This is a genomic window from Mesorhizobium sp. M7A.F.Ca.US.010.02.1.1 (assembly GCF_004023085.1).
Taxonomy (GTDB): domain Bacteria; phylum Pseudomonadota; class Alphaproteobacteria; order Rhizobiales; family Rhizobiaceae; genus Mesorhizobium.
Genome location: NZ_RZRV01000005.1, coordinates 1 through 56,067, shown reverse-complemented (window position 1 = coordinate 56,067; position 56,067 = coordinate 1). Strand labels below are relative to the sequence as shown.

The 56,067-nt window shown below is 63.5% G+C and carries 56 protein-coding genes (1 of these 56 only partly in view); 16 read left to right on the top strand and 40 right to left on the bottom strand.

The window, feature by feature from the left end; all coding sequences use genetic code 11:
- Together EOA19_RS06905 and EOA19_RS06900 are read right to left on the bottom strand one after the other, a co-directional pair.
- Positions 1–1,076, bottom strand: the 5' portion of a protein-coding gene (locus tag EOA19_RS06905; RefSeq protein ID WP_128303116.1) for a homospermidine synthase. The gene continues 370 nt to the left of window position 1, outside the view; the window shows 1,076 of its 1,446 coding nt (coding positions 1–1,076); the start codon lies at positions 1,074–1,076; the stop codon falls past the left edge of the window.
- Between the two features lie 219 nt (positions 1,077–1,295).
- Positions 1,296–2,327 (bottom strand): substrate-binding domain-containing protein, encoded by a 1,032-nt coding sequence (locus tag EOA19_RS06900; protein WP_164892874.1) that lies wholly within the window; start codon positions 2,325–2,327, stop codon positions 1,296–1,298.
- 214 nt (positions 2,328–2,541) lie between these two features.
- Between EOA19_RS06900 and EOA19_RS06895 the strand changes: the two genes are divergently transcribed.
- Both EOA19_RS06895 and EOA19_RS06890 read left to right on the top strand, forming a co-directional pair.
- The gene (locus EOA19_RS06895; RefSeq protein ID WP_128303115.1) at positions 2,542–2,871 is read left to right on the top strand and encodes a hypothetical protein; all 330 of its coding nucleotides are present in this window, start codon (positions 2,542–2,544) and stop codon (positions 2,869–2,871) included.
- A 95-nt stretch (positions 2,872–2,966) separates the two neighbouring features.
- Positions 2,967–3,410, top strand: coding sequence for a hypothetical protein (locus EOA19_RS06890; RefSeq protein ID WP_128303114.1), 444 nt, complete (start codon positions 2,967–2,969; stop codon positions 3,408–3,410).
- Here the strand turns inward: EOA19_RS06890 and EOA19_RS06885 are convergent.
- From EOA19_RS06885 to EOA19_RS06865, 5 genes are all read right to left on the bottom strand, one after another.
- A complete protein-coding gene (locus EOA19_RS06885) occupies positions 3,407–4,357 on the bottom strand; it encodes a DUF3445 domain-containing protein (protein WP_128303113.1) in 951 nt (316 codons plus the stop codon). The two genes, EOA19_RS06890 and EOA19_RS06885, sit on opposite strands and share 4 nt — an antisense overlap.
- Positions 4,358–4,360: 3 nt before the next feature.
- Positions 4,361–5,023: an aminotransferase class IV family protein gene (locus tag EOA19_RS06880; RefSeq protein WP_128303112.1), complete on the bottom strand. Its 663-nt coding sequence runs from the start codon at positions 5,021–5,023 to the stop codon at positions 4,361–4,363.
- Positions 4,972–6,117, bottom strand: a complete 1,146-nt coding sequence (locus EOA19_RS06875; protein WP_128303111.1) for an aminodeoxychorismate synthase component I — start codon at positions 6,115–6,117, stop codon at positions 4,972–4,974. The genes EOA19_RS06880 and EOA19_RS06875 overlap by 52 nt, the downstream gene beginning before the upstream one ends.
- Before the next feature lie 182 nt (positions 6,118–6,299).
- Positions 6,300–7,058: a proton-conducting membrane transporter gene (locus EOA19_RS06870; RefSeq protein ID WP_128303110.1), complete on the bottom strand. Its 759-nt coding sequence runs from the start codon at positions 7,056–7,058 to the stop codon at positions 6,300–6,302.
- A gap of 361 nt (positions 7,059–7,419) precedes the next feature.
- Positions 7,420–9,252 carry a M3 family oligoendopeptidase gene (locus EOA19_RS06865; protein ID WP_128303252.1) on the bottom strand — a complete coding sequence of 611 codons (1,833 nt, stop codon included), beginning with the start codon at positions 9,250–9,252 and terminating at the stop codon, positions 7,420–7,422.
- A gap of 177 nt (positions 9,253–9,429) precedes the next feature.
- Between EOA19_RS06865 and EOA19_RS06860 the strand changes: the two genes are divergently transcribed.
- From EOA19_RS06860 to EOA19_RS06850, 3 genes are all read left to right on the top strand, one after another.
- Entirely contained in the window at positions 9,430–10,965 is a 1,536-nt protein-coding gene (locus tag EOA19_RS06860) for a sigma-54 dependent transcriptional regulator (RefSeq protein WP_128303109.1), read from the top strand.
- Positions 10,966–11,372: 407 nt separating this feature from the next.
- Positions 11,373–13,199: a DUF882 domain-containing protein gene (locus EOA19_RS06855; RefSeq protein ID WP_128303108.1), complete on the top strand. Its 1,827-nt coding sequence runs from the start codon at positions 11,373–11,375 to the stop codon at positions 13,197–13,199.
- Between the two features lie 165 nt (positions 13,200–13,364).
- Positions 13,365–13,556 (top strand): hypothetical protein, encoded by a 192-nt coding sequence (locus EOA19_RS06850; protein ID WP_127272097.1) that lies wholly within the window; start codon positions 13,365–13,367, stop codon positions 13,554–13,556.
- A gap of 73 nt (positions 13,557–13,629) precedes the next feature.
- Here the strand turns inward: EOA19_RS06850 and EOA19_RS06845 are convergent, their stop codons facing one another.
- Positions 13,630–14,268, bottom strand: coding sequence for a 2-dehydro-3-deoxy-phosphogluconate aldolase (locus EOA19_RS06845; protein ID WP_128303107.1), 639 nt, complete (start codon positions 14,266–14,268; stop codon positions 13,630–13,632).
- Between the two features lie 308 nt (positions 14,269–14,576).
- Between EOA19_RS06845 and EOA19_RS06840 the strand changes: the two genes are divergently transcribed.
- From EOA19_RS06840 to EOA19_RS06830, 3 genes are all read left to right on the top strand, one after another.
- The gene (locus EOA19_RS06840; protein WP_128303106.1) at positions 14,577–15,497 is read left to right on the top strand and encodes a rhodanese-related sulfurtransferase; all 921 of its coding nucleotides are present in this window, start codon (positions 14,577–14,579) and stop codon (positions 15,495–15,497) included.
- 116 nt (positions 15,498–15,613) lie between these two features.
- On the top strand, positions 15,614–16,351 hold the full coding sequence (locus EOA19_RS06835; protein WP_128303105.1) for a tellurite resistance TerB family protein: 738 nt from the start codon (positions 15,614–15,616) through the stop codon (positions 16,349–16,351).
- Positions 16,352–16,609: 258 nt separating this feature from the next.
- Complete coding sequence (locus EOA19_RS06830; protein WP_023810046.1) at positions 16,610–17,365, top strand: SDR family oxidoreductase; 756 nt, start codon at positions 16,610–16,612, stop codon at positions 17,363–17,365.
- On the opposite strand, the gene EOA19_RS06825 is transcribed toward EOA19_RS06830, so the two are convergent.
- On the bottom strand, positions 17,366–17,731 hold the full coding sequence (locus EOA19_RS06825; protein WP_128303104.1) for a YciI family protein: 366 nt from the start codon (positions 17,729–17,731) through the stop codon (positions 17,366–17,368).
- Positions 17,732–17,876: 145 nt separating this feature from the next.
- Positions 17,877–19,067, bottom strand: coding sequence for a pyridoxal phosphate-dependent aminotransferase (locus EOA19_RS06820; RefSeq protein WP_128303103.1), 1,191 nt, complete (start codon positions 19,065–19,067; stop codon positions 17,877–17,879).
- 83 nt (positions 19,068–19,150) lie between these two features.
- On the opposite strand from EOA19_RS06820, the gene EOA19_RS06815 reads away from it, so the two are divergent.
- From EOA19_RS06815 to denD, 4 genes are all read left to right on the top strand, one after another.
- Positions 19,151–19,837, top strand: a complete 687-nt coding sequence (locus EOA19_RS06815; RefSeq protein ID WP_128303102.1) for a GNAT family protein — start codon at positions 19,151–19,153, stop codon at positions 19,835–19,837.
- A 10-nt stretch (positions 19,838–19,847) separates the two neighbouring features.
- Positions 19,848–20,816, top strand: coding sequence for a cation diffusion facilitator family transporter (locus EOA19_RS06810; protein WP_128303101.1), 969 nt, complete (start codon positions 19,848–19,850; stop codon positions 20,814–20,816).
- Between the two features lie 89 nt (positions 20,817–20,905).
- Positions 20,906–21,118 (top strand): hypothetical protein, encoded by a 213-nt coding sequence (locus EOA19_RS06805; RefSeq protein ID WP_128303251.1) that lies wholly within the window; start codon positions 20,906–20,908, stop codon positions 21,116–21,118.
- Positions 21,119–21,134: 16 nt separating this feature from the next.
- A complete protein-coding gene (gene denD / locus EOA19_RS06800) occupies positions 21,135–22,112 on the top strand; it encodes a D-erythronate dehydrogenase (RefSeq protein WP_128303100.1) in 978 nt (325 codons plus the stop codon).
- A gap of 25 nt (positions 22,113–22,137) precedes the next feature.
- Here the strand turns inward: denD and EOA19_RS06795 are convergent, their stop codons facing one another.
- The 4 genes from EOA19_RS06795 to EOA19_RS06780 form a co-directional block, all read right to left on the bottom strand.
- Positions 22,138–23,316 carry a nickel/cobalt transporter gene (locus tag EOA19_RS06795; protein ID WP_128303099.1) on the bottom strand — a complete coding sequence of 393 codons (1,179 nt, stop codon included), beginning with the start codon at positions 23,314–23,316 and terminating at the stop codon, positions 22,138–22,140.
- Positions 23,313–23,981 (bottom strand): DUF1007 family protein, encoded by a 669-nt coding sequence (locus tag EOA19_RS06790; RefSeq protein WP_023810039.1) that lies wholly within the window; start codon positions 23,979–23,981, stop codon positions 23,313–23,315. The genes EOA19_RS06795 and EOA19_RS06790 overlap by 4 nt, the downstream gene beginning before the upstream one ends.
- An 82-nt stretch (positions 23,982–24,063) precedes the next feature.
- On the bottom strand, positions 24,064–24,963 hold the full coding sequence (locus tag EOA19_RS06785; protein ID WP_023810038.1) for a LysR family transcriptional regulator: 900 nt from the start codon (positions 24,961–24,963) through the stop codon (positions 24,064–24,066).
- A 2-nt stretch (positions 24,964–24,965) separates the two neighbouring features.
- On the bottom strand, positions 24,966–26,162 hold the full coding sequence (locus tag EOA19_RS06780) for an amidase (RefSeq protein WP_023810037.1): 1,197 nt from the start codon (positions 26,160–26,162) through the stop codon (positions 24,966–24,968).
- Positions 26,163–26,702: 540 nt separating this feature from the next.
- Between EOA19_RS06780 and odc2 the strand changes: the two genes are divergently transcribed.
- Together odc2 and EOA19_RS06770 are read left to right on the top strand one after the other, a co-directional pair.
- A complete protein-coding gene (odc2, locus tag EOA19_RS06775) occupies positions 26,703–27,836 on the top strand; it encodes an ornithine/lysine decarboxylase (RefSeq protein WP_023810036.1) in 1,134 nt (377 codons plus the stop codon).
- Positions 27,837–28,007: 171 nt separating this feature from the next.
- Complete coding sequence (locus tag EOA19_RS06770) at positions 28,008–28,577, top strand: N-acetyltransferase (protein ID WP_128303250.1); 570 nt, start codon at positions 28,008–28,010, stop codon at positions 28,575–28,577.
- A 95-nt stretch (positions 28,578–28,672) separates the two neighbouring features.
- Here the strand turns inward: EOA19_RS06770 and EOA19_RS06765 are convergent, their stop codons facing one another.
- The 11 genes from EOA19_RS06765 to flhA all read right to left on the bottom strand — a co-directional run bounded on the left by EOA19_RS06765 (position 28,673) and on the right by flhA (position 38,734).
- Positions 28,673–28,957 carry an SCP2 sterol-binding domain-containing protein gene (locus EOA19_RS06765; protein ID WP_013529756.1) on the bottom strand — a complete coding sequence of 95 codons (285 nt, stop codon included), beginning with the start codon at positions 28,955–28,957 and terminating at the stop codon, positions 28,673–28,675.
- Between the two features lie 197 nt (positions 28,958–29,154).
- Entirely contained in the window at positions 29,155–29,670 is a 516-nt protein-coding gene (locus EOA19_RS06760; RefSeq protein ID WP_128303098.1) for a hypothetical protein, read from the bottom strand.
- Between the two features lie 97 nt (positions 29,671–29,767).
- Positions 29,768–30,193, bottom strand: coding sequence for a hypothetical protein (locus EOA19_RS06755; protein ID WP_127290460.1), 426 nt, complete (start codon positions 30,191–30,193; stop codon positions 29,768–29,770).
- A 12-nt stretch (positions 30,194–30,205) separates the two neighbouring features.
- Positions 30,206–30,817, bottom strand: coding sequence for a rod-binding protein (locus EOA19_RS06750; RefSeq protein WP_164892873.1), 612 nt, complete (start codon positions 30,815–30,817; stop codon positions 30,206–30,208).
- Positions 30,818–30,945: 128 nt separating this feature from the next.
- A complete protein-coding gene (locus EOA19_RS06745) occupies positions 30,946–31,839 on the bottom strand; it encodes a carbohydrate ABC transporter permease (protein WP_023810030.1) in 894 nt (297 codons plus the stop codon).
- Position 31,840: 1 nt separating this feature from the next.
- A complete protein-coding gene (locus tag EOA19_RS06740; protein WP_128303097.1) occupies positions 31,841–32,791 on the bottom strand; it encodes a sugar ABC transporter permease in 951 nt (316 codons plus the stop codon).
- Between the two features lie 94 nt (positions 32,792–32,885).
- Entirely contained in the window at positions 32,886–34,211 is a 1,326-nt protein-coding gene (locus EOA19_RS06735) for an ABC transporter substrate-binding protein (RefSeq protein ID WP_128303096.1), read from the bottom strand.
- Positions 34,212–34,248: 37 nt separating this feature from the next.
- Positions 34,249–35,334, bottom strand: coding sequence for a sn-glycerol-3-phosphate ABC transporter ATP-binding protein UgpC (gene ugpC, locus EOA19_RS06730; protein ID WP_127290452.1), 1,086 nt, complete (start codon positions 35,332–35,334; stop codon positions 34,249–34,251).
- 177 nt (positions 35,335–35,511) lie between these two features.
- The gene (locus EOA19_RS06725) at positions 35,512–35,895 is read right to left on the bottom strand and encodes a hypothetical protein (RefSeq protein WP_128303095.1); all 384 of its coding nucleotides are present in this window, start codon (positions 35,893–35,895) and stop codon (positions 35,512–35,514) included.
- Positions 35,896–35,897: 2 nt separating this feature from the next.
- The gene (gene fliR / locus EOA19_RS06720) at positions 35,898–36,650 is read right to left on the bottom strand and encodes a flagellar biosynthetic protein FliR (RefSeq protein ID WP_127290444.1); all 753 of its coding nucleotides are present in this window, start codon (positions 36,648–36,650) and stop codon (positions 35,898–35,900) included.
- Entirely contained in the window at positions 36,647–38,734 is a 2,088-nt protein-coding gene (gene flhA, locus EOA19_RS06715) for a flagellar biosynthesis protein FlhA (protein WP_127326668.1), read from the bottom strand. Before flhA ends, fliR begins: the two co-directional genes overlap by 4 nt.
- A gap of 145 nt (positions 38,735–38,879) precedes the next feature.
- On the opposite strand from flhA, the gene EOA19_RS06710 reads away from it, so the two are divergent.
- Positions 38,880–39,179, top strand: a complete 300-nt coding sequence (locus EOA19_RS06710) for a putative quinol monooxygenase (protein WP_128303094.1) — start codon at positions 38,880–38,882, stop codon at positions 39,177–39,179.
- Positions 39,180–39,313: 134 nt separating this feature from the next.
- Positions 39,314–41,095, top strand: a complete 1,782-nt coding sequence (locus EOA19_RS06705) for a chloride channel protein (protein ID WP_128303093.1) — start codon at positions 39,314–39,316, stop codon at positions 41,093–41,095.
- 49 nt (positions 41,096–41,144) lie between these two features.
- On the opposite strand, the gene EOA19_RS06700 is transcribed toward EOA19_RS06705, so the two are convergent.
- From EOA19_RS06700 to fliF, 15 genes are all read right to left on the bottom strand, one after another.
- Positions 41,145–42,788: an MFS transporter gene (locus EOA19_RS06700; RefSeq protein WP_128303092.1), complete on the bottom strand. Its 1,644-nt coding sequence runs from the start codon at positions 42,786–42,788 to the stop codon at positions 41,145–41,147.
- 232 nt (positions 42,789–43,020) lie between these two features.
- The gene (gene fliQ / locus EOA19_RS06695) at positions 43,021–43,287 is read right to left on the bottom strand and encodes a flagellar biosynthesis protein FliQ (protein WP_023810020.1); all 267 of its coding nucleotides are present in this window, start codon (positions 43,285–43,287) and stop codon (positions 43,021–43,023) included.
- A 24-nt stretch (positions 43,288–43,311) separates the two neighbouring features.
- Positions 43,312–43,719 carry a flagellar hook assembly protein FlgD gene (gene flgD / locus EOA19_RS06690; protein WP_013529774.1) on the bottom strand — a complete coding sequence of 136 codons (408 nt, stop codon included), beginning with the start codon at positions 43,717–43,719 and terminating at the stop codon, positions 43,312–43,314.
- Positions 43,719–44,162, bottom strand: a complete 444-nt coding sequence (gene flbT, locus EOA19_RS06685) for a flagellar biosynthesis repressor FlbT (RefSeq protein WP_128303091.1) — start codon at positions 44,160–44,162, stop codon at positions 43,719–43,721. The genes flgD and flbT overlap by 1 nt, the downstream gene beginning before the upstream one ends.
- Positions 44,159–44,506 (bottom strand): flagellar biosynthesis regulator FlaF, encoded by a 348-nt coding sequence (flaF, locus tag EOA19_RS06680; RefSeq protein ID WP_023810018.1) that lies wholly within the window; start codon positions 44,504–44,506, stop codon positions 44,159–44,161. The genes flbT and flaF overlap by 4 nt, the downstream gene beginning before the upstream one ends.
- Before the next feature lie 31 nt (positions 44,507–44,537).
- Complete coding sequence (locus EOA19_RS06675; RefSeq protein WP_023810017.1) at positions 44,538–45,581, bottom strand: flagellar hook-associated family protein; 1,044 nt, start codon at positions 45,579–45,581, stop codon at positions 44,538–44,540.
- 4 nt (positions 45,582–45,585) lie between these two features.
- A complete protein-coding gene (gene flgK, locus EOA19_RS06670) occupies positions 45,586–47,040 on the bottom strand; it encodes a flagellar hook-associated protein FlgK (RefSeq protein WP_128303090.1) in 1,455 nt (484 codons plus the stop codon).
- Between the two features lie 27 nt (positions 47,041–47,067).
- Positions 47,068–48,324, bottom strand: a complete 1,257-nt coding sequence (locus EOA19_RS06665; RefSeq protein ID WP_023810015.1) for a flagellar hook protein FlgE — start codon at positions 48,322–48,324, stop codon at positions 47,068–47,070.
- A 79-nt stretch (positions 48,325–48,403) separates the two neighbouring features.
- Positions 48,404–49,072 (bottom strand): response regulator transcription factor, encoded by a 669-nt coding sequence (locus tag EOA19_RS06660; protein ID WP_128303248.1) that lies wholly within the window; start codon positions 49,070–49,072, stop codon positions 48,404–48,406.
- 222 nt (positions 49,073–49,294) lie between these two features.
- Positions 49,295–49,882: a transglycosylase SLT domain-containing protein gene (locus EOA19_RS06655; RefSeq protein ID WP_050592657.1), complete on the bottom strand. Its 588-nt coding sequence runs from the start codon at positions 49,880–49,882 to the stop codon at positions 49,295–49,297.
- Positions 49,812–50,918 carry a flagellar hook-length control protein FliK gene (locus tag EOA19_RS06650; protein WP_245486093.1) on the bottom strand — a complete coding sequence of 369 codons (1,107 nt, stop codon included), beginning with the start codon at positions 50,916–50,918 and terminating at the stop codon, positions 49,812–49,814. Before EOA19_RS06650 ends, EOA19_RS06655 begins: the two co-directional genes overlap by 71 nt.
- Before the next feature lie 272 nt (positions 50,919–51,190).
- A complete protein-coding gene (locus EOA19_RS06645) occupies positions 51,191–52,570 on the bottom strand; it encodes a chemotaxis protein MotC (RefSeq protein ID WP_128303088.1) in 1,380 nt (459 codons plus the stop codon).
- On the bottom strand, positions 52,567–53,901 hold the full coding sequence (locus EOA19_RS06640) for a MotB family protein (protein ID WP_128303087.1): 1,335 nt from the start codon (positions 53,899–53,901) through the stop codon (positions 52,567–52,569). Before EOA19_RS06640 ends, EOA19_RS06645 begins: the two co-directional genes overlap by 4 nt.
- On the bottom strand, positions 53,898–54,524 hold the full coding sequence (locus EOA19_RS06635; protein WP_128303086.1) for a hypothetical protein: 627 nt from the start codon (positions 54,522–54,524) through the stop codon (positions 53,898–53,900). The genes EOA19_RS06640 and EOA19_RS06635 overlap by 4 nt, the downstream gene beginning before the upstream one ends.
- Positions 54,525–54,527: 3 nt before the next feature.
- Positions 54,528–56,067, bottom strand: a 1,540-nt coding sequence (gene fliF, locus EOA19_RS06630; RefSeq protein WP_128303085.1) for a flagellar basal-body MS-ring/collar protein FliF, incomplete at its 5' end; no start/stop codon positions are given.

Genomic DNA, 56,067 nt, shown 5'->3' with positions numbered 1-56,067 from the left:
TTCTCGTCGAGCACATGATGCACCGGCTGAGGCTTGCCGGCGGCGCCGAACATCTCGTCAAGCGACAGCATCGCGTCGTTGCAGGGATGGTAGGCATAGTGGCAGGTCGGGCGGTAATGCACCTTGCCCTTCTTCGAACGCACGGTGAAGAAATCGGCGATCGAGATCGCCTCATTGTGCGTCACCAGCAGGCCGTATTGCGCGCCGGGCGTCGGGCACCACGAGCGCACGCGCGTGTTGGCGCCCGGCTGCTCCAGATAGATAGCTGCCTTCGAGCCGTGCTTGTGCTTCTTGGCGTTCTTCGGCATCCATGTCTCATGTGTGCCCCAGCCAAGTTCCGCGGGCTGCAGGCCCTCGGAGATGAAGCCTTCGACCGACCAGGTGTTCCAGAACACATTCATCGGCTTCGGCTTCTTGGTGCGCTGGGTGTCGCGTTCGGCGATGTGGATGCCCTTGACGCCGGCCTTCTTCATCAGCTTGGCCCAGCCCTCGCGGTCGTCCTGCGCGGGCTCCGAGAATTCCAGGCCAAGATCGGTGGCGAGATTGACCAACGCCTGCTTGACGAACCACGAGACCATGCCTGGATTGGCGCCGCAGGTGGAGACCGCCGTGGCGCCGCCGGGCTTGTCGTGCTTTTCCTTGAGCAGCGACTCGCGCAGCGTGTAATTGGTGCGGCTGGCGTTGTCCGCCTTGGCGTCGAAATAGAAGCCGAGCCACGGCTCGACGACGGTGTCGATGTAGAGCACACCGAGCTTGCGGCAGAGCCGCATCAGATCCACCGAGCCGGTATCGACCGACAGGTTGATGCAAAAGCCCTGGCCGCCGCCATTGGTCAGAAGCGGGGTCAAGAGCTTTTTGTAGTTCTTCTCGGTCACCGCTTCCTGGACGAAGGCGATGCCGCGCTCGTCGAGCAGCTTGCGGTCGGTGTCGCGCGGGTCGATGACCGTCATGCGCGACTTGTCGAACTTGAAATGGCGTTCGATCAGCGGCAGCGTTCCCCGGCCGATCGAGCCGAAGCCGATCATCACGACGGGGCCGCTGATCTCACCGTAAACGGGCCAGTTTTCATTCGCCATTTTATCGAGCACTCCTTCAAAACCCAGGAAACTGGGAAAACACGCGCAAAACCGGGAATTTCTGCCCGGCGGCCATGCGCTACATCATAGATCATTGTCACAAACCAGCGAAAAGCGCCAACCAGCGGCTACGCTGCGTTGGCTACGTGGTTAAGGCCGAAACCGTGGATGAGTGGCTCTATCCGAGCCTGAGCTTGCCCATTCGCCAAGCGCACCGGTTTAACGGATTTTTGCCCTCGGCGCGGCTGTGGACGCCCGAACCACCAGTTCCACGGGCAGAACGACTTGGCGGGGCGGTTGATTGTCAAGAACCATGCGGGCGGCGAGCCTGCCTTTTCCGATCACGTCTTGCGCGACAGTCGTCAACGGAGGCGTGGTGCGTGCGGATTCGGCAGTGCCATCGAAGCCGATAACCGACACATGGCGCGGCACCTCTATGCCACGACGAACCGCCTCGTCGAGTATTGTGATCGCTTGCCAATCCGACATGGTCAGGATTGCGGTTGCTTCGGGCACATTGTCGAATACCACCGCCCCAGCAGATGGATCGCCCGGCGTCGTCTCGATGATCGGAACATCGTCGATCGACAAGTTCGCCTCCGCCAAACCCTGTTTGAAACCGTCGAGCCTTTCGTCGTCGAGTGAGAAGCCGGCTAGAAGCGGGCGCTCTGCCTGTCCGGGCATGTGCACGATCGGAGGGCCTGGAGTCCTCCGTATGGAAAGGATGGCAAAATGCCGGTGCCCTAACCCGGTCAGATGCCGGACGGCGGCGACCGCGCCACTTCTGCCGTCGATCTTTATCGAATTGATGTCGGGACCTGCGTCATTTTCGAGAATGACGAAGGGCAGGCGCCGTCGTTGTGCCGATGTTATGAGACCGATGTCCCCGCTGTGACCAAGGATGAAGCCGTCAACGAGGGCCTCGCGGATGCTGGCGAAGCGGGTATTGTCGGTGCCGTTTACAAGGCTGAGCGTCGTTCCGGCCTCGTCGCAGGCGAGCGAAACGCCCAGCACCAACTCGCGGCCATAGGGGCTTCTCATCACCTCGGCGATGGCGTAGGCGCCAGGTGGCATGAACCCGATGGCATTGAACTTGCCATCCCGCAGCAATCGTCCTTTCGGGTCGGGGCCGCCAAATCCGAGCGCTCTCGCGGCCGCTTCAACACGTTGGCGCAATTCAGGCCTGACCAGTTCCGGCCGGTTGAAGACGTTGGAAACAGTGCCCCGGGAGACACCGGCAGCCTTGCCCACATCGGCTAGCGTTGGCATTGTGATTCACCCATTTCCCTTCAGTTAGACCATTTTTTTGGAGCGCTCCAAGAATTTCGTTGACTCGAAAGTGAAAAAGGCGGATCGTATCACTTGGAGCGCTCCAAGTAAACATATCTGGTATATTTCGCGTCTGAAACAACGGAGATTGTCAAAAGGCTTGGTCACAGCGGCGGCCATGCCCAAGGAGAGAGTCATGGCAGAAACCAATGTTTTTCCAGCCTCGCTTGTCGGTAATTCTTTCGACTGCGTTTTCGGCCCGTTCGTACCCCGGCTGACGTTTTTCTCGCCGGAGGAATTGCATGTGCAGGCGTCGATCGGTGCCACCGAAATTGACGAGATGGTCAAGATCGACATGACCAGCGTACGCCCGAACCTCGTTCTCATGAGCTGGACGGAGCAGAGCGGCAACTTCATCGTGCAGTTGCAGGATCATGAAAACGGGATCGTCCATAATTATGCGCGTCTGGCCGATGGGCAGCTCTTCTGTGCCCAAGGTGCCATTCAATCCGTTGCGGTGGCGTGACACTGCCGCGTCTTGGCCCGGCCGACCGCGTGCGGCCGGACTCCGATCTGCTGAAGTGCCTGTCATCGATTTCCCTAATGGAGGAGGAAAGTGCGATGGAACTCGCTTACGACAGTCATCTGCTTGCCCGAATTCTGTTGAGCGTCGCGACCGTGGGCTACGGTGTGGTGACGATCAAAGCCGACCTCAACGCCACCCACGCCACCAATCCGCTGTGGACCCCGCACGCCCGGTTTCACGTCGTTTGGCAGGTGCTGAGCTACACCGGAGTTGCGCTGATTGCGCTGGGGCTTATCTGGATCGAGGGGCCACTCGAAGCCGAGCGGCTCTATCTCGCAGGGGGATTGGGCGTCGCTATGTACGGAGCGTTCTTCGTGGCAATGGTCTCACGACCGATTTATGGCGGCGTGCTCTACGACGAGAACGGCTATCTGCCATTCCGACCGCCGTTCGGACCGGCGGGTTGGCGGTGGGATGTCAACGTCACCGTCTTTAGCGCGATGTCCGCGATCCTGCTGCTGGGCCTAGCCGCGATTTAGGACAGCGCCAGCGCCCCGAGCCGGTCGACTAGCCGATCGCGGTCTGATGTCAGGCCCTTGTAGTCGAGCTGCGCGAGATCGAGCGCCTTGAGCTGGGCGGCGAAAGACGCCGCGAGCTTCGCCCGATCAGGGTGCCTGGCCAGCACGGCGAGCGGGTCGAGATGGATGCGGATGGTGAACAGGATATCGCGTGAAACAGGCAGTTTGCGCAGGGTTTGCCGCTCGACGCGGATGAAGGCATGGGCGTCGATGTCGCCATCGGGAAAGCGCGACGGCCGATTTGTAGCGCGGTCGATGCGCTGCAGGTCGGAAAGCGGATGGTAGAGCGCGTTATCGGACTGGATCGACCAGTTGTAGCGCTCGACGGCCTGCCCCTGGAGGCCATCGAACATCCGGTTGATGAGTTCCGCCGGACGCGTGCCCGGGCCGAAACCCGGCACCGGCGCGTGGATGTCCTGCAGCGGCTTGCCAAATTTTTCCAGGAGCGACCAGGACGAGGGAAAGCAAAGCGAGCCGGCAACCAGCCGCCAGCCGCTGTCACTGCTGCGCATCAGGATGAGGTCTTCCTGGACGAGCTGTGAGGCCTTGGCCAGCGGCGCATCGGCAAGGGAAGCAGGCAGACGGTTCGCCGCGCCCGCCACCTCGACGCCTGATCCGCCGAGCCGATGGGTTTCGGGGAACCTCTCCAAGAGATGCGCAGCGAGCAAGTCGAGCACTTCCTGCTGGGCGTCCCGCGTGCCGTTTTCCTCGACGAAAACGCGCTCTGAGGTTTCGGCATAGAGCCGGCGCTTTTCGGCGAGATACGGCAGCAGATGGGCGTCGACCTCGATCCAGTCCGCCGGGTCGAGCGGCTTCAGCCCGATACTGAACAGTTTCGACGAGCCGTCATAGGGCGTGTGGGTGGGCAGCGTATGCTCTGGGGGTGTGTGAGTGGGCACAGTCGTCATGTTTCAGGTCAGTCTTGCGGGGATCAGTCCGCGCAGCGAATTGCCGACGAACAGGGACTTGGCGGATTTCAGATCGTCCAAGCTGTAGATCGCTTCGCGGGCGCGGCCTTCATCCAGAAGCTGCGCGCGCAATACACCAGGCAGCAGGCCGCAGTCGAGCCGGGGTGTGGCCAGCACGCCGTCGCCGAGATCGGCAAAGACATTGGTGATCGTGCCTTCACAGACCTCGCCGCGCTCGTTGGCCATAAGCACCTCGTCGGCCTGGGTGACGAGATATTCGGCGCGGGCATGCGTGTAGAGCTGTCGTCGGCTGGTCTTGTGGCGCAGCAGCGTGTCGTTCGAATCGAGCCTCGTCCGCGCCAGCCGCAGCGTCCAGACCTTGTCGGCGGCGAGCGGTTCATAAGGCTGCGCCGAGGCCGCCACCTCACCATCATGCGACAGGAGGAGCCGCGTGCGCATGGCAACGCCGGAACCGCCGACCGCGCTGCTCAGCGCCTCGCCGACCGTGCCTGGATCACAGCGGAAGCCGAGCTCCGCCGCCGAGCCGTAGAGGCGCGCAAGATGGCGATCGAAGCGCAGGAAGCCCGGGCCGGGTTCCCAGCGCATGGTCTCGATCAGCTGAAAGTCGGCGGTGTTCCCGTCGCGAAGCGCGCTTTCAGCAGACACTCCTGATACTCCTCCTGCGCCGTGGAATCGAAGACGACGCCGCCTCCGACATTGTAGACGGCCTCGCCGCCCGAAAAGAGCGAGATGGTGCGGATCGCCACGGAAAAGCGCATCGGGCCGCCGGGCGCGATCCAGCCTATGGCGCCGCAATAGGCATCGCGGGGCGTGCCTTCCAGATCGCGCAGGATCTCCATGGCACGGATCTTAGGCGCGCCGGTAATCGAACCGCAAGGAAACAGCGCCGCGAAAATCTGGCGGATAGAGAGACCCGGCAGCAGTTTGGCCCTGACGTCGCTTACCATCTGATGCACGGTCGGATAGGTCTCGATGCGGAACAGCGCCGGCACGTCCAGCGTGCCCACCTCGCTGATCAGCGAGATATCGTTGCGCAGGAGATCGACGATCATCCGGTTTTCGGCCTGGTTCTTCTCGTCATTGCGCAGGAAGATCTTCTGCCGTTCGTCCTCGGCTTTGGTGGCGCCGCGCGGCGCCGTTCCCTTCATCGGATGCGTCTCGATCATGCCCTCGGCGTCGATCTCGAAGAACAGTTCAGGCGAGCGCGACAGCACGATGGGTTCACCGAGCGCGATCAGCGCGCCGTATTTCACCGGCTGACGTTCCGTCAATGCATTGAAGGCGGCCAGCGGCTCGCCCGACCACTGCGCATGCACGGGAAAGGTCAAATTGCCCTGGTAGCAATCACCTTGCCGGATGTGCTGGTGCAGCCGCGAGAAGCGTTTTTCATAATCCTCGGGCGACCACGTCGCACGGGCGTCGAAGATCGGGCCGTTGGTCGCTATGGTGTCGCGCGGCGGCACCGCCTCTTCGACCGGGGCATCGAAAATCCCAAGGCACACGAGTGGGGAGCGGCGTCCGTTAGGCAGCAGGGGAACGAGCTTGGGTTCGAGCAGGTAGCCCGCCTCATACGAGAAATAGCCGGCAAGCCATTTGCCTGCATCGTGCGCGGCTTGTGCTGCTTCCAGAGCCGGCCCGAAATCCCCTGCTTCGTGCGCCACGATGATATCGGCCGGCCGGTCGAAAACGAGCTGGCGCGCGCTTTTGTCATTGCGAAAAATTGCGGCGGGCAGGGACATGGGCACCGAATGCTGGGGTCAATGAAGCCATCAACCGCTCTATATGGGGTGCCGCCCGCGCGCAATCGAGGGAACGGCACGCTGCCTCTCAAAGCCGACCTTTGGGCCAACTCAGGAACCAAGAGCAAACGGCGACGCCGATATGGCGCCGCCGCTTGCAATCTTCAGTACTCGCCTGGCGATCAGCTGTTGCTGGAGGTTCCGGCTGTTGGAAACTGCTTGGCGAATTCCTTCTCGTTGCCGGCGGCGAGCAGCTTGGCCTGCTCGATCCAGCGTTCGCGCGCGATGCGGCCGTCGAAATTCATGACGTCCTCGATCCGTTTGACATCGGCGGCTGTCCAGGACGCGATCTGGGCGAAGCTGGTGACGCCTTGCGCCTTGAGCAGCTTCTCGTTGACCGGACCGATACCGATCAGCCGGCGCAGATTGTCGGGCTTGCTGGATGCTGGGCCGGCTGCTGGCTTGGCTGTTGTTGCAGGCTTGCTCGTTGCGGATTTGGCTGGAGCCGAGGCTTTGGTGGCGGCGGGTTTCGCCGCCGCCTTGGCAGAGACCGCCTTGGCAGAGACCGGCTTGGCAGAGACCGCTTTCGCAGCGGCGGCCGGTTTGGCCGGCGCGGGCTTTGTGGCGGCGGATTTGGCCGGCGCGGGGGTCGACATCAGGGCCGCCGGCGCCTGGCTTGCCGGCTTTGCCGCGCTGCTTCCGGCGGCAGGTGCGGCCGGCGCGTCGCGCAGCCGGCGCTCGAGGTCGGCGCGGGTCTTGCCGCATGCATCGAGTTCGCCGGTCAGGCGGTCGCTGTCGGTGCGCAGCCTGTCGCGTTCGCTGCGTGTACGGTCGAGGTCGCCGCGCAAGCTGTCGAGTTCACCGCGCAGGCGCCCCCAAAGGAACCAACCGACCAACACGCCTATCAGGAACGCCAGGACCACGTAGAAAAAAGTGCCCATTGTCTCTCTCCAGTCAGATCCGTCTGCCGTGGGTCATGACCTTCGGCGAAGGACTACTCTTGGTGGTTCCGCGGTAAGCAGAACAGCCGGCTTCGGTTCGAGCTGCGGCGATCGGCTTTGCTTGCCCATGGCCAACGGCCGTTGTCGCGTTCGCCTGAGCGCCACGGCCGGCTGAGATTTCTCCTCGCCGATCCGCATGCGCTCCGGCTGAGCTTGGAGCGAAGGCTATCATAGAGCTTGTGGAAAGCTATCGGAAAACTTCGGTGGAGAGTACTTCAAGAACAGATATTTAGGGCGATAGTAGAGCTGTCCCAACATGCATTCCGGCTAAACTGTTAGAGCGACGCCTGAGGGACGCATCTCAGGTGTCGAGCGCTTCCAGCTCGTCGATCAGGCCACTGATGACGCCAAGTCCGATCTGCCAGAAGGCGGGATCGGTTGCGTCGAGCCCGAAGGGTGCCAGAAGCTCGGAATGATGCTTGGTGCCGCCCGCGCGCAGCATTTCGAAATACTTGTCCTGAAAGCCGCGCTCGGCGTTCTGGTAGACGGCGTAGAGCGAGTTCACCAGGCAGTCCCCGAAAGCATAGGCATAGACATAAAAGGGCGAATGGATGAAGTGCGGGATGTAGGTCCAGAACACCTCGTAGCCTTCGCGCAGTTTGATAGCGGGACCCAGACTTTCGGCCTGCACTTCGAGCCAGAACTGACCGAGCCTGTCGGAGGTCAGTTCGCCGTTCTTGCGTTCGGCATGCACCTTGCGCTCGAATTCATAGAAGGCGATCTGGCGTACGACCGTGTTGATCATGTCCTCGACCTTCTGGGCGAGCATGGCCTTTCGCTCGCGCCGGTCGGTGGTCTGGTCGAGCAGCGAGCGGAAGGTCAGCATCTCGCCGAAGACCGATGCCGTCTCGGCCAGCGTCAGCGGCGTCGAGGCCATCAGTGCGCCCTGGCCGCCGGCCAGCACCTGATGCACCCCATGGCCAAGCTCGTGCGCCAGCGTCATCACATCGCGCGGCTTGCCCATGTAGTTGAGCAGGACATAGGGATGCGCCGACGGTACGGTCGGATGCGCGAAGGCGCCAGGCGACTTGCCGGGCCGCACCGGCGCGTCGATCCAGTTGCGGTCGAAGAAGGTTCGTGCGATCTCGGCCATGTCGGGCGAAAAGCGCTGATAGGCGGACAGCACCGTGTTCCTGGCCTCGTCCCAGCCGATGATCGCCTGGGGCGTATCCGGCAACGGCGCGTTGCGGTCCCAGTGGTTCATCACCTCCATGCCCAGCCAGCGCGCCTTCATTGCGTAATAGCGGTGCGACAGGCGCGGATAGGCATCGCGAACGGCGGAAGCAAGGGCGTCCACCACGCTGCGCTCGACGCGGTTAGCGAGATGGCGTGAATCGGCGATGTCCTCGAAGCCGCGCCAGCGGTCGGATATTTCCTTGTCCTTGGCCAGCGTGTTGGTGATCAGCGTGAAGGTGCGCAAATTTTTGCGGAAGGTCGTGGCCAGCGCCTCGGACGCCCGGCGGCGCACCTCGCCGTCGGCATCCTGCAAGCGGTTCAGCGCCGGCTCCAGCGTTAGGTCCTCGCCGTCGATGTCGAAGCGAAGGTCGGTCATCGTCTCGTCGAACAGGCGGTTCCAGGCGCCGCGCCCAGTGATCGACTTTTCGTGGAAGAGCTGCTCGACGCGGTCCTCGAGCTGGTAAGGCTTGTCCTTGCGCAGATCGAGCACCCATGGCCGGTAGTGACCGAAGGCGGGGTCGCCGGCGAGCGCGCCTTCGATCGACGCATCGTCGATCAGGTTGAGTTCGAGCGCGAAGAACAGAAGGTGCGCGCTGGCGTCGGTCATCTTCTCCTGGACGTCACCATAGAGCTTGGCGCGCTGGGGATCAGCGGTGTTTCCGGCATAAACCAGTCCCGCATAGGAGACGATGCGGCCGATCAGTTCCTCCAGCGCCTCGTAGGCGACAAGCGCCTCGCCCAGCCTGCCGGCGCTGCCGCGCTCGGCCTCGGCGGCCAGCGTGCCCTTCCAGCGGTTCTCGAAGCTGACCGCATCAGTGGCGGCCTTGGCGATGTCGCGCTTCAGCTCCGGCGCATCCATGCCGGCATAGAGATCGGCAAGGTTCCATTCCGGCAGGTCGCCCAGCTCGGCCGCGCCCTGACCGGACGCCGGCGCCGCAAGCCGCCGAGCAGAGACCATGTTGCCAGAATCCTTATGCATTGCCGACACCTTCCGTGGCCAAGGTTCAAGGGGAAACGAGAAGCCGGTCAAATCCTAAGGAATTCATTCACCGGGTTTTTTGAAACCTTATTTAGAACCCTGTGCCAAGATGGTCCACAGGGCAGGATTCCTCGGGCGGGCATAGTCGTATCAGTCATGACAGGTTCCATACTCATAGTCGATGACGATCCGGTGCAACGCCGGCTGCTCGAAGCGGCGGTGACGCGGTTCGGCTACAGCGCAATCGTCGTCGACGGCGGCGCGGCCGCTCTCGATATCCTCGATGGACCCGGCGCCCGCGAGGTGTCGGTGGTCATCCTCGATCTGGTCATGCCCGGTCTCGACGGTATCGGCGTGCTGAAGGCGATGCGCGAACGCGACATCAACGTGCCGACCATCGTGCAGACCGCGCAGGGCGGCATCGAGACCGTGGTTTCGGCGATGCGTCATGGCGCCTTCGATTTCGTCGTCAAGCCGGCGTCTCCCGACAGGCTGCAGGCGTCGATCGGCAATGCGCTCAAGGTCGAGGCCGTCGAGGGCGAGGTCAAGCGCACGTCGCGCCGGCGCGGCGGCCTCCTGACCTTCAAGGACATGATCACGCACAGCCCGGCCATGGACAGGGTGATCCGCCTTGGCCAGAAAGCGGCGGCATCCAACATCCCGATCCTGATCGAGGGCGAGTCCGGCGTCGGCAAGGAACTGGTGGCGCGCGCCATCCAGGGCAGTGGCGACCGCCGTTCGAAACCCTTCGTCACGGTCAATTGCGGCGCCATCCCCGACAATCTGGTCGAATCGATCCTGTTCGGCCATGAGAAGGGCTCGTTCACCGGCGCCACCGACAAGCACACGGGCAAGTTCGTCGAAGCGCATTCGGGCACACTGTTCCTCGACGAGATCGGGGACCTGCCGCTCGACGTGCAGGTCAAGCTGTTGCGCGCGGTCCAGGACGGCGAGGTCGACCCGGTCGGCGGCCGCTCGACCGTCAGGGTCGACATCAGGCTGATTTCGGCGACGCACCGCAACCTCCTGCAGCAGGTCAAGGACGGCAAGTTCCGCGAGGATCTGTTCTATCGGCTGAACGTCTATCCGATCTTCGTGCCGCCGCTGCGCGACCGCCGCGACGACATCCCGTATCTGGTCACCCATTTCATGGAGAAGGTGGCGCCGGCCGACCCGCGTCATCGCCTGCAAGGTATTTCGGCGGCAGCGCTCGCCGTGCTGCAGGCCTATGACTGGCCCGGAAACATCCGGCAGCTCGAAAATGCCGTCTTCCGGGCCTCCGTGCTTTGCGAAGGCGATGTGCTTTCCGCCGAGGACTTCCCGCAGATACGGGCGCAAGTGGAAGGCACCGTCAACCTGGATATGGACGGCGACGCGCCGTCGCCGTCCCTGTCTTTGGAGGGGCGCGATGACGAAGCCTTGCCCGGCGAGGGCGGCCCGGCAATCGCGTTCGATCCGCCGGCAAGGCTGCAGCCTCGCTTCGGCACGTTGCGGGCGCTCGACGAGCGCGGCAATGTGCGGGCATTGGCCGATGTCGAACTCGAGATGATCAAGCTTGCCATCGATCACTACAACGGACAGATGAGCGAAGTCGCCCGCCGACTCGGCATCGGCCGCTCGACGCTCTATCGCAAGCTCAAGGAACACGGCATCGATCCGGAGACAGGCCGCGTGGACCGACTCGCCTCCTAGGGCGATGCCAGGCTGAGCTTCGGCCCGGAATCCGGCTTTGCCACAAGGCCGGTGCCAGCTTGCAATGCCATAACAGCCCTTGTATCGCCGTTTCAGCGGCATTGTGCTGTGTCATGGACAGCTCTGTTCACGCATTAAGGCTAACGGTAACAGATCGTGTTCGGGGCGAAGGCGAAAATCTGATCTAAACCAGCGGTTTACCAAGAAACCTTGTGAACAATTTTTGACGGGATATCGCCACGGTGTTACCGCATTTCGGCTTCAATAAGCGATGATTAACCATTAGGATCGATATTCGGGTGTGCTAATGCCACATCCGTTTGGACAAATCCGGGGACAAACGGCAGCCTGCAAGGCCTTTTGATTTGAACAGAATCGAACGACACACAAACAGGCGGCACCATCATTTGAGCGTCTGGCCGAAGTGGCTGGCAGTGTTGGTTGTCGCTTTTGGTTTTGTTGCCGCGGCTGCGAGCGGAGCCAGCGCCGAAACACGGTCGCTGAAGCTTTATCATCTCCACACCCATGAGAAGGCCGAGATCGTCTACAAGCGCAACGGCCGCTACGTTCCCGAGGGTCTCAGGAAGATCAACATCATTTTGCGCGACTGGCGTCGCAACGAGCCGACCAAGATGGATCCGCGTCTGCTGGATCTGGTCTGGGAAGCGTATCGGGAAGCAGGTGCCACGGACTACATCCAGGTCATCTGCGGCTATCGCTCGCCGTCGACGAACTCGATGCTGCGCGGCCGCAGCAGGGGCGTCGCCGAGAAGAGCCAGCACATGCTCGGCAAGGCGATGGATTTTTACATCCCCGGCGTGCCGCTGAAGAAGCTGCGTAACATCGGTCTCAAGATGCAGGGCGGCGGCGTCGGCTACTATCCGTCATCCGGTTCGCCGTTCGTCCACATGGATGTCGGCAATGTGCGCCATTGGCCGGGTATCAGCCGGCAGGAACTGGTCAGCCTGTTCCCCAATGGCAAGACGCTGCATGTGCCGAGCGACGGCAGGCCGCTGCCCGGCTTTGAGCAGGCGCTCGCCTCCTACAAGGCGCGCAAGGGTTCAGGCTCGCCGGCCATCGAGATGGCCAGTGCTGGCGGCAGCAGCAAGAAGTCAGGTGGCTTCCTGTCGGCTTTCTTTGGCGGCGGCGGTGATGACGAGGCCGACGACAGCGCCGATGTCCAGACCGCTTCGGCCGCCCCCCCGCCCAAGGCGAGAAACCTGAAGCCGGCAGCAGCAGCCAAGACCAGCAACCTCCCGGGCATTGCCATCGTGGCGCCGGAGAATGCGCGGCGCGCCGAGATTCCGCAGGTGACCGAGCAGCAGGCTCCGGAGCCGGAAGAGGACACGCCGGAGACGATCATCGCGGCATTGCCGGCCCGAAGCATTCCGCTGCCGGATTTCGCACCGCGGCCGAAAGCCGATGTCGGCGCTCAGCAGCCTGAGAACGTTCCTTTTGCGATGGCGGAGGCGACAGCCACCACCGAGCAGGCCGTGGCGACCGCGCATGCGCCGGCGAGCGTTCCTTTCGGCTTGGCCGATGCAACGGCTTCGGCTAATCCGGCCCAGATCGCGGTCAACAACATACCGTTGCCGACATGGCGTCCCGACAATTCGCTGCCGGCCGCTCTGGCTGCGCCGCCCAGCAAGGATGTGCTGATGGCGCTGGCCGAGACGGCTGATCAAGGCAAGACCGCGACCGATGCGTTCTCGGTGCTGCCGACGGCGCGGCCCGAGATGGCCAGGCCGGATGCGGTCAAGGCCGTGCTCGACGAGGCCAATGCACAGGTCGGTGCGGCCGATTACCAGCTTGCTTCCTTGTCCGGATCCGAGCCGCGTTCGGCGTTCAACGATCCGGGCACCAACGCCGCATCGCCGCGCGATGCTGTCGTTGCCCGTCCGGCCGGTTCCGATCCGGCCGCCGCGATCGGCGCCGGCGTCAAGACGACCCGCAAGGAATCGAGAGCCACCGCCCGCGACCTGAAGCCAGGCCCCAAGGCCATGGTGGTTGCAGCCGCACCGCAGGCCGCCCGCTGGGCATTGACCAGCGGCGAGCATGTCGCCACCGTTTCAAGCGCGACGACGGCGCCGGGCTACGCCTACAGCATCGTGCACACGCCGCCGAGCGAGGTCTACACGGCCGGCTTCCAGCCGAGCAGCCAGGTGGCCGATGCCAATCGCTTCACCGGCAACGCCGTCAAGTTCATGTCGGTGGCCCGCTTCCAGACCAAGTGACGGCAAATCAATCGACAAAGCCGCGCCGGGCAACCAGCGCGGCTTTTTGTTGTTCAGCGAACCGGGCCAGCCTGCACGGTCACGCGCGGCTGAACTTCTCGTGAAGGCGGAACGGTCGGCCTATTCCCCGGGTTAATATAGGTTCGTTCAAACCCGGGGAGATCCATGAAGAACATCCTATTGGCATCGGTCATCGCATTGGCAACCGCTTCGGCGGCCATCGCCCCTACGCAGGCCGAGACCATTGTCGTCAAGACTCATGACCATATGCACATGAAGAAGCATTGCCGGACCAAGGTGGTCACAAGCTGGAAGCATCACCACAGGGTGGTTGAAAAGGTTCGGGTCTGTAGCTGATCCGGTTCGGAGCCGATTTGGCAAACCCGGTCGACGCGAGTCGGCCGGGTATTTTCATGCCGTGGCCGAAGCCTTATTTCGCAAGCTTGCTCGCCGCGCGCGCCAGGGCTTCGATCTCGTCCCACTTGCCGGCCTTGACGAGGTCGTCGGGCGCCACCCAAGAACCGCCGACGCAGACCACGTTGGGCAGGCTTAGATAGTCAGCCGCGTTCTTGGCCGAGATGCCGCCGGTCGGGCAGAATTTCACATCGGCGAGCGGTGAGGCGAAGGCCTTCAGCGAAGCGATGCCGCCCGACTGCTCGGCCGGGAAGAATTTCAGGAAGCGCAAGCCGGCTTCCCGCGCGGCCATGATCTCGCCGGGTGTGATGGCGCCGGGCAGCAGCGGAACATCGCTGCCGGCGGCTGCCGCGAGAAGCTCGCGGGTGATGCCGGGGCTGACGATGAACCGAGAGCCTGCGGCGGCTGCCTCTTCGAACTGGCCCGCATCGAGGATGGTGCCGGCGCCGACGATGGCGTCCTCGACTTCACCGGCCACCCGTCGGATCGCTTCCAGTGCGTCGGCGGTCCTCAGCGTGATCTCGATAGCCGGCAGGCCGCCGCGTGCCAGCGCGCGTGCCAGCGGCACCGCATTGGCGACATCAGAGATCTTCAGCACCGGGATGACGGGCTGGCCGTTGAGGAGCGACAGGAGTTTTTCGGTTTTGCTAGGCATGTGTCTCTCCGTGGCGTGGGACAATTCAACCGGTTAGCAGAAGGCCGTTTTCCTGTCCACGAAACCGGCCGTGTCGCGATGTCACGCGTCGCCCATGCTCGCCAGGCTTAGCTCACAAAGGCGGCTGTCAGCTCGGCGGTGTCGGCAGTTTTGTGCCGACAGTTTTTCAGGATAGGAATTTTTTCTTGACTCCCTGATCTCAGCTATGGTACAAATTCGCCTATGGTGCAGATTTGCGCCAGTGACCTCCGAACAGGATGCTTGCTCTGCCTTGAATCGGCTTTCGTGAGCGTTTAGTGGCTTCGGCAATGACATCACTTCCACCCTTCCGCGTCGCAGCGCTCTACCGGTTTGCCCGGCTCGACGCTTTCGAAGAACTGCGCGCGCCGCTCGCCGCCTTCTGCTGCGGGCGCGGCATCAAGGGCACGCTGCTTCTGGCGCATGAAGGCATCAACGGCACCGTCGCCGGCAGCGAGACGGCAATTGCCGAACTGATCCTGTACCTTGAAGCCATCGAAGGGCTGGCTGGCCTCGAGGTCAAGTACAGCGCAGCCGCGGACATGCCGTTCCACCGCATGAAGGTGCGGCTGAAGCGCGAGATCGTTACCATGGGTGTCGACGACATCGATCCTTCGAAAAGTGCCGGCACCTATGTCGCGCCGGCCGACTGGAACGCGCTGATTTCGCAGCCCAGCACTGTCATCATCGACACGCGCAACGCCTACGAGGTGTCGATCGGCACATTCAGGGGTGCGATCGACCCGGCCACCGCAAGCTTTCGCGAGTTCCCGGCCTGGGTGGAGGCGCACCGGGGGGAGTTCGAAGGCCGCAAGGTGGCGATGTTCTGCACCGGCGGCATACGCTGCGAAAAGGCAACCGCCTATGTCAAATCGCTCGGCTTCGAGGATGTCTTTCATCTCAAGGGCGGCATCCTCAAATACCTTGAAGAGGTTCCGGCTGAACAGAGCCTCTGGCAAGGCGAGTGCTTCGTCTTCGACGAGCGCGTTTCGGTGTCGCACGGCCTCGCCGAGGGCGAAGCGGAACTGTGCCGGGCCTGCCGCCGCCCGCTGACGCCGGGCGACCTGACGTCGCCCAAATTCGCCGCCGGTATTTCCTGCCCCCATTGCTTCGATGCGCGTTCGGACGAGGACCGCCAGCGTTATGCCGAGCGCCAGCGCCAGGTCGAGCTTGCGCAGGCGCGGGGCAGAGAGCCGCATATCGGCTCCTGATCCAGGCATCGAGCTGCTGCAAAGCGGCCGCCGTCATTGCAATGTCAAGTTTCGGGACTTACGTCTTCGACGTTCGAAACCTGCCCGTTCGGCCGGGCAAATCCTGGAGGCACTGAATGTTCGATCCCAAGAAGCTTCTCGACGATCTGCTCGGCTCGCAAATCCCCGGCACCAGCGGCACCGTTCGCGACAAGGCGGGGCAGGCCGTGCAGATGGCCAAGGACAATCCGCTGGCCGCCGGCGCACTGGCCGCCGTGCTGCTTGGAACTGGTGCCGGTCGTAACGTAACGGGCGCCGCGGTGAAGCTTGGCGGACTGGCTGCCATCGGCGGCCTCGCCTACAAGGCCTACCAGAACTACAAGGCCGGCAACGCACCCGCCGAAGCACCGGCGACCGGCGAACCAGAATTGCTGCCGCCGCCCAAGGACACCGCCTTCCACCCGTCGCAGGCGCCGCAAGGCGAGGACGAATTCACGCTGACCCTGATACGGGCGATGATCTCGGCGGCGAAGGCCGATGGCCATATCGACGATGAAGAGCGCCAGAAGATCGCCGGCAAGCTCAGCCTGGCCGGCATAGACTCCGATGCCGAAAAGTTCCTGATGGCGGAGCTGGCAAGCCCGCTTGACCTCGACACGCTGGTGGCCGGCGCCAAGACCGACGCGCAGAAGCTCGAACTCTACACGGCGTCGCGCCTGACCATCGATCCCGATACCCGCGCCGAGCGTGGCTATCTCGACCTGCTTGCAGGCCGGCTCGGCCTGCCGGACGCGCTGGTCGACCATGTCGAGGCAACGGTTTCGGCGGCCAAGGTGCCGGCCAAGGCCGGGACATCACCCAATCCGCGCTGGTAGGCCAAAACGGCACAGGAGGCACTTTCCGGGTTAACCTCTCGTTAACCCAGCAAGCGCATCATTCAACACAGTCGGATCGGCTTTTCCTCCTCCCAAGCCCGGTTCAGATCAGGGGCGGTCGCCAATGGCCGCCCTTTTTGTCGGCCCGATCGGATGGACACGCTTGCCATCGCCGCCGTCATTTGCGATGCCTTCCTTTTTCGAGCCAAAACCCGAAAATCAGTCGAGCAAGCGCAGCTCTGCCGGAGGACAACAGCCATGACCGAGCAAAGAACCGCCATCGTCACCGGGGCCGGCACGGGCATCGGCAAGAGCGTCGCCACGGCGCTGCTCAAGAACGGCTGGAACACGGTATTTTGCGGGCGCCGCAAGTCGGTGCTGGACGCTGCGGTCGCCGAGGCCGGCCGCACCGACGCCAAGGCCTTGGCGGTAGCCTGCGATATCAGCAAGGCAGGCGAGGTCGACGATCTGTTCGAGACCGTGGCGGCGGCCTTCGGCCGTGTCGACCTGCTCTTCAACAATGCCGGCATGGGCTACAAATCGGCGCCGATCGACGAGATACCGGTCGAAGTGTGGAACGATATCGTCGGCGTCAATCTCACCGGTTCGTTCCTGTGTGCCCGTGCCGCCTTTGGCGCCATGCGCAAGCAGAAGCCGATGGGTGGCCGCATCATCAACAACGGTTCGGTGTCGGCCTATGCGCCGCGCCCGGGCTCGGTGCCCTACACGGCGACCAAGCATGCCATCACCGGGCTGACCAAGACGCTGGCGCTCGACGGCCGGCCTTATGACATCGCCTGCGGCCAGATCGACATCGGCAATGCGCTGACCGATATGGCGCAGCCGATGACGGTCGGCGTGCCGCAGGCCAACGGCTCGATATCAGCCGAAGCGGTGATGGATGTTCAGCGCGTCGCCGACGCCGTCGTCCATATGGCCAGCCTGCCGCTCGAGGCCAACGTGCTGTTCATGACCGTCATGGCGACCAAGATGCCGTTTGTCGGGCGTGGGTAGTTATTCTCCCGGTAGCTCTGCGCCGGGTAGATAGAGCGCGATAGGACGGATCTCGTAGACGGCGGTCGGATTGACGCGACGAAACTCGCGCGCGATAGCGATGGCATCGTCCCGCGTCGGGCAGTCGACGACATAGAGGCCGAGAAGCTGTTCCTTGGTTTCGGCGAAGGGGCCGTCGACGATCATGCCGTCGCGCAAGGTGCAGGCCGATTGTGTCGCGTCAAGCCGCGCCGACGGCCCAAGGCTGCCGTCGGCATAGAGCCCTTCATGGATCTTGAGCAAGTCAGCCATCAGCGCCGTATCTTCCTGCGGCGTCAGCGCTTTGATTGCGTCTTCCACATGATAGGCAAGGATTGCATAGAACATCCGATGTCACCCCACTTCGATCCTGATCCGAGGACCGTAGCCGTTCTCGACATGCACGCCCAGTCTTGGCCTCGCGCCTCCGGACGGCTCATGCCACCGTCATGCCACAGCCGCAAATTGTCCGGAAGAGGACAGCGGCCCGCTTTCAAGCTTCCTTCGCCAGGAAGGCCCCGATCCGTTCCAGCGCCCGCAAGATGTTCTCCTCGGAATTGGCGTAGGAGAGCCTGATATAGCCTTCGCCGAGAATGCCGAAATCGGGGCCGCCGATCAGCGCCACGCCGGCATCGTCGAGCAGCGCCGAGGCCAGCTTCTTGGCCTTCCAGCCGGTCTTCGAGACGTTGGGGAAAGCGTAGAACGCGCCCTTGGGCGTGATGCAGGAGATGTCAGGCAGGGCGTTCAGTCCCTCGACGACGATCTTCCGGCGGCGGTCGAAGGCGCGCATCATATTGGCGACATCGTCCTGCGGGCCGTCGATTGCGGCGATGCCGGCGAATTGGCTCGGCGCGTTGACGCAGGACCAGCAGTTGACCGCCAGCTTGCGCACCTTGTCGTAGAGATGGGCGCCCTTGTCGCCATTCGGCCAGATCGACCAGCCCATGCGCCAGCCGGTCATCGCCCAGGTCTTCGACCAGCCATTGAGCACGATCAGCCGGTCGCGGATCTCGGGAAAGCCGAGCAGCGAGCAATGCGTCTCGCCATCATAGGTCATGACGTCGTAGATCTCGTCGGAGAGGATGGCGACGTGCGGATGCGCCTCCAGCCCCTTGACCAGCTTCTCGATCTCGGCACGCGGCGTGACGCCGCCGGTCGGATTGGCGGGCGAGTTGAGGATCAGCAGCCTGGTCTTCGAGGTGATCAGGGCCAGCGTCTCCTCGGCCGAGAAGGCAAAGCCGTTTTCCTCGCGCATCGGCACCGGAATAGGCGCCGCACCGGTGAATTCGATCATCGAGCGATAGATGGGGAAGCCCGGATCGGGATAGAGGATCTCGGCGCCAGGTTCGCCGAACATCAGGATCGCGGCGAACATGGTTGGCTTGCCGCCGGGCAGGATCATCACCGTTTCGGGCGATACTTCGACACCGGTGGTGGTCAGCGTGCGCCGCACCACCGCCTCGCGCGTCGCCAGCAGGCCATTGGCCGGCGTATAGCCGTGATGGCCGTCGCGCAGCGCCTTGATCGCCGCCTCGACGATGTGCTGCGGCGTCTTGAAGTCCGGCTGGCCGATGCCGAGATTGACGATGTCGCGGCCTTGTTGGGCAAGTGCTGTGGCCCTCGCGAGCACGGCAAAGGCGTTTTCCTCGCCAAGGCGGTCGAAGGCCGAAATCGTGTGGAGCATTTTTTCCGTCCGTGTGGTTCTTGCTGCTGGGTCGCGTTTTTGTGAGCTTCGGCTGGCAAAAGTCAAACGGATTGGAGCTTTCGGTGTCGGAAAATCTCAGGGATTGGCAACCGCGCCCGCGGCCCGAACGCAAGACCATCGACGGAAGCACTGTCCGGCTCGAACCGCTGAGTGCTGCAAAACATGGCGACGGCCTCTATGAAGCGTCCTCCGTGTCCGACATCGACGGCCGCTTCGCCTGGTTGCCCGATTATCCGCCGGAGACCCGCGCCGCCTTCCAGCCATGGCTGGACAAGGTCGAGGCCAGCGAGGATCCGCTGTTCTTCACCGTCATCGACAAGGCCAGCGGCAAGGTCGCCGGGCGCCAGACGCTGATGCGCATCGATCCGGCGTACGGCGTCATCGAGATCGGCAACATCTATTGGGGGCCGCTCATCTCGCGCAAGCCGGGGGCGACCGAAGCGCAGTTCCTGTTCATGAAATACATCTTCGACGAACTCGGCTACCGCCGCTACGAATGGAAGTGCAACAACCGCAACGAGCCGTCGAAGCGGGCGGCCGAACGGTTCGGCTTCAAGTTCGAAGGCATTTTCCGCCAGCATCTCATCGTCAAGGGTGAAAACCGCGATACCGCGTGGTATTCGATCATCGACAAGGAGTGGCCGGCGCTGCGCAGCGCCTATGAGGCGTGGCTCGATCCGGCCAATTTCGGTGGCAACGGCCAGCAGAAGCGACGGCTCGAGGATTGTCGCGCGGAATTCGGCGCTTAGGAGTTCGCCATTGGCACATACAAACGATCACAGCGGGCATGATCACAGCCCTGGTCCTGTGCACGGCTCGACCGACAAGAAACGCGTTCTGATCGCAGCCTGCCTGACCGGCGGCTTCATGGTCGCCGAAGCGCTTGGCGGCATCCTCACCGGATCGCTGGCGCTGCTGGCCGATGCCGGCCACATGCTCGCCGACTCGATCGCGCTCGGCCTTGCCTGGTATGCCTTCCATCTGGCTGGCCGCCCGGCGACCGTTCGCCTCACCTATGGCTTCGGCCGGGTCAAGACGCTGGTGGCCTATACCAACGGCATCGCCATCTTCGTCATCGCCCTGTGGATCGTCTACGAGGCCTGGGGGCGCCTGCAGGCGCCGGCGCCGGTGCTTGGCGGGCCGATGCTGGCGGTGGCGATCCTTGGCTTGCTGGTCAACATCGGCTCGTTCTTCGTGCTGCATGGCGGCGACCGCGAGAGCCTGAACATGCGCGGCGCCATCCTGCATGTGCTTGGCGACCTGCTCGGCTCGGCGGCGGCCATCGCGGCGGCGCTGGTCATCCTGGCGACCGGCTGGACGCCGATCGACCCGATCCTGTCGGTCCTGGTCTCGCTGCTGATCCTCTACACGGCGTGGTCGCTGATGCGAGAAGCCGCCCATGTCCTGCTCGAGGGCGTGCCGCCAAGCCTCGACCGAGATCTGATCGCCAGGGATATCGAGGCGACGATCCAGGGCGTGTGCGAAGTGCACCACATGCATGTCTGGTCGCTCGACGGGACCAGCAACATGGCGACACTGCATGCCTGTCTCGACGAGGGCGTCGATGCGCATCAGGCGGTGAGTGCCGTCAAGAAGCGGCTTGCCAGCGAGCACGGCATCAGCCATGCCACCGTGGAACCGGAATTCGGCCAGTGCGCCGACGATGGCGACGAGCACGAGCATGGGCACGAGCATGAAGCGGCAGCCTATCACGACCACCATCACTAGGACCGGATCGATCGATGTCGATTGTCCTGCCTCGGGAGTTGCAAAACCTTGAAAACCAGCTTGACGAACGCCCGCTGCCCTGGTGCGGCATGATGGACCGCGACACCAGGAATGCTCTTCTCGCCGCAGTGTGGATCATGCTTCTGTTCGGTATCGGCGCCTACTATCTGCCGACCGTAATGCTGGCTCTCGGCAGCCTTTCGACGGTGCTGGCCGGCGCCTTTGGCATCGTCTTCGTGCTGGCGTTCTTCTCGGTGTTCTGGCTGCGGGCCCGCAACCAGCGCAAAAACCAGGGTAAATAGGCAAGGGGTTTTCGATATGCGCATTCTGATCACTGGCGCCGCGGGTATGGTCGGCCGCAAGCTCATCGCCCGGCTGGCAAAGGACGGGACGCTGCGCGGCCGCAAGATCACGGCGCTCGATTTACACGATATCGTGCCGCCGCAGGCGCCGAGCCTGGATGGCGTCAGCGTCACGCTGCACACCGGCGATCTCGCCGAAGCGGGGGCCACTGAGCGCCTGGTCGCATCGCGCCCCGACGTCGTGTTCCATCTTGCCGGCATCGTGTCGGGCGAGGCGGAAGCGAATTTCGATCTCGGCTACCGCGTCAATCTCGATGGCACGCGGGCCCTGTTCGATGCCATCCGGCTGGCGGGCTTTGCGCCGCGCGTCGTCTTCACCTCGTCGATCGCGGTGTTCGGCGCGCCGTTCCCGGATGTCATTCCCGATGACTTCCATCCGACGCCGCTGACCTCCTACGGCACCCAGAAGCAGATGAGCGAAGCGCTGCTGGCCGACTATTCCAGGCGCGGTTTCTTCGACGGCATCGGCATCAGGCTGCCGACCATCTGCGTGCGGCCGGGCAAGCCGAACAAGGCGGCGTCCGGCTTCTTCTCAGGCATCATCCGCGAGCCGTTGAGCGGCCAGGAGGCGATCCTGCCGGTGCCGCGCTCGGTCGTGCACACGCATGCCAGCCCGCGCTCGGCGGTCAACTTCCTGATCCATGCGGCAGGGATCGACAGCAGCGCCGTCGGGCCACGCCGCAACCTGACGATGCCTGGCGTCGCCGTCACCGTCGGCGAGCAGATCGAGGCGCTGGAACGCATCGCCGGGCCGAAGGCGGTAAGCCTGATCCGCGAGGAGCCGGATGACACGATCTGGGCGATCGTCAAGGGCTGGCCAACACGGTTCGAGGCGCGGCGGTCAAGGGAACTGGGCTTCAGCGCCGAAAGGAGCTTTGACGAGATCATCCGCGCTCATATCGAAGATGAGCTCGGCGGCAAGATCGCGGGTTAAACTCCGAGCCTCGCTGCGTCGGGCATCATCCGCCTGCCGCCAGGCTTGCCGACAGCAGCAGCAGTCCGAACAGGAACACGAAGGCGGCGCCGCCGATCTCAACGATCGAGTGGATGCGGTTGCCCATGCGGCCGTCGCCGGCGAAATAGACCGCCCAGTTCTTGGCGGTCACCGCCAGTGTCGCCAGTGCCGATACGGTGATCGCCGTTCCCAGCGACATCGCCAGCACCGACAGCAAACCGCCGAGCCAGAGCCCGTTGAGCAGGGCGAAGCTGAGCACGATCAGCGCGCCGGAGCAGGGGCGGATGCCGACCGCCGCCACCGCCGTCCACGCCGTGCGCCAGTCGAAGCGATCGCCCGACAGCAGCGCCGGATCGGGTGCGTGCGAATGGCCGCAGGTGTCGCAGACTTCGCCCGCCGCGTGATCGTGGTGTTCATGATCGTGTTCGGCATGATCGTGATGATCGTGCGAAGGGCCGTGCACATGGTCATGCGCGTGTAGCGCGTGCGCATGAGCATGCGCCGAATGGCTGTGAGCTGCATGGGAGTGACCGGCATGCGAATGACCCCCATGAGAATGACCGGCGTGAGAATGGCCGGCGTGAGCCGCCGACAGGCTGTAGGCCGGTCCTCTGCCAAACAGGCGCAGGATGGAAGGGCCGAGCTTGCGCCACAGGAGCCAGGCGCCGAACAGGGTGACGAAGACAAAGCTCATGATCTCCATGAACCAGGCTGCGTCCGTCATCGAGACGGAGGTGCCGCGCAGGACGAAGTAGGCGACTCCCATCACTGCGACCGCGGTCAGGCCCTGCAGCAGCGCCGAGACGAAGGACAAGAGGATGCCGCGCCGCAACGCCACCTCATTGGCCACCATGTAGGACGAGATCACCGCCTTGCCGTGGCCGGGGCCGGCGGCATGGAAAATACCGTAGGCGAAGGACAGGCCGACGAGTACCCAGATCTTGCTGCCGTCCTGGCGCATCGCCTTCATCGCCGTCGCCAGCGCGCGGTAGAATTCCTGCTGCCTGAGATTGATCCACATCAGGATGTGGGCGAACGGGCCGGTGGTGGGCGCCATGCCGTCATTGACGCCGATGCCGAGCGAACTCTGGGCATGAGCGGCGTCGGCGAAATGCATCATGGCGACAGTGAGGGCCAACAGGCCGAATGCCAAACGCAGGGACGGTTTCGTCACCGGCTTCATCCTTCTGGCTGACAGGTCAGTTCGAGCTTGGTGGCGAAGATCTTGCTCATATCGGTGCCGGTCGGGTCATTGAAAAAGGCATCGGTGAGGGTCTTCTGGTTTTCCTTGATGGCCTCGTCCGGGTCTGGACGGACCACCTTGCTGGTGCAGTTCGAGGGCAGGCCTTCAACCGTGATGTTGGAGTCCTCGGTGAAGTCGATCGCCGTGTAGAATGTCGGATCGTAGACGCCGATATCGATCTTGCCGTGGAGCTTGATCGGCACCTTAGGTTCGGACTCGAAAAGGATGATCAGCTGATCGTTGTCGAAATTGGCCATCAGATGCGGCGGCGGCGTCATCGCCACATCCTTGCCGTCGACGGTGACGAGCTGGAAGTAATTGAACTCGGCCAGCGAGGCATGAACGGTGTCGGCGACTTCCTTCAGCTCCTTGTCGTCGAGCTTCAGGTCGGAGTTCTTGTCGAACTCCATCATCACGGTCGAGGAAAACAGATCGTCGAAGCGCCAGAGATGACGCAGAGCCTTCACGCTTTGGTGATCCGGGGAGAGAATCACATCGAGGCGGGCCTCGGCGAAGACATGCGGATGCACGTAAGCGGGTCCAGTGGCGGCAAAAGTAGCCGCCAAGGCCGAAGCCAGCATGATTGCGTGCCGTTTCAGATTCATTCTCGGTCCATAGGCCTCGGAAGAGTTGCCGAGAGTTACCAGAAAGGGGGCGAAATTGGGACCACGAGACTATTGACGCCGGTCAGCCAGCCTCGCGCGTCCTGAACCACTGCACCAAAAAGTCGACGAAGACGCGGACTTTCGCCGGCAGATAGCGACGGTGCGGGTAGACGGCGAAGATGCCGCCGCCCGACAGGATACGGTCATCCATCACCGCCACCAGCCGGCCGCTCGCGAGGTCGGGCGCGGCGATGAAATCCGGCAGGACGGTAAATCCGAGACCCGCCACGGCCGCGGCTCTCGCCGTCATCGGGCTGTTGACCTCGACCGGACCGGACACCGAAACGCTCACCGGATCGCCATTGTCGCCCTTGAACGGCCAGTTGTTCAGTCCGCGGCCATTGGTGTCGACGATGCAAGGCATGCGGCTGAGATCCTGCGGCCTTGTCGGCATGCCATGCTTGGCGATCAGTTCGGGGGAGGCGCAGAGCTTTATCGAAAACGGCGCCAGCCGCCTGGCGATCAGCGACGAGTTCTCCAGCCGCGAGATGCGCACCGCAAGGTCGAAGCCTTCCTCGACCAGATCGACGAAGCGGTCGTCGAGCTGGATGTCGAGGACGATGTCGGGATGCTGCTTGGCGAAGTCGATCAGCGACTGGCCGATCGGCGCATCGGCGAAGGTGCGCGGCGCCGACAGCTTGATCCGGCCGCGCACGTCGCCGGAGGATTCACGCACCGCGTCGGCTAGGCTGTCGACCTCGCGCACGATCTCCGAGGCGCGCCGGTAATAGGTGTGGCCGGCTTCTGTCATCGAGAACTGGCGCGTGGTGCGGTTGAGCAGCAAAGCGCCGAGTTCATCCTCCAGCTCGCGCACATATTTCGACAGCAAGGCCTTGGAGCGGCCGATCTTGCGCGCCGCCGCCGAAAAGCCCTCGGCCTCGACCACGTCGATGAAGGCACGCATGCGCGTCAGTGTGTCCATGGTCAGGCCTTTCGTGCCGCGTCGAGAAGTTTCCGGCCGAGCCGTATCAGGGCAATGTCGCTGCCGGAAGGGCCAAGCAGCGACAGGCCGAACGGGGCGCCGGCGACCGAGCCGACGGGCAGTGTGATCTGTGGAAAACCGGACAGGCCGGCCAGGCACAGAAGTTGGAGCGCCCGTTCGCGATAGGCCTGGAACTGCTCCGGCGTGCTGTCCACGTAAGGTGCCGGACCAGGCACCGTCGGCAGGACAAGGAAGCCGTTCTTGCCGAGCAGGGCGCTCAGTTCGCCGCGAAAGGTCAGACGTCGCACCTTCTCGGCCTGGGCTGTCTTGTCGTCGACGGCGCGGCCAAAGCCGAAACGCTCCTCGACGCCGGGGCCAAGGCCGCGCTCGCCGCTGGTGATCCATTCGCCATGCACCGCCCAGGCCTCCCTGGCCTGCAGCCGGCGAAAGCACCAGTAGAGTTCATCGGGAGATGAGGAGAAGCGCACTCCCGGCGTCATCGGCGCGCCGAAGACCTTGCCCGCCAGCCCCTTCATTTCACCATATTCGGCAAGCGCCGGGCGGGCGACCAATCCATCCAGCCAATCCAGTGCCAGCGGCCGGTCCAACACATGCTGGTGCGGATCGCGGCCGAGCAGCAGCTTGCCGACGGTTTCGTAGGTCTCGATGTCGTCGGCGAACCAGCCGAACGTGTCGAGGCTCGGCGCCAGCTTCATCGTGCCGTCGAGCGGAATGCGGCCATGCGTGGTGCGCAGCCCGATCAGTCCGCAAAAGCTCGCCGGGGCGCGGATCGAGCCGCCGGTGTCGGAGCCGGTGGCGATATCGGCCAGCCTGCCCGCCACCGCCGCCGCCGATCCCGATGAGGAGCCGCCTGTGACGCGGTCGGGTGCCGCCGGGTTCACCGGAAACGAGAAATGCGCATTCTGGCCGAACAGCGCGAAGGCAAGCTCGTCGGTCTGCGTCTTGCCGACGAAGCGTGCGCCGGCATCGAGGATCATCTGCACGGCGGGTGCGGTGCGCGAGGCTGCGTGGCTTTCGGCGAATTTTTGCAAATTGCCGCAACCGGTGCGGTAGCCGGCGACGTCGTAGATGTCCTTGACGGCCAGCCGCAGGCCGGCCAGCGGGCCTAGCTGGGCATGTGCCACTGGCATCTGGCGAAGATCGAGAAAGGCGTTGAGAGGGCCGTGCGTGCCTGTCATCGTTCGATATCCGGATACGGTTGCCGCAACATTGTTCGACGCCAGAAATTTTACAACCTGCGATACGATTTTTATTGATTGTGAAAGTCTTCGCCCTTATATCGCGCTTGCCCAAAGTCGCACGTGCCTGTGGGTGTCCGCCGATCCTCGAATGGTGAGGGAAATCGGTAAGGTAACTGGAGCTAACCCCTCCAGTCGGTCTAGCGGCCAACCGCCAGCCCGAGGACACCTTGAAGCAACGACGGTGCGGGCCTTTCTGGTGTTCTGCCGGTTGTCCAAAAACCGGGGTTACTGAAGAGGCACACCTTCATTGCCGGCAGTGCGGACGGGTCTCCCATCCAAGCCAAGGCAGACAAAGCGAACCGAGGCCGGGCAAGGCCAAGGTTCACCGCCGCGAGACGGCGCTTCATGGTTCCGGGGTCTCCACCGGCTGGTTCCATGAATTTCCGTCCCGCCTTTGTCCACCGCGAGTTCGCGAGGCCGACAGCCCGCGTCCCGCAGCCTTATTGCGCGCCGAAAGGCGCTGATGGAGAGACCCCGATGGCCACCCAGCGCATTCTTGACTTTCTCGCCACCCGACGTCCGACCGGCCCCTGCCTCGTCGTCGACCTCGATGTCGTGCGCGACAATTTCCGCGCCTTCGAGAAGGCGCTGCCTGATTCCAAGATCTACTATGCTGTGAAAGCAAACCCGGCGCCGGAAATCCTGCGCCTGCTTGCTGCGATGGGCTCGTCCTTCGACACCGCTTCCGTTGCCGAAGTCGAGATGGCGATGGACGCCGGTGCGCCGGCGGACCGCATCTCCTTCGGCAACACCATCAAGAAGGAGCGTGACATCGCACGCGCCTACCAGCTCGGCATCCGCCTGTTCGCGGTCGACTGCGTCGAAGAGGTCGAGAAGATCGCCCGCGTCGCTCCAGGCGCGCGCGTGTTCTGCCGCGTGCTGACCGATGGCGAGGGCGCCGAATGGCCGCTGTCGCGCAAGTTCGGCTGCGTGCCGGCGATGGCCGTCGACGTGCTGCGCCATGCCAAGGGGCTCGGCCTCGACGCCTATGGCGTATCGTTCCATGTCGGCTCGCAGCAGACCGACCTGACCGCCTGGGACCGTGCGCTGGCCGACGCCAAGGTGGTGTTCGCGACGCTCGCCGAAGAAGGCATCGTCTTGAAGATGGTCAATATGGGCGGTGGTTTCCCGACGCGCTATCTGCGTGACGTGCCTGCCGCCCAGGCCTATGGCCAGGCGATCTTCTCGGCGCTGCGCAAGCATTTCGGCAACGCGCTTCCGGAAACCATCATCGAGCCGGGCCGTGGCATGGTCGGCAATGCCGGCGTCATCAAGTCGGAAGTCGTGCTGATCTCGAAGAAAGCGGCCAACGACAATGTGCGCTGGGTGTTCCTCGACATCGGCAAGTTCGGAGGCCTGGCCGAGACGATGGACGAGGCGATCCGCTACCCCATCGTCACCGCGCATGACGGCACGGAGACGGCACCCTGCGTGCTCGCCGGCCCGACCTGCGATTCGGCCGACGTGATGTACGAGAAGACGCCCTATCCGCTGCCTTTGTCGCTGACGATCGGCGACGAGGTGCTGATCGAAGGCACCGGCGCCTACACGACCACCTACTCGGCGGTCGCCTTCAACGGCTTCGAGCCTCTCCGATCCTACGTGATCTGACGGCGCTTCCTCAGCGCATTTTCGGACGGCGAACCGGACACAACTTCGCCTGAAAATGCGCTGAGAGAGCCGATCAGATCATCCCAGGTGGGCGCCTGTCGTCCACCCGGGCTCGCCTGTGGAACAGATCTCCGCTCGCCAGGGATTGCGGAAATGGAAATGTCATTTGAAATGGAAATGCCAGTTGAAATTGGGGGCCACGCACCGGCCTTTGGGATGGTCGCCGAAGCCGCCGCCGATGTTGCGGCGCGCGAGGCGTTGCTCGATCGGGCCATGGGGCCGAAGCGCAGGAAAAAGGCGTCGGAGAAGTTGCGGCGTGGCCGGCGGCCCTCGGAAGGGCTGGCCTTCGTCGCCCGCGATGCTTCGGGCGGCGTGGCCGGCACCGTGCGGCTGTGGGATGTCAGGTTGGGCGAGGGCGGTGCGGCCGTGCTGCTGCTTGGCCCGCTTGCCGTCGACCCGTCGCTCAAGAATGCAGGCATCGGCTCGGCGCTGATGCGCCATGCCATCGCCGAAGCGGCGCGTCTCGGCCATGCCGCTATCCTTTTGGTCGGCGATGCGCCCTATTACGCGCGCTTCGGCTTCTCGGCCGAGAAGACCGGTTCACTTGCCATGCCGGGACCCTATGAGCGGCACCGCCTGCTGGCGCTGGAACTGGTGGAAGGCGCGCTTGACGGCGTGCACGGCACGCTGAAGGCGGCCGGCCGCAAGCTGAAGGCGCAGGAATTGATATCGGCGGCCTGAGACACGAAGCCGCCAGCATTTCATGCAAAAACGCCGCCCGAAAAAGGGCGGCGTTTTTCGCAATTGGTGGATGCCGCCTGGGCGGCTGGATGCCTTCAGCCGATCAGCTGGCTGAGCGCCATGGCGACGGTCATGTCGCCTTCGACCTTTATCTTGCCGGTCATGAACGCCATTGTCGGGTTCAGGTCGCCAGCGATCAGCGAATCCAGGTCGTCGAGCGAGAGCTTGATGGTGCAGTCGGTGGGTGCATCGGTGTTCGAGACGGTTGCGCCGTCGATGACGATGACGCCGTCGCTGCCGGTGTCGAATTTCACGGAACGATCGAACCCGCTGCTGGCCACCCGCGACTTGATCTTCTCGGCAATCTCCTGAACGCTCACGCTGTTCTCCTTGTCTGGTTGCATCTGTCTCGCAACGGCGCTTCGATCCAGCCGAAGCCCATGCCGCGGTTTCGCGATCACGGTCGCTGCCGCATATAGCTTTGGGTTGACGTTTACGTCAACGCGGATTCGGGTGGCTGGTTCCTGCCCTTGCGGCAGGCGAGGCTCGATGTGACCGGGCCTGTGAGCAGGGCAACTCAGTGTTCCTTGAACGCCCTGGTCATTTCGGTCGCCGTCTCGCTTTTCTTGCGGCGCAGCCAGTTGTCGCGGATTTCGTCCTTCGACAGGAAATTGACCTGGTCGATCAGAACCTCATGCACCAAAGGCGCGCCGACACGCGCGTTGACGGTATCGCGGATGGCGGCGCGGAAAGCATCGAGATCGATGGTCGCCTTGTTGGTGAAGTCGATCTGCGGATTGGAATAGAGGTAGGAATAGACCTGGTCGGTGATCAGCGCTTCGGCCGGAATGGACAGCTTCTTTATCTGCTCGGGTTCGACGGTGTAGACGAGCTTGGTCAGGAAATAGCCGCCGATCTCAGAATCGCGGATCAGCGGCACCGAAATGATGTCGGTCTTGACGTAGTCGAGACCGCCCAGCATCGGCTTCGGCGTTTCGCCGACACCGCGCTCGCCGGCCGCCTGAAACGAATAGAACACGGCGCCGAGGGTTGCGGCGCAAATCCAGACGGCGATGGCGATGACCTTGATCATCGGCTCTTGTCAGTCCCTTGATCGGTCCCTTGGGATGGCAACGCGGCACTGCGCCGTTGCTTCGGCAGTATCTCCGATGTGTCGCTCGTGTTCGGCATCATGCCTTCATCCAGCCGAACTCGCCGGCGGAGTAGGTGCCGTCGGTCTCGGCGCGCTGGATGGCGTGCCGCAGCAGGCTGGCGACTTCGTTGACCGCGCTGAGATGCGCGAGGATCGCCGCTTCGTTCTTCGCCAGCTTCTGGCGCAGCCGGGTCAGGCCCTCGCGGTGCTGTTCGAGGAATTCGGCTTCGCTGCCGCCCTTCATGGCGCGGGTCAACTCGTAGAGGTAGCGGCTCTTGCGGGCGTTCGACGCCTTGAGATCATAGTTGGTCGCGTTGCGGATACCGGCGGTCTCTTCCTCGACCACTTCCTCGATGCGACCGATGATGGCGGCGAGGTTGCCGGGCCGCGCGAACGGGATCGGCGCTTCCGACGCGGTCGTGCGTGCTGGCAGGTTGGAGGTGGATTCCGAAAAGTCGGCCATGGCGTTTCCCGTTTAGATCTTGATGTTTGTTTTTATGGTCGTCTCGTCACCGGTCATCGACCCCGCAGCCTTGCGCTGCAATTGGTGGACCAGCGAGGTCGACAGGCTGTTTTGCTGGTCGATCTCGGTCTTTTCCAACCCGCCCGAAACCGGACCGACCGGAACCACGCGCTTGCCTTCGAGATAGTGGTCGGCAAGCATCGACTTGGCGATGCCGATGCCGCCGCGTTCGGCCATCACGTCGGCCACCCGCTCGGCAAGCTGCGATTTCCACATGTCGCCGGCCAGGCCCTTGCCGTAGACGCCCTCGGTATCCTTTGGCAGCATGTTCTGGATGAAGGTCTGCAGCACCATCGCCTCGAACTTCTTGAATTTGTTGGCCGGGTTGGTTGCAGCGGCGGCCTTGTCGGCGGTGGCGCGCGACAGGATCGAGCCGGCATCGACCGAAGCGGCGGTGTCGAGTGAAAACGTGCCCGCAGCGCCGCCGGCCCGTTTTGCCAGCGCGGCGCGGGCGGTCTCGATATCCGCCGGGTCGACGGCTCGGGCCACATCCATAACGATGTCGCTGGGTGGAGAAATCGCCAAGAAAGTCCGCCTTTTACCGGTTTTCCTTAGCCAGACCATGCCTCAACAAGCTTGTGGCAGGCTTGCGGGAAGGAGAGGGAGCGGAAGTGCGGGGATCGATCGAAGCTGCCGACTTCGCGCCATGCGTTGTCGGGCAGTTTTTTCCATCGTCGATTTCCGCCTCAGCTTCACTCCTTGACCGCGCCCGTCATCGAGGAGACGTAGTGCTCGACAAAGAATGAATAGAGCACCACCACCGGCAGGGAGCCGATCAGCGCGCCTGCCATCAGGGCTCCCCATTCATAGACGTCCGAACGTACGAGCTCGGTAAGCACGCCGACCGGCACGGTCTTGTTTTCGGACGACTGGATAAAAGTCAAAGCGTAGATGAATTCGTTCCATGACAGGGTGAAAGCGAAGATGCCGGCGGAAATCAGGCCAGGCACCGACAGCGGCAGAACTATCTTGGTCAGGATTTGCCAGCGGCTGGCGCCGTCGATCAGCGCGCATTCTTCCAGTTCGAAGGGGATCGAGCGGAAGTAGCCCATCAAGAGCCACGTGCAGAATGGAATGAGGAACGTCGGATAGGTGAGGATCAGCGCGAACGGCGTATCGTAAAGGCCGAGGTTGAAAACCATCACCGACAGGGGAATGAACAGAATCGAGGGCGGCACGAGATAGGCCAGGAAGATCGCCAAGCCGACCTGCCGCGCCCCGGAAAACCTCAAGCGCTCGATCGCATAGGCAGCGAACACCGCCGCCAGCAGCGACAGGAAAGTTGCGGCGGTCGAGATGATGATCGTGTTGAGAAGCCAACCCGGATAGGACGTGTCGAAGAGCAGATACCGAATATGCTCGAGCGTCGGATGGACGACCCAGAACGGGTTGAAATTGGCATAATCCGTCATCTCGAGATTGGGTTTCACCGCCGTGATCGTCATCCAGTAGAACGGGAACAGCAGCACGATGACGAAGATCAGGAGCGGCAGATAAACGGTCACCACGCGCCGGGGCAGGCTCTGGAGATAGCCCATGCCGCCTTCATCCGTGTTCGGACGATTGTTCGTTTCGATCGCGGCCATGTCAGTCTCCACCGCCCTGCTGCCATTTACGACGTTGCAAGCCGAAATAGCTGAAAAGGATCGCCGCTAGCAGGAATGGGATCATCGCCACCGCGATTGCGGCTCCCTCGCCAAGCTGGCCGCCGGAAATGCCGCGCTGGAACGAGAGCGTCGCCATCAGATGGGTGGCATTCACCGGCCCGCCGCGAGTCAGCACATAGATCAGCTGGAAATCGGTGAAGGTGAACAGGACCGAAAAGGTCATGGTGATGGCGATGATCGGCGTCAGCAGCGGCAGCGTCACATAGCGGAACAACTGCCAACGGCTGGCGCCGTCGAGCGTCGCGGCCTCGTAAAGCGATTGGGGAATCGTCTGCAGGCCGGCCAGCAGCGTGATGGCCACGAAAGGAATGCCGCGCCAGACATTGGCAGCGATCACCGAGGCGCGTGCGTTCTCCGGATCGCCAAGGAAATTGATGCGGTGATCGATCAGTCCCATTTCCATAAGCGCCCACGACAGGATGGAGAACTGCGAATCGTAGATCCACCAGAAGGCGATGGCCGAGAGCACCGTCGGCACCACCCACGGCAGCAGGACAATCGCGCGGAAGAACGATTTGAAGGGAAGGTTCTGGTTGAGGAGGAGCGCTAGCCAGAGGCCGAGCGCGAATTTCAGGATCGAAGCGCTGATCGTATAGAGCAAGGTGTTGAAGACGGAGAGCCAGAAGACGGCGTCGCTCCACAGATATTCATAGTTTTCGATGCCGATGAAGATGCCGGGGCGGCCGATGCGGGCATCGGTGAAGCCGAGCCAAACGCCGAGCCCCAGCGGATAGGTCAGGAAGACAAGCAGCAGTGCAGCCGCCGGAAGCATGAAGCCGAAGCCAAGTGCGTTCCGACTTTCGCTCCAGCGCGACAGAATCCGTGAGAAGATCGAAGGTCGCGGCTGGATAGCAGCTGACGGCACGGCCATGGGTTGGCTCCTGCTGAGGTCTCATTGATAGGCCGGATCGGCCGCGACGCAATCCGAAGCCAGCCGGGCAGCCGCGCTGCCCGGCTGAGCCGGCTCAAACGCGATAATAGCGATTTGCCCGCTTCTCGGCCTCTTCCATTGCCTCTTGCGGCGTGGCCTGGCCGGTCACCGCTTTGGCGAACATGTCGACCAGCACGTAGTCGGCCATGGTTGCCGCCGAGGCATAGCCGAGCGGCCCGGCATAGCCGTTGGGCCGCAGAGTAGCCGAAGCCTTGGCGTAAGCGGCGTTGTTGGGATCGGCAGTCCATACGGGGTTGTTGTCGAATGCCTTCAGTGTCTGGCAGCAATATCCGGCCGAGGAGGTGATCCAGTCCTTCATTTGCGGTTCCTCGAACATGAACTGCAAATACGCCTTAGCCGCGTTGGGGTAGGGCGTGTAATTGAAGATGACAGCCGTGGTCACCTGGAACAATTCGACGGATTTGCCGACAGGACCGATGGGCAGGTTGGTCGTGCGTATGTCCTTGGCGATTTCAGCCAGCTTTGGATCTTTGTCCTTGTTGATCTTGGCCGTGTTGTAGGCGGAAATTCCATTGGCGATCACCCCCAGTTCGCCGGCCAGGAAGGCGCGGTTGTTGTTGACGTCGAGCCAGCTTTCGGTGCCTGGAATGAAGGTCTTGTAGAGCTCCTGCGCGTATTCGATCGCCTTGAGGGTCTCGGGGCTGTTGATCGTTACCTTGCCACTCTCGTCGACCATCTGGCCGCCATGGCTCCACAGCAGCCAATGAGCATAGTTGTTGCCGTCGCCGACGCCATGGCCATGCGTGAAGCCGGCCGGATGTCCCTTCGCTTGCAAGGCCTTGCAAAGTTCCAGGAAGCCTTTCGTGTCCTTTGGAAACTCCGAAAAGCCGGCCTCTTTCACCCAGCTTTCCCGATAGACGATGGCATTGCCGATCGTGGCCAGGGGCAGGCCGACGAACTTCCCGTCGCGTGTCGCATATTGCTTAGGCCCCTCGTGCCAGCCACCGTATTTCGCGCCCAGATACTCGCCCAGTTCGCTCACGTCGTGCAGCTTGTCGGGATATTGGTGCGGGTCGTCGAACCAGACGAACATCAGGTCGGGGCCGGACCCGACATTTGCCGCGACTGCCGCCTTGGGACGAATGTCCTCCCAGCTTTCCTTGTCGACGCGAACCTCGACACCGGTCGCTTCGGTGAAGCGCTTGGTGTTGGCCAGCCATTGGTCCTCGTCGCCCTGGACGAAAGGCGACCAGCGCAGCAGTCTAAGCTTGGCGCCATCCTCGGGTTTGTATTTCAGTCCGTCCTGGGCAAGGGCCGGAGAGCTGATGAACCGACTTCCCAAGGCACCTGCCGCCGCGCCGGCGGTGGTGCGGATCACGTCGCGTCTGGTGAACTTCATGCTCGTTTCCTCCTGTTTGTTGTCCTTGCCTGTGGTCCTACTGATCGGTACGTGTTTGGAATCTCTGTCCGGTTTCTGCGTGAAAGAGATGGATAAGGCTGGGCTCGGCCGTAAGCCGGATGGTTTCGCCCGGCGTGAAGGAATGTCGTTCCCGGAAATTCGCGACGATCTCTTCGCCGCCGGCTGTCCTGCCGATGAGCTGCACTTCGGACCCGGTTGGTTCAACCACCGCGACGGTGACCGGAATGCCCTGCTCGTCGGACAGCCGCAAATGCTCGGGCCTTATTCCCAGCACCACAGGCTCGCCATTGCGGATGGAAAGTGCCGAGGCCAACGGGACTGAAATCCCGCCAGCGCCGCGAAACGAGGGTGAGCCGTCGGTAGCGATCTCGCCCCTCAGCAAATTCATGGCCGGCGAGCCGATAAAGCTGGCGACAAAAAGGTTGTTCGGCCGGTCATAGAGTTCCAGCGGCGGCCCTATCTGCTCGACGATGCCGTCATGCATGACCACGATCTTGTCAGCCATGGTCATGGCTTCGATCTGATCGTGGGTGACGTAGACTGTCGTGGTCTTGAGGCGCTGGTGCAGTTCCTTGATCTCGGCGCGCATCTGCACTCTGAGTTTGGCGTCGAGATTGGACAGCGGTTCGTCGAAGAGAAACACCGCCGGATCACGCACGATCGCGCGGCCCATTGCGACACGCTGGCGCTGGCCGCCGGAAAGCTGCCGAGGATAGCGCGCCAGCAACGGCACCAGCCCAAGGATTTCGGCCGCGCGGCGCACGCCGGCATCGCTCTCCGGCTTGGAAACTCCTTTGAGCATCAGCGAGAACGCCATGTTCTCGGCAACGGTCATGTGTGGATAAAGCGCATAGTTCTGGAAGACCATGGCGACGTCGCGCTCCTTGGGCGCAACGTTGTTGACGACACGTTCGCCAATCGCGATCTGGCCGCGTGAAATCTTTTCCAGGCCGGCGATCATTCTGAGAAGGGTTGATTTTCCGCAGCCCGACGGTCCGACCAGAGTGACGAACTCGCCGTCCTCGATGTTCACGCTGACCCCGTGCAGGATCTCGACAGCGCCGAATGATTTATAGACTTCGCCAATTGCGACAGACGCCATCGGTCCTCCCAACAATTCCCGCGACGTCGTCGAAGGAACAACGCTTCCGCTAGCGACAGCCCTGGCTCCTCCCAGGCTCACGCTAGCCGAAACGGTAGCGCTACCAAACCGGGCTGTAAAGCGTTTACGGGAAAGCCGAACCTTGGAGGGTCCGCTTCGCGCCACACAATCTCCCAGCTACTCCTGCGTCCGCTTCTGGGCGATGATATCGAGCCGCTCGCGGTCGGAGCGTTCGCGTTCGTCGCGGTTGCGTACGTCCTTGTAGGCGCGCTCGACCATGTTGGTGCGGGCGGTCGCCGCGGCGATGAGGTTGGCTTCCTGCCTGGCGCTCGCCAGGTTCGCCTCCTGGCGCACCACCGCCTGGGCAATGCGGCGATGGTAGAGATCGGGAAACAGGGCGGAGAGCGAATCGGCCTGGTCGAAATGGCCGACCAGTTCCTCGGCCTCGGCCTCGGCGGCACTGGCCGCCGCAAGGAAGGTGGCGTGGCGGGTTTCGTGCAGCGCCTTCAGCTGTTCCTGCACCTTGACCAGCTTCTTGAGGCGGTCCTTGCGCGTGCTCATTTCTACCTCGCCAATGTCAGGTCGACGAAGCCGTCGACGAACAGCGACAGCATGGTGCCGACGGCGAAATAGAAGATGATCATGCCGCCGGCGATGATGAAGGGCTGGGAGATGAAATAGATGGGGATCTGCGGGGTCAGCTTGTTGACGAAGCCGATCGTCAGATTGACGAGAATGGCATAGGCGACGAACGGGCTGCCGAGGCGGATGACCAGGAAGAAGGTGTCCGACACCGTGTCGGTGACATCGACAAGGGCTGCCTGCGGGTTGAAGAAGATGTTGACCGGCGCGACCGTGTAGGAGGAAACCAGCGCGCGTATTATTTCGTGGTCGAAATCGAAGACGAACAGCATCAAAAGCGCCGAGAACGAGATGATGGCGGCAAGGGCTGCCTGGGGTTCGGGCTCCTCGATCGCCGGTCCGCCGCTGCCGCCATAGCCCACCAGCATGGCGATGGCCGAGCCCATGAAGCGCAGGGCTTCCATGTAGAGCCTGGTCATGGCGCCGATCAGGCCGCCGACCAGAAGTTCCGAGATGATCATCGGCACCAGGATCTGGGGGCGCGGGTCGACGAAAGGGAAGATCTTGTCCCACAGGAAGGCGAGCAGGCCGCCGGTGGCGGCGACCGCCACGAACAGCCTGACCTGGACCGGGACGCGGGCGCTGGACAGGCCCGGCATCAGCATGAAGCAGGCGCCAATGCGGCAGAAGGCGAGGAACGCCGCGATGACGACGCCTTGCGAAAGCACGCTCACGATATGGTTCCGAGCACCTTGATCTCGACGCCCTTGGCGATTTCAACATGGCTGAGCACCGGCAGCGTGGTGAACAGGCGCTCGATGATCATGCGCACATAGGGGCGGGCGTCGGGCGCGGTGACGAGGACGAAACGCTCGCCGGCTTCCAGATATTTCTTGATCGCCTTGGTCGCGTCCTGGCCGAACTCCTCGAGCTGGCGCGGGTCGATGTCGAATTCGCGCACCTCGCCCTTGGCGTCGCGCTTGAGGCTCTGGTGGAAGGCGAGGTCCCAGCGGTTGCCGAGGCGCAGCACCTTCAGCACGCCGCCCTCGGACAGGTCGCCGCAGATCTGCTGGGCCATGCGGATGCGGACATGCTCGACGATCTGCTCGGTGCGGCGCACATGCGGCGCGATCTCGGCGATCGCCTCGATGATCAGGTGCAGATTGCGGATCGAGACGCGTTCGGCCAGCAGCAGCTTCAGCACCGCCTGCAGGCCGGGATAGGAGATGTGCGTGGTGCAGATCTCGTCGGCGAGCTTGCGGTACTCCTGGTCCTGGCGTTCGAGCAGCGCCTTCATGTCCTTGTAGGACAGAAGCTGCGGCAGGTTGTTGCGGATGACCTCGGAGAGATGGGTGAGCAGCACCGACATGTTGTCGGCGAAGGTGTAGTTCTCGCGCTTCAGATCCTCGGCGAAGGCTTCGACCACGGAATAGGCGCGCATGCCGAAGGCCGGCTCGCGGATTTCCTCGCCCGGTATCTCGGGGATGTCGCGGTTGCCGAGCAGCACCATGATCTCGCCGACGCGCATCTGATACTCGGCCACCACGGTGCCGTGCACCTTGATCTGGTAGCTCTTCGGCGGGATGGCGAAATCGTCGGCGACGCGCACCTCCGGCACCACGAAGCCATATTGGGTGGCGAATTTCTTGCGCATCTTGCCCATGCGGAAAACCAGTTCCTGATGCGACGTCAGCAGCCTTGTCGACAGCTGCTTGCCTATCAAAAGCTCGATCTCGGCGGTGGCGAGCGAGGCCTTGACCGAGTTCTTCTCCTCCTCGACCTTAGTCGCCTTTTCCTGGTCCTTGATCGCCTCGGCTTCGGCGACGGCGCGGTTGGCGCGCATCGGGATGACGTAGCCGAGGCCGGCCATGCCGGCGGCCAGCGCAAAGAACGGGAACAGCGGCAGGCCGGGCATCAGGCCGAGCAGCACCAGCAGCGATGCCGCGACATAGAGGGCGCGCGGGTGGGCGCCGAGCTGGCCGAACACCGCCTGGTTGGTCGAGCCGCGCGTGCCGCCCTTGGAGACGAGCAGGCCGGCGGCGAGCGACACGATCAGGGCCGGGATCTGGGTGACGAGGCCGTCGCCGACCGACAGCTTGATGAACACGTCGGCGGCTTCGCCCATGCCCATACCGTGCCTGATGTAGCCGATGGCGATGCCGCCGACGATGTTGATGGCGGTGATGATGAGGCCGGCGATGGCATCGCCGCGCACGAACTTCGAGGCGCCGTCCATCGAGCCGAAGAAAGAAGATTCTTCTTCCAGTTCACGGCGGCGCAGCTGCGCTGTCTTGTCGTCGATCATGCCGGCCGACAGGTCGGCGTCGATCGACATCTGCTTGCCTGGGATGGCGTCGAGGGTGAAGCGGGCGCCGACTTCGGCGATACGGGTGGCGCCCTTGGTGATGACGATGAAGTTCACCACGATCAGGATCATGAAGACGATCAGGCCGATGACGAAGTCGCTGGCCATCACCAGCTTGGAGAAGCCGGCGATGACATAGCCGGCGGCATGCGTGCCCTCATTGCCATGCGACAGGATCATGCGCGTGGTGGCGATGTTGAGCGACAGCCGCAGCATGGTGGCGATGAGCAGCACGGTCGGGAACGACGAGAAATCGAGCGGCCGCTGGATCCACAGCGCCACCATCAGGATCAGCACCGAAAGTGCGATCGAGAAGGCGAGGCCGATGTCGATGAGAAAGGCCGGAATCGGCAGGAACAGCACGGCCAGGATGATGACGATGCCGATGGCGAAGAAGACGTCGCGGCCGTTCTTGGCCACCGCGCCGGGCTGAATGCTTTCGCTGATCGCCATATCGTCCTCAAACCCCATAGACTGCCGAGCGCGCGACAGCCCTGTGAGGGTAGCCCGCCAAGCTTGCGCGAGGGTGGGAGACTGGCTAGTTCGAACGATCATGCGCAGGTCGCCGGTCGGCCGGCTCGCAAAGAAGGGAAAACCCATGCTTCTGATCATCGGCACCATCCGCTTGCCGCCTAACAAATTGGAGGAAGCCAGGCCCGCTATGGAACGCATGGTTTCCGGCAGCCGCGCCGAGCCCGGCTGTCTCGAATATTCCTATGCGCAGGATGTTTTCGATGCCGGGCTCATCCGGGTCACGGAAGTCTGGAGCGACAGGACAGCGCTCGATGCGCATTTCCGCTCGGCGCACATTGCGGACTGGCGTGCGAGCTGGCCGGCGCTTGGCATAGGCGAGCGCAACCTCGTGCTCTATGAAGCCGGCGTGCCTATGCCGACCTGAACGGTCCATCGGCCGATCGATATCGCGCCCGCTGTCGCCAATGTGGTGTCTGTCGGCATTGTGGTTGCCATGCCGTGCCGCCGGGCGTATCAGGCTGGCTTTCCACTGCCTTTCGATATCGGCGAGCCGCCCCGGTGCTTTCCAGAAACCACAGCGAAGTCTACGCCCGCCGGCTGCGCGCGGTGCTGATCAGGTCGTTGCCTCTGCTTGAGGCACGCGGCATCGTGGTCGTCATTCTCGCCGGTGTCGTAGGCGTGATGGCTGGCATATTGGTCACGGCGATGAGCCAGATCGTGCAGGACCTGCACGGGCTGCTGTTCGGCGTTCAGCCAGGCGGCCGGCTTTCCGGCATGTTCTCGCTCGCCAATCCGATGCAGGCGCTGATACCGGCGATCGGCGGCATGCTGCTGGGGCTGACGGTGGTCTGGCTCAGGATACGGAAATTCCGCACGCCGATCGACCCGATCGAAGCCAATGCGCTCTATGGCGGGCGCATGTCGCTGACCGACACCTTCATCATCGCCGGCCAGACGATGATCTCCAGCGGTTTTGGCGCCTCGGTCGGGCTGGAAGCCGGCTATACGCAGGTTGGCTCCGGGCTGGCATCGCGGCTGGCGGGCATCTTCAGGCTGCGCCGCAACGATGTCCGCATCCTGGTCGGCTGTGGTGCGGCCGGCGCCATCGCCGCCGCCTTCGATGCACCGCTGACCGGCGCCTTCTACGGCTTCGAATTGGTCATCGGCATCTACTCTGTCGCCAATGTCGCGCCGGTCTTGACAGCCGCGATCTGCGCCTCGCTGACCGCCGAAATGTTCGGCGGCGTGCCGTTTCCGCTCGAGCTTTCGGGCCTGCCGGCGCTCACCGCCAGCCAGTATGTGCCGTTCCTGCTGCTCGGCCTGCTCGGCGGTGCCGCCTCGATCGCCATCATGCATCTGGTGACGTTAATCGAACGTGGTTTTGCCAGACTGTCGATCGATGCGGCGCTGCGCCCCGTCATCGGTGGCGTCATCGTCGGGCTGCTGGGTCTTATCACCCCGCAAGTGCTGTCCAGCGGCCATGGCGCGCTGCATCGCGAATTCTCGATGAATTACGGGCTGGCCGTGGTGGCCAGCGTCTTCGTGCTCAAGCTGACGGCGTCGGCGGTGTCGCTGGGGTCGGGTTTTCGCGGCGGATTGTTCTTCGCCTCGCTATTCCTCGGCGCGCTGCTCGGCAAGGCATTCGCGGATGTGATGATCGTCGTCTCGCCGGCAACCGGCATCGACCCTGCTGTTGCCGCCGTCGTCGGCATGACGTCGCTCGCCGTCGGTGTCGTCGGCGGTCCGCTGACGATGACCTTCCTGGCGCTGGAATCGACCCGCGACCTGACGCTGACCGGCGTCGTGCTGGCCGCCTCGATCATGTCGGCGATCCTGGTGCGCGAGACCTTCGGCTATTCGTTCTCGACATGGCGCTTCCATTTGCGCGGCGAGACCATCCGCAGCGCCCACGATGTCGGCTGGATGCGCAGCCTCACAGTCGGCTCGATGATGCGTAAGGACATCAAGACCATCTATGCCTCGACGACCCTGGCAGCCTTCCGCAAGCAAGTGCCGCTCGGCTCTGCCCAGCGGGTCATCGCCGTCGACGTGGGCGACCACTATGTCGGCGTGCTGATCGTGGCCGAACTGCACAGCGATCCTTCCGATGGCGAGGTGCCGGTGCGCGATCTTGCCAAATACAAGGACGCGGTGCTGGTGCCGAGCATGAACGTGCAGGCCGCCGCGGAAACATTCCAGCGCGCCGGCGCCGAAGAACTCGCTGTCGTCGAGGATTTCACCGACCACATCGTGCTGGGCCTGTTGACCGAAGGCCATCTGATGCGGCGCTATGCCGAGGAACTCGACAAGGCGCGCCGGGACCTGTCGGGCGAGGGGTGACGGGAGGGCCAAGCGGGGTGCCTGCGACAGGGCGCGCGGTTGCGGAGCCCTAATGCTCGATAGGTCCCTTGGCCATCACAAGCGCTGTGCCCGCAGTGGTCGGGCGTTCGATCATGCGTCGCACGCGCGGCGGTTCGTCGCCGCTGTGCAGGGCCCGCACGCGTTCGCCGATGACAGCGTCGGCATGGGTGATGCGTCCATTGTGCCTGATATATTCGATCCAGGTCGGCGTGTGATAATGCTCGATCCATACGGTGGGATTCTCGAGATCGCGCGCCAGTGTCCAGTTGCGGGCGCCGTCACGACGGCGGATGCGGCCGCGTTCGGCCATGATGGCGAGGAACTCCGGTTCGTCCTCGTGCCGGATCACATACTCGATCATGATGGCGATGGGACCACTGCGCGGCTTCAGGTCAAGCGCAAGGTGCGGTTCCTTGAAGCGATTGAGCGGGTCGAGGTTGAGCACCTGCTGTTGCGGCAGCGGGAGCAAAAGACCGATGGCGCCGCCGGCCAGCATGGCGACGCTGGCTGCGATCAGCGCGGTTTCGGCGCCGTGCGCATCGGCGACGACACCCCAGATCCAGCTGCCGAGCGCGATGCCGCCGAAAGTCGCGGTCTGGTAGACCGACAGCACCCGGCCGACTACCCAGCGCGGCGTCGCCATCTGCACCGTGACGTTGAAATGCGAAAGCGCGATCACCCAGCAGGCGCCGCCGACAAGCAGGCCGAGCGACGTCTGCCAGGCATGCTGGCTGACGGCGGCATTGAAGGCGCAGACGGCGAAGCCGGCGAAGGCACAGCGCACCATCGTCTCGCTGGAGAGCAGCTGCCGCAGCCTGACGCTGATCAAGGCGCCGCCGACCGCGCCGATGCCGAAGGCGCCGAGCATGATGCCATAGGTCAGCGCATCGCCCTTGACGACATCGCGCGCCACCAGAGGCAGCAACGCAAGCACAGCGCCTGCACTGAAGCCGAACGCAGCTCCCCTGACCAGCACCTTGCCGATGTTGGGCGACATGGCGACATAGCGCAGGCCGGCGCCCATGGCGGCCCCCAGCGACTCGCGCGGCAAGGTCGACATGGGCACGTCCGGCTTCCAGCGCGCCAGCACGACGATCAGGCCGATATAGCTCACCGCGTTCGCCGCGAAGGCGGCCGCCGCACCGGCCGCGGCGACAATGATGCCGCCGATCGCCGGACCGACGCTGCGCGTCAGGTTAAAGCCCATCGAATTGAGGGCGACGGCCGCCGGCACCTTGTTGCGGGGTACGATATCGCCGACGGAGGCTTGCCATGACGGGCTGTTGAGCGCGGTGCCGCTGTCGATCAGGAAGGTGAAGGCAAGCAGCGTCCATGGCGTGATCAGGCCGGAATAAGTGAACACGGTCAGGAGCACCGACACCACCAGCATGAAGGTCTGGGCGACCAGCATCACCTTGCGCCGGTCGAAACTGTCGGCGATGGCGCCGGCGACGAGTGCAAACAGCATGATCGGCAAGGTGGTCGAAGCCTGGACCAGGGCCACCTGATAGGGCGAGGTGGCGATCGTGGTCATCATCCAGGCGGCGCCGACACCCTGGATCAGGCCACCGAAATTCGAGACGAGACTTGCGCCCCACACGGCGCGGAAAATGCCGTGACGGAAGGGCGCCAGCGCCGAGACGCTCTCGCTGTCCGGCTTTTCGTCAATCATTTGGGTTCCTGCCATGTCGTGCCTGCTCGTCAGACAATCCGTTTGCGCAGACCGTTTGCCGAAAGTAGGGCATGGCGCCGCAAAGGGCAAAAAAGCTCATGGTCCAACAATGGGATAGAGGCGGTCCAGGCCTTGTCTGCAGTGGGTCCGGAGGTGCCGCGGGGATCAGCGGCGTCTGTCTTCAGACAAGGGCGAACGGCATGGCGCGCGGGCACACCTTCCTGGAACAGGTTCAGAACCCGTTCTGGATGCGCTCGAAGATGACGTTGGTGAAGGCCGATATCTGGCTGCCGATGAAGGGGCCGGTCAACGCCACCACCAGCATGATGGCGACGATCTTCGGCACGAAGGTCAAGGTGATCTCCTGCACCTGCGTGAGCGCCTGGATGAGGGCGATGCCGATGCCGACCGCCATGGCGACCAGCACCACCGGAGCGGACGCGACGAGCACCGTCCACACCGCGTACTGGACGATGTCGAGAGCGTCGGCCTCATTCATGGGACTGGCTCTCTGTCGAAAGCGTCAGCTTGCTGCCTTGACAGAGACTCCCGGGCCGACCGCGACTTCGGTGCCGTTCTGCAGCACGGCGATGAGACCGTTGCTGGCGAGGCGCACCGAAGCCACGGTGCCCGTCGTCAGGCCGTCGGCGGAGGTGATCGAGCGCCCGATCAGTGCGTCGGCCTGCGACAGCGCCGAGGACTGCATGATCTGATTGAGCTTGGTGTTGGTCTGCACCGACTGCTCGACCTGAGAGAAGGTGGCGAGCTGGGCGACATATTGCGTCGAATCCATCGGCTTGGTCGGATCCTGGTTCTTCATCTCGGCGATCAGAAGCTTCAGGAAGGACTGGTAGTCGACCGCTGTCTTCGAGGTCGACGCCGTGGCCTGATTGGCGCCTGTCGGAATCGTCGTCGTCATGTCCACGTTCATCAGTATCGTGCTCCCACGGCCAGCGGGCGCTCGGCACCCGAAACATCGTCATTACCACCCAGCGCGCGGCGTTCGAGCGGATAAAGCGCGCGGATCGCCTTCAGCGCCTCGTAGATATGATCCTCGCCGACCATGCGGTCGATCTGTTTCAGCGCGCTGCAGATCTGGGTGTCCTCGAAGCTTGCCAGAAGCAGCGGCAGCGAACGGCGGAACATGTCGCGCGCGGCGGCGGCGCCCGCCGGGTTCATCAGCATGACCTGCAGGATGAAATAGAGCTGCTTGAGCGGTGTCGAGGCATCGTCGACCTGAATCACGTGGCTTTCGAGCAGGAACTGGACGTCGTTCATCAATTCGACAGTGACCTTGCGGTCGACCCGGATGACGGCGCCGTTGATGTAAATCTTTTCGTTCGGCTTGAGCGATATCTTCAGCGTGTTGGTCATTGAATGCCGTCCCTGATGATCTGGGACACCTCGATCAACCCTTCGAAATTGTTGGTGCGGCCCTGACGGATGTCCTCCGCCTCGCGCAGCAGCCACAGGCCGATGGAAATGAGGTTGGCGCGCAGTTCCTTGGGCAGGGCGTTGTCGCTGGAGCCAAGATCCTCGACGAAGGCGGTCCAGACGCGGTTGGTGAAGTGAAGCGCCTCGATCGCCTCCATCGAATCGTGGCCGGCCGCTGCTGCCGCCGCCAGCATGTCGATCGAGCGGGTCAGAAGCTCCCGCTCGCGGTCCTTCGCGTCGGCAACGGAGTTGCTCTGGATGTCGGCGTAGGAGAATTGGTACATCGTTGGGGCTCTACCGTTCCGTTAAGCGTTGTCAGGTCAGGTAATTCAACAGGCTGAGCTGCTGCAGGCGTGCGGTCAACGCGAAAGACGTTTCGATGTGCTGTGTCAGGTCCGCGACCCGTGTCGCAGCTGCCGCCGGATCGACGGCTTCCAGATCGAGAATGTGCCGTTCGAAAAGGTCGACCTGCGTTTTCATCCGATCGTTGGCATCGGAAACCCGCTTCTGGACGATGCCGGTCTCGGATTGAAGCTGGCCAATGCCGCTCAGCGCTTCGCCAACCAATGTGGTCGAGCGGCTGACAACCGTATTCTTCGCCGCCTGGCTGATGTTGCTGGACATCAGGCTGCTGACCATGGCTGCCGCCATGGCGAGTTTCTGAATGCCATCGCTGTTGGCGCTGGTCGAAGTCGGTGTGGTTTCGTTGAGTGCGATGCGGCTGACGATCTGCTGGTCGGTGGCGTTCGACCAGTTGCCTTGCCAACCCGCGCCCGTGAACTGCGGCACGACATCATTGGTGATGAAATCGTCCATCTGGGCAGCCGTGATGTTGGCCGCTGCCGGGTCGTCCTGGGTGAAACCGAAATTGGTGAGGAAAGCGGTATCGAATGCAGCCTTGGCAGGAGAGCCGGCAGCGGTGAAATCGTTGATCGGCTTGACGTCTGTGTTGGTGCCGGCAAACAGATATTCACCATTAACGCTGGTGTTGAGGATCGAGGTCAGCTGCTGGATGGTCGCCTTGCCGGAGTCCCGGGTGAGGCTGTTGGACGAGTCGCTCGAGGAAGCGGTGGTCAGGGCGGACAGGAAGGTCTGCGCGGCGGTGGAGAGCTGACCAAGCGAGGTCTGCGTCGAGGAAAGCCGGGCGCCGACCAGGCCGTTGGAATCGATGATGACGTTGAGCCGGTCAAGATCGCGCTGGAAGGTGACGGCCTGGGTGGTGCGCCCACCGAGAGCCAGGCCGACGTCAGCGACCCGGCCCGTCGAGGATTCTTTGGTGGCTTTGACGAGTTCGGCCTGCATGCGCATCTGCTGGGAGCGCATGGCATTGGAGATTGCGGCCGAGGAGACTGAAGTCATGGAATTATCCCACCGCGTTGAGCAAGGCCGTCAACATGTCGTCGACGGTTTTCATCATCCGGGCTGATGCCTGGTAGGTGTGTTCGAGGTCGAGCAGCAGCGACATTTCCTGGTCGACATTGACCCCGGTCGCGTTGGACAGCGCCTCGGCGCTGCGCGATGCCAGTGCTTCCTTGGCGTCGGAGGCGGTCGAAGCCTGCTGGCGCACGCTCTCGAACCAACCGATCGAACTGGCGGCGTAGTCGGATACGCTGGAGGTTGCCGAAACGCCGGCGGCGGGGTCGAAAGTCATCGGCTGGTCGAGTCGGTCGCCATAGGCAACCAGAAGGGTGGAATAGGACGCGCCGCCGCCCGTGTTGGCGACATAGGCAGCACCATTGGCGCCGCCGTCGCGCAGCAGCGTCGGGTTGCCGCCGGTGCTCGGGTCCATCGCTGCATTGACGCTGATGGACGCGGCAAGGCCGGTGACCAGCGTGCCGGCGGCCGGCACGGCCGGCGCCCCCGACCAGGTGAACAGGCCGGCGGCATTGGCCATCGAGGGTGCGGTCTCGGCAAAAGCGGTGATCAGGCCACGCGCGGTCTCATCGAGCTGGCTCTGCATGGTCGAGGCGACGCCGTCGCGCAATTGCAGCAGGCCGGCAAGCGTGCCGCTGGCGCTGGTGTTGCCGCCGGCTCCCGCCGAGATCGGCACGTTGTCGATGTAAACGGCATTGCCGGCGGCACCCGCGGTATAGCCTGCCGACGCCGCGAAGGTGACCGTACGCGGTATCGTCTCGAACAAAGTCGTGCCGTCACCGGTGGTGATGACCATGTCATTGTCGCCTCGCGTGAAGGTCGACACCGGGACATAGTTCGAAATCTTCTTCAAAAGCGCGTCGCGCTGGTCGAGCGCATCGGAAACGTCGGTGCCGGAACGGGTTCCGGACATGACCGCCGTGTTGGCATCCTGGAACTGGCTGAGCAGCGAGTTCAGGTCATCGACGGCGGTGGCGATCTGGCCGTCGGTCTGGGTGCGGAAATCCTGGACTGCCTTGGAGCCCTCATTGAGCGAGCGCACGACCTGCTTGGCGGCGTCGATGACCGAGGCGCCGAGGTTCTGGTTCGACGGCGAGGTGGCGTAGAGCTGCAGCGCCTGCTGCAGGTTGGCGATCGCGGTCGAGGGCGAGGACGCATTGTCGACGCCATTGACCGCAACGCCCAGCTGATCCATGCCGCTGTAGAGCGCGTTCTGCCCGCTCCAGGCCGACAGCGCGCCGAGATTCTGGCGAAACAAAAGCTCGTTGGCTGCGCGCTGGATATCGACCGAACGCGCGCCCGGCGCCGTGCTGGTGACGACGGCCTGACGGCGTGAATAGTCCGGGTTGGAGGCGTCGGCCACGTTGCGCGAGACAACGCTGGTCTGTCGCGCGGTGTTCATAAGCGCCGACTGGGCGATACTCAATGCGGTAGACAGTGACATGCGGGTCTTTCGCGGGCGACGCCCGTCTTATCTCTTCAGGTTGACAAGGACGTCCATCAGATCGGAACCGGTCTGGAAGACTTTCGAATTGGCGGTGTAGCTGCGCTGTGCCGCGATCATGTTGGTCAGTTCTTCGGCGATGTCGACGTTGGAATTCTCGAGCGCGCCGGAGATGATGGAGCCGAGCTTGCCTTCATTGGCAAAGCCGACACGAACCGCGCCGGACTCGGTGCCCTGCGAATAGACGTTGCCAGGCAGCGCCTTGAGCTGATCCGGGCTCTGTACGTCAGCCAGCGGGATCTTGTAGAGCGGCTTGGTGGAGCCGTCCTTGTACTGCGCGTAGATGGTGCCGTCCTTGCTGATCTGGACCTTGTCGATAGTGCTCGGCGCGTTGCCGTTGACCTGGGCGTCGGAAACCGTGAAGCCGGCGCCAAGCTGGGTCAGCGCAGACAGATCGAGCGAAAAGGCGGCGCCGTTGGGCACGGTGAGGGAGACGCTGTCGACGGCGCCGGTGAGCTTGCCAGTGGTGGCGTCGAACGTCAGGTTGGCCGAGCCCAGCGCGCCACCGGTATAGGGGAATGCTGTCCCGGCCGTGGCCTGAGACTGATCGAAGACCGAGACCTGCCAGGTGCCGGCGCCGGTGTTGGTGAAATAGACGTCGAGCAGCTTCTTGTTGCCGAGATTGTCGTAGGCAACCATGGAGGATTTTGAGGTGTACTGCGCGCCGACAGCATTGGTGGTGGGCAGATTGCCGGCGGCGATCGGGGTCGCGCCGGCCGGCAGGTTGCCGGCATAGCTGCCCTCAGTGCTCGGTGTTGCAGTCATTCCCTGGTCTGAGATGACAACCGGGACCAACCCCTCGAAGCCATTGACCGTCGCTGCCGGTACGCCGTTGTCGTAGCTGTACGCCATCAACTGGAAGCCGGCCGAGTTGACCAGTCTGCCTTGACCGTCGGGAACGAAAGCGCCGGCCCGGGTCAGGTAGGGGGTGCCGCTCGGATCCTGAACGACAAAGAAGCCATCGCCGCTGACGGCAAGGTCGGAAACCGAGGTCGTGTATTGAAGCACACCCGGATCGCTGACCGCCTGGCGGATCGTCGTGGTGACGCCGCCGGAATTGTAGGCACCGCCGGTCGACGGCATGACCAGCGTCGAGAATTCGGCGGAGGAGCGCTTGTAGCCGGTGGTGTCGGAATTGGCGATGTTGTCGGCGACCGTCGATAGGCGGTTTGCCTGGGCGTTCATGCCGGAGACGCCGGTCCGCATCATTCCGTAGAGGCTCATCGAAACGTCTCCGCTGTGTCCATGCTGCTGGCTACGAGGCTACGCCTGTTTTCTTGCGCGAGGCTGGCGCGGCGCTGCATCAGAAGACGAGCCGGTAGCCGAGGAAACGCTTGGAATCGATCGGGTCGGTGCCCAGCTTCTCGCGCAGCTTCTTGCGCAGTTTGCTGATGTGGCTTTCCACCACGTTCTCCTCGACCTCTTCGTCGAAGATGCCGTAGATGGCATTGAAAACCTGGGTCTTGGTGACACGGCGCCCCCGATTGCTCGCCAGATATTCGAGGATGCGGCGCTCGCGGCGCGGCAGGGGGAGGGGCTGACCGTCGATCTCGGGGTCGCGGCCGTCCATGAAGATGCGCATGGCGCCGATCTCGGTGTAGGCGACGTCTTCCTGGGCGCGGCGGCGGATGGCGGTGATGCGGGCCAGAATCTCGCGGATATGGACGGGCTTGCGAATGACGTCGTCGACGCCGCTCTCGAACAACCGCAGCGTGTTCTCCAGCGAATGCTGTTCGCTGAGCGCAATGACCGGAGCGCCGGTGCGGTCGCGGATCTGGCGGGGAGAGATGGAACCTTCGCGGCAGTCGCCGATGAGGAAGGCCCGGACCGAGCGCAGATCGGTGTCCGCGGCCGAGTTCACCCACTCACCGAATTCGCTGGACGCAAAGCCCGCACAGGCGATGCCCTCACGATCGAAAAGTGAATTGTATCCCTCTGTTACGAGCTCGCGCTCGTCAACGATCACAATCATCGGCCCCGCCTTCCGAATCAAATCATTTGCCCCGTGAAGAGAGGCGTATCCGCTGGCGGGAATCCTGAACAACCGTCATTTCTTGTAGCTAGTTTCTTGGGAGTCTGGAATCGTACCGGTTGCATTAGCGGGCGGCCAGATGTGCTTTCGGCGGCAAGATATGATCAAGTCAAACCAACAATTCGGGTTGTACGGTTGGTCTATTAGTAACGGGAAATGCGCTTACGGGTTGCAGAAGCCGCGGGCGTTCGCGGTCCATTTTCCAAAGCCGGTGGCGACCATGTTGGCAATGACGCGGCAGACATAGATCTTCTGCGCCGGGTCGTTGTCGGGACCGGCATGATAGCGGGCAACGGCCATCGACCAGGTCTCGTGACGGGCATGAAGGCTGGCCAGGAAGCGCGCCGCATAGTCGACGTTCTGGCGTGGGTCGAGCATGTCCTCGACGCTGCGAAAATGCGATGCGTGATAGTGGTGATTGATCTGCATGCAGCCCAGATCGATCAGGGTCTTGCCCTCGCGCCGGGCATTGGCGAAGGCGGCAAGGGCCTCGGTCCGGCTCCTCGGAAAGACTGCTTTTCCTTCTATATTCAAGGCATTGGGTTGAAGGCTGCCCTTGTTTCCGGTCTCCGTCAGGCCAACGGCATAGAGGATGCCGGCGGGCACGCCATAACGATCGGCGGCGCGCAGGATCTCCGGCTCGCAGGGGTTGGCCGCGGCTGCGGCGGCGTTTGCCGCGCTAGATAAAGATATCGCCGCCAGCGCGCTCGCGAGCAGGCGAAGTGCCGCGGCCGTAGTCCTGCGCGTCATCGTTGCGTTTCCCTGAGGATTGCTGGCCCGGTTGCTGGCCGCCGGCTCCACCATTGCCGCTGCCCGAATTCCCCGGTTGAAAGGATGCTGGATCGCGGCCTGTCGCCGCCGCCATAGGAGCGGTTGCATCCGTCCGGGTTGTAGCGGGAGCTGCTACCGAAGGTTGCAGTATCGTGACCTTGTCAACCTCAAAGCCGAGCCCCCGCAGTGACTTGACGATGGCCTCGCTGTCGGCCGACAGCCGACGATAAGCGTCATGCGTTTCAGGCTTCAGCTCAATCGAAAGTTGTTCCCCGGAGAGGCGAAGATTGGCCGTCACCATGCCGAGTTCGGCGGGGTGGAGTTCGATCTTCAACACATGTGTCGGAACGGCAACAGAGCTGGCCAGATGGGTGGTCGTGGGTGAGGCTGAAAGCGCCTTTTGCGGCCCGGCGTCGGCGGCTATGGCGTTGATCACATTGAGGGCTGCCTGGCTGATGGGACTTTGCGGCGGTGCGGGGAAACTCCGTTCCGACACCACGTCGATGCGCGCAGTGGACAGGGACTGTTTTCCCGCTTCTGGACGCATCGAGGACTGGACATCCTCGATGCTCTTCATCGCATTCGCGGTGTGCTTCGACCGCACGCCGGGCACATCGGCGGCCGGTGCGTCCGACAGCTTCTGGGCCGCCGCTGCGGCGTCGCGTTTTGGCGCGCTGGAGGCAGCGCTCGGCGACTGACCGTCAAACGCCGTCAAAGGTCCGTCGACGATCGACGCCTGCTCCGGCTTCGACATGGTTTCGAGTGCTTCGCGTCCGCCCGCGGCTTTTGGCCGGTAGGTCTTTGGCAGTGAAGCCTGCCCATCGAGCGCCGGGTCCGACGGATTCTCGCCGGTGGCCGTATTGCCCCCGGCTGCCTTGGCCGTTGTCGCGAAATGCCGCAGGTCATGAAACGCGATCAGCAGCGGCAGGTCGTCCTGAAGCGGCCCGGCATCCGGCGCCGTATCTTCAGCGTCGGCCTTCGCGTTTTCTTCCAAATCGTCCTTGCCGGTTTTCACGTTTGCCACTTTGGCCGAGATGGTCCTTCCGGGCTCGGCCGATGCTGGTTCGGCCCTGGCGTCATGCCCGGCAAGGCCGGCAGCGAGCTTGCTCCAGCGCTGGTCGCGCGATCCCGCCTCTGTCGAAGGCTGCCGTTCCGGGCGGGCAGCACCGGCATCGTCGCGCAGCATCTCGCCGAAGCCGGCGTCATCGTTCCTGCCGTTCGCGGCCGGCTGCTCCGACGTCGCGCGCGTGGAGGCAAATCCTGGCAAGGCCGAGCCGAGGCTGGTGGTCATTTTGGGGCGGCTCCAAGCATCTGGTCGATCAGGTCGAGCTGTCGACGTGTTCTGGTCATGGCGGCGTCGGTCGGATCGGCGGGCTCTGGACCGGCTGCGGGTGACGGTGCCGACGCTGGCATGACAGTCGCAGGGTCGGCGGATGCCGCTGCTGCCATGTCCGGCGCATTGGCGGCTGGTCCGCCGGAGGCCGCGGTGACGGCGGGTTGCTCCGAGATGGCGCCTTCGACCGGCGGCAGGCCACTGTCATCGGCGCCTTGCGCCGTGGCGATCTCGGGCACCGGCTGCGCCGCGGCGGCAGGAACTGGGGCAGGCTTTTCCGCCGGAAGGGCGGTGGGCGGCGCGACGACCTCGCCGGCAATGGCCTGCGCGGCGTCGAGCAAAGCGCGGTCGCCCTCCGACAGCCGGCTGCGGTCGATCTTGCCGAGCTTGGCGCGAACGTCCTCGATTGTACCCGAGGTGACGGTGGAAAGGCTGGCATAGAGCAGGGCGCGTGGATCGTCCTGATTGGTGTTGCCGTCGCGGCCCTGTTCCGCCCGCGCCGAAGCGAAGGCCGACAAGTCGTTCAGGCCGTCTATCGCGGCCCGGCGGGCGATGCGCAGATAGATCACCTTCTCGCGCTCGGGATCCATCATCGAGGTGATGTCGCCCAGCTTGTCCTGGCTGATCGACATGTGCAGCGCGATGACGCCGGAGACGAAGGAGTCGGCGAACTGGCTGGCATAGGGCGAATAGAGATAGCGCTCGACATATTGGGTGGAAGCAAGGGCGAAGCGTGCCGCGTCGCCTTGCGCGACTGCAAGGCCAACCGAACGGCGAAGTGCCGCTTCCTCGACCAGCGTGCCGGGGCTGAGCAATCTTGCCTCGTCGAGCAGACGGAGTGCGGTCGCCGGTTGATCGCCGGCAAGCAGTGAGCCTTTGACCAGGGCGAGGAAGGCGCCGAGATCCGGAGGCAGCGCCATGGGATCGATCGGCCTCAAGGCTTCGATAGCCTCGCCGGGCCGGCCGTTGAGGTAATCAATCACGCCTTTGGCGATGGCAAGGCTTTGCGGGTCCGTCGTAGCGCGCGACGTGGCCGCTTCGACGGTCACCGGGTTGCCGCCGCTCATGCCGTAGACAAGCAGAGCTCGAAAGTTCTTGGGATCCTTGTAGTCCTCGGCATTCGCCGCCCGCAGGCGCGCATCTGCCATCTCCAGCAGCTTGGCTTGCATCGGCAGGGCGGCATGATCGCCGGCGGCTATGCGGTCCTGGATGAGTTGCAGCGAGCGCACCAACTGATACGGCTGCAGCGTATCCTGGGCGAAACCGGTGGACGGGTGTCCGCCGGCCAGCAGCAACAGGCCAATCAACCGGCGGGTGACGGCCGCTCGCTTCATCCGCCGGTCGCCATCAGGATCTCGATGCGGCGGTTCGCGGCCGCCAATGGATCGGCTGCTATTTTCGGCTGGCGGTCGGCGAAGCCGGCGACCTCGGTGATGCGGCGTTCGTCGACGCCGCCGCGCACCAGCATGTAATAGGCGGAATGCGCGCGCGCCGTCGACAGCCGCCAATTGTCGTAGCTGTCGCTGCGGAACGGCCGGGCATCGGTGTGGCCGTTGATGCTGATGGTGCCCTTCTGGCTGTTGACGATGCGGCCGATCTTCTCCATCGCCAGCACCAGTTCGCGTCTCGGCAACGCCGAGCCGACCTCGAACATGCCGAAGTCGAACTGGTCGGTGATCGAGATGACGACCCCCTTGTCGGTGGCTTCGACTGAGACGCCGTCGTGCAGCTTGTCGCCGGGCTTGAAGGCATCGGCCAGCTGCCGCCTGACGTCGGCCGCTGCCTTGACGGCAGCCGCGGTTGGCGCCTTCTCGCCGACGTCGGGCTTGGTGGCGTTTTGCGTCTCGGCTTTTGCTCCGCCCGCGACCGTGGTGCCGTCCGGTTTGGTCTCGCCGGCCATTGCCGTGGCAGGTTTCGCGGCCTGCTTGCCGGTCGCGTCCTTAGCCAGTGGCTCGAGCGGTGCCGCGACAGGCGGCACGGCTTTGACTTTGAGCACTTGCGTTTCGGCGGTCTTGTCGCCGGGCTTGGCCGGATCGCCCTCGATCTTGGTGCGCTCGGCGCTGGCTTCGGCGCCGGGCGCCGCGACCTGCTGCGACCAGAAATCCGGCTCGAAGGGATCGCGGTAGGAGGCGCCACCGGAGGCGCCGGTAGCCGGTCCGGCAGCCTGCACGCCGCCGTCGCCTTTCTGGCTGACATTCTGCATGACGCCGGTATCCGCGGCGATTTCCGAAAGCACCGCGTAGGGGTCGGCGAAGAGATGATCGTCGGTGCGTTCCGCCTGCTGCGGCTCCTGCTTGTCCTGCTTGCGGTCCGACGCGCCCGCGCCGGCATTGCCGTTCTGTCCGGCTTTGCTGGTCGCCTCTTGCGGATCGTCTGCCGTCAGCCCCATCGCGCGCGGGCCGTCACCGAGATCCTCCAGGCCCTTGCGGCTCGAATTTCGGTCGACCAGCTTGACCGGGTTGAAGTAACTGGCGACGGCTGCCTTGGTCTGCTCGTTGGCGGCGTTGATCAGCCACATGACCAGGAAGAAGCACATCATGGCCGTCATGAAGTCGGCGAAGGCGATCTTCCAGACGCCGCCATGGTGGGCTTCGTCATGGTCGTCATGGCTGCGCCGCACGATGATGATCTCGTGGCGGCCGTGGTCGGCGTCTGCGACGCTCATGCCAGGACCTCCGAGAGGGTCGTCGACCATTCGGCCATGCGCGTCTCGAACACCGCCTCGTCGATGGCGACGGTCAGGTCGAAGCCTGGCGCCTCGACAAAATCCAGATTGGCGGCGCGGGGTCCGAGCGACGCCTTCAGTGTTTCGAACATCGAGAGCGGGCCGCGCACGACGATGCGCACCGCTTCGGCATCGCCAACCGCTTCGCGAACGGCGCCGGCCAACGCATCGATCGAACGTTTCTGCAGATCGTCGCTGACGATGCCGCCGATGATGCGGGCGACCGTGGCGGCGACAAGTCCGGTCACGCGCGCCTCCATCGCATCGATGCGCAACGAGACAGCCTTGCCGACATCGTCGCCGTGGCTTTCGAGAAATATCCTTGCTTCCTCGGCACTGGCCTGGCGTTCGGCTTCGAGCGTGGCGTCATGCGCAGCCGACAGGCGGACCTCCAGCGCTGCCTCCGCCTGGGCAACCGCCTCGGCGATCAGCGTGCCGATATCGGCTTGTGGCGCCGGCGTCTCGGGCTTGTGGTCGGGATCGACTGCTGCCCGGGGCTGGCCGGCGCGTTGCGCGCGCGTCCCGAAATCGGGCAGAAGGTCGAAGAGGGCTACGGAGGGCATGGTTTACACCGCCACTTCCTGGGCAGCCCATTTGCGCAGGATCTGCGCGGTGCGCTCCTCGTTGAGATCGACCATCCTGGCAAGCCTGTCCTGCGGCGCCGGCCGGATCTTCTGGCGAAGATCGTCGAGCGGCGTGGGGCCTGGGCGTGTGCCTGGCAAGGTCCCGATCGCGGCACTGTCGGTGGCCGCCATTGCCTCCGGCGTCGGCAGCGAGCGCTGGACGTCGTCGAAGCTGGGACCTGCCAGGGCCGGAGTAGCCTTTGCCGTCAGCGCCGCGGCCATCGGCCTCAGGCCGAAGAAGGCGACCAGGAACACCACGACGATGAAGGCACCGGCATTGATCATCGTGCCGGCATGCTGGCCGATAGAATCGAGCATTCCCGCCTGCGGGATCGCCTCGCCATCCAGGCCGTCGATGAACTCGACCGCCGAGACGTCGATGATGTCGCCGCGCTTTTCGTCCAGGCCGGTGGCGGACGCGACCATCTTCTGGATCTCGGCGACGCGCTTGGCGATCTGCTCCGGCGTGGCGTCCTTGCCGAGAATGGCCGTCAGCCGCTGCTGGTTGACGACCACGGCAATCGACATCTTGGTGACGGTGTAACCGTTGGAGACCGTGGCGATCTTCTTGGAATTGATCTCGTAGTTGGTGATCTCTTCCCTGCGGTCGTTTTGCGAGGAGGATTGCGGACCATCGGTGGCGGTTGCCTGGGTCTCGGGCAGGTTCTGCTCGACGCTGGCCGGAGTGGAAGCCTGCTTCTGGTTGTTGTTCTCGTTGGCCCGCACCGACTGCACCGAGCGTTCGACGCGGGAATTCGGATCGAAGATGGTCTCTTCCGTCTGGCGGGTGTCGGTGTTGACCTCGGCCTTGACGCTGGCGCGGAAATTGTCGGGGCCGAGATAGGCCGTCAGCGCACGGCGGATGTTGTCTCCGATCTGCGCCTCGACGGTCTGCTCGACGCCGAGCGTGCGGGCGGCGCTGGTGTTGGAAGGGTCGTCGCCCGCGGCCAGCAGATTGCCGCTGGAATCGAGAACGGTCACCTTGTCGGCCGACAGGCCGGGAACGGCGGCGGCGACGAGATGGCGGATCGACATGGCGCTCTTCTCGGCGTCGATGCCGGCGTAGCGGATGACCACGGAAGCGGAGGGCTGCTGCTCGTCGCGGCGAAAATTGGCGCGTTCGGACATGACGATGTGGACCCGCGCAGCCTTGATGCCCGATATCGACTGGATGGTGCGGGCGATCTCGCCTTCCAGCGCGCGCACGCGGGTGATCTGCTGCATGAAGGAGGTGAGGCCGAGCGAGCCGACATTGTCGAACAATTCGTAGCCGGCATTGGCGCTGGTCGGCAGGCCCTTTTCGGCGAGCAGCATGCGGGCCTGAGCGGTGGTGCCGGCCGGCACCAGAACCGAGGTTCCATCGGCGCCGACATCGAAGCCGATACCGGCTTCGCCCAGCACCAGGCCGATCTGGTTCACGTCGGCACGGTCTAGTCCCACATAGAGCGTGTCGTAGGCGGGGCGGTTGAGATAGACCGAGGGG

Coding starts and splice junctions, on each gene's coding strand:
- EOA19_RS06895 (WP_128303115.1), top strand. CDS start 2,542: ATGGCAGAAACCAATGTTTTTCCAGCCTCGCTTGTCGGTAATTCTTTC.
- EOA19_RS06890 (WP_128303114.1), top strand. CDS start 2,967: ATGGAACTCGCTTACGACAGTCATCTGCTTGCCCGAATTCTGTTGAGC.
- EOA19_RS06885 (WP_128303113.1), bottom strand. CDS start 4,357: ATGACGACTGTGCCCACTCACACACCCCCAGAGCATACGCTGCCCACC.
- EOA19_RS06875 (WP_128303111.1), bottom strand. CDS start 6,117: ATGTCCCTGCCCGCCGCAATTTTTCGCAATGACAAAAGCGCGCGCCAG.
- EOA19_RS06870 (WP_128303110.1), bottom strand. CDS start 7,058: ATGGGCACTTTTTTCTACGTGGTCCTGGCGTTCCTGATAGGCGTGTTG.
- EOA19_RS06865 (WP_128303252.1), bottom strand. CDS start 9,252: ATGGTCTCTGCTCGGCGGCTTGCGGCGCCGGCGTCCGGTCAGGGCGCG.
- EOA19_RS06860 (WP_128303109.1), top strand. CDS start 9,430: ATGACAGGTTCCATACTCATAGTCGATGACGATCCGGTGCAACGCCGG.
- EOA19_RS06850 (WP_127272097.1), top strand. CDS start 13,365: ATGAAGAACATCCTATTGGCATCGGTCATCGCATTGGCAACCGCTTCG.
- EOA19_RS06845 (WP_128303107.1), bottom strand. CDS start 14,268: ATGCCTAGCAAAACCGAAAAACTCCTGTCGCTCCTCAACGGCCAGCCC.
- EOA19_RS06840 (WP_128303106.1), top strand. CDS start 14,577: ATGACATCACTTCCACCCTTCCGCGTCGCAGCGCTCTACCGGTTTGCC.
- EOA19_RS06835 (WP_128303105.1), top strand. CDS start 15,614: ATGTTCGATCCCAAGAAGCTTCTCGACGATCTGCTCGGCTCGCAAATC.
- EOA19_RS06830 (WP_023810046.1), top strand. CDS start 16,610: ATGACCGAGCAAAGAACCGCCATCGTCACCGGGGCCGGCACGGGCATC.
- EOA19_RS06825 (WP_128303104.1), bottom strand. CDS start 17,731: ATGTTCTATGCAATCCTTGCCTATCATGTGGAAGACGCAATCAAAGCG.
- EOA19_RS06820 (WP_128303103.1), bottom strand. CDS start 19,067: ATGCTCCACACGATTTCGGCCTTCGACCGCCTTGGCGAGGAAAACGCC.
- EOA19_RS06805 (WP_128303251.1), top strand. CDS start 20,906: ATGATGGACCGCGACACCAGGAATGCTCTTCTCGCCGCAGTGTGGATC.
- denD (WP_128303100.1), top strand. CDS start 21,135: ATGCGCATTCTGATCACTGGCGCCGCGGGTATGGTCGGCCGCAAGCTC.
- EOA19_RS06795 (WP_128303099.1), bottom strand. CDS start 23,316: ATGAAGCCGGTGACGAAACCGTCCCTGCGTTTGGCATTCGGCCTGTTG.
- EOA19_RS06790 (WP_023810039.1), bottom strand. CDS start 23,981: ATGAATCTGAAACGGCACGCAATCATGCTGGCTTCGGCCTTGGCGGCT.
- EOA19_RS06785 (WP_023810038.1), bottom strand. CDS start 24,963: ATGGACACACTGACGCGCATGCGTGCCTTCATCGACGTGGTCGAGGCC.
- EOA19_RS06780 (WP_023810037.1), bottom strand. CDS start 26,162: ATGACAGGCACGCACGGCCCTCTCAACGCCTTTCTCGATCTTCGCCAG.
- odc2 (WP_023810036.1), top strand. CDS start 26,703: ATGGCCACCCAGCGCATTCTTGACTTTCTCGCCACCCGACGTCCGACC.
- EOA19_RS06770 (WP_128303250.1), top strand. CDS start 28,008: ATGGAAATGCCAGTTGAAATTGGGGGCCACGCACCGGCCTTTGGGATG.
- EOA19_RS06760 (WP_128303098.1), bottom strand. CDS start 29,670: ATGATCAAGGTCATCGCCATCGCCGTCTGGATTTGCGCCGCAACCCTC.
- EOA19_RS06755 (WP_127290460.1), bottom strand. CDS start 30,193: ATGGCCGACTTTTCGGAATCCACCTCCAACCTGCCAGCACGCACGACC.
- EOA19_RS06750 (WP_164892873.1), bottom strand. CDS start 30,817: ATGGTCTGGCTAAGGAAAACCGGTAAAAGGCGGACTTTCTTGGCGATT.
- EOA19_RS06745 (WP_023810030.1), bottom strand. CDS start 31,839: ATGGCCGCGATCGAAACGAACAATCGTCCGAACACGGATGAAGGCGGC.
- EOA19_RS06740 (WP_128303097.1), bottom strand. CDS start 32,791: ATGGCCGTGCCGTCAGCTGCTATCCAGCCGCGACCTTCGATCTTCTCA.
- EOA19_RS06735 (WP_128303096.1), bottom strand. CDS start 34,211: ATGAAGTTCACCAGACGCGACGTGATCCGCACCACCGCCGGCGCGGCG.
- ugpC (WP_127290452.1), bottom strand. CDS start 35,334: ATGGCGTCTGTCGCAATTGGCGAAGTCTATAAATCATTCGGCGCTGTC.
- EOA19_RS06725 (WP_128303095.1), bottom strand. CDS start 35,895: ATGAGCACGCGCAAGGACCGCCTCAAGAAGCTGGTCAAGGTGCAGGAA.
- flhA (WP_127326668.1), bottom strand. CDS start 38,734: ATGGCGATCAGCGAAAGCATTCAGCCCGGCGCGGTGGCCAAGAACGGC.
- EOA19_RS06710 (WP_128303094.1), top strand. CDS start 38,880: ATGCTTCTGATCATCGGCACCATCCGCTTGCCGCCTAACAAATTGGAG.
- EOA19_RS06700 (WP_128303092.1), bottom strand. CDS start 42,788: ATGATTGACGAAAAGCCGGACAGCGAGAGCGTCTCGGCGCTGGCGCCC.
- fliQ (WP_023810020.1), bottom strand. CDS start 43,287: ATGAATGAGGCCGACGCTCTCGACATCGTCCAGTACGCGGTGTGGACG.
- flgD (WP_013529774.1), bottom strand. CDS start 43,719: ATGAACGTGGACATGACGACGACGATTCCGACAGGCGCCAATCAGGCC.
- flbT (WP_128303091.1), bottom strand. CDS start 44,162: ATGACCAACACGCTGAAGATATCGCTCAAGCCGAACGAAAAGATTTAC.
- flaF (WP_023810018.1), bottom strand. CDS start 44,506: ATGTACCAATTCTCCTACGCCGACATCCAGAGCAACTCCGTTGCCGAC.
- EOA19_RS06675 (WP_023810017.1), bottom strand. CDS start 45,581: ATGACTTCAGTCTCCTCGGCCGCAATCTCCAATGCCATGCGCTCCCAG.
- flgK (WP_128303090.1), bottom strand. CDS start 47,040: ATGTCACTGTCTACCGCATTGAGTATCGCCCAGTCGGCGCTTATGAAC.
- EOA19_RS06665 (WP_023810015.1), bottom strand. CDS start 48,324: ATGAGCCTCTACGGAATGATGCGGACCGGCGTCTCCGGCATGAACGCC.
- EOA19_RS06660 (WP_128303248.1), bottom strand. CDS start 49,072: ATGATTGTGATCGTTGACGAGCGCGAGCTCGTAACAGAGGGATACAAT.
- EOA19_RS06655 (WP_050592657.1), bottom strand. CDS start 49,882: ATGACGCGCAGGACTACGGCCGCGGCACTTCGCCTGCTCGCGAGCGCG.
- EOA19_RS06645 (WP_128303088.1), bottom strand. CDS start 52,570: ATGAAGCGAGCGGCCGTCACCCGCCGGTTGATTGGCCTGTTGCTGCTG.
- EOA19_RS06640 (WP_128303087.1), bottom strand. CDS start 53,901: ATGAGCGTCGCAGACGCCGACCACGGCCGCCACGAGATCATCATCGTG.
- EOA19_RS06635 (WP_128303086.1), bottom strand. CDS start 54,524: ATGCCCTCCGTAGCCCTCTTCGACCTTCTGCCCGATTTCGGGACGCGC.